The sequence below is a fragment of the Microbacterium sp. cx-55 genome, from assembly GCF_021117345.1.
In the GTDB taxonomy this organism is placed as follows: Bacteria; Actinomycetota; Actinomycetes; order Actinomycetales; family Microbacteriaceae; genus Microbacterium.
Map to the genome: position 1 here is coordinate 3,024,910 of NZ_CP088261.1, position 56,413 is coordinate 3,081,322.

At 70.3% G+C, this 56,413-nt stretch carries 53 protein-coding genes (2 of these 53 running past the window's edge); 28 read left to right on the forward strand and 25 right to left on the reverse strand.

Features of this window, described 5'->3' with window-relative positions; all coding sequences use genetic code 11:
- From LQ938_RS14205 to LQ938_RS14220, 4 genes are all read right to left on the reverse strand, one after another.
- Positions 1-577, reverse strand: partial view of a lyase family protein gene (locus LQ938_RS14205; protein ID WP_223723171.1) — the start only. It extends 1,013 nt beyond the left edge of the window; the window shows 577 of its 1,590 coding nt (coding positions 1-577); the start codon lies at positions 575-577; its stop codon lies off the left edge, out of view.
- Positions 567-1,226, reverse strand: a complete 660-nt coding sequence (gene pcaG, locus LQ938_RS14210; protein ID WP_223723172.1) for a protocatechuate 3,4-dioxygenase subunit alpha — start codon at positions 1,224-1,226, stop codon at positions 567-569. The genes LQ938_RS14205 and pcaG overlap by 11 nt, the downstream gene beginning before the upstream one ends.
- A 1-nt stretch (position 1,227) precedes the next feature.
- Positions 1,228-2,073 (reverse strand): protocatechuate 3,4-dioxygenase subunit beta, encoded by an 846-nt coding sequence (gene pcaH, locus LQ938_RS14215; protein WP_223723173.1) that lies wholly within the window; start codon positions 2,071-2,073, stop codon positions 1,228-1,230.
- A gap of 77 nt (positions 2,074-2,150) precedes the next feature.
- On the reverse strand, positions 2,151-2,915 hold the full coding sequence (locus LQ938_RS14220) for an IclR family transcriptional regulator (protein ID WP_223723174.1): 765 nt from the start codon (positions 2,913-2,915) through the stop codon (positions 2,151-2,153).
- A gap of 140 nt (positions 2,916-3,055) precedes the next feature.
- Between LQ938_RS14220 and LQ938_RS14225 the strand changes: the two genes are divergently transcribed.
- From LQ938_RS14225 to LQ938_RS14235, 3 genes are all read left to right on the forward strand, one after another.
- Positions 3,056-3,487, forward strand: a complete 432-nt coding sequence (locus LQ938_RS14225) for a DoxX family protein (RefSeq protein WP_223723175.1) — start codon at positions 3,056-3,058, stop codon at positions 3,485-3,487.
- Between the two features lie 101 nt (positions 3,488-3,588).
- Entirely contained in the window at positions 3,589-4,779 is a 1,191-nt protein-coding gene (locus LQ938_RS14230) for a 4-hydroxybenzoate 3-monooxygenase (RefSeq protein ID WP_223723176.1), read from the forward strand.
- Between the two features lie 149 nt (positions 4,780-4,928).
- Positions 4,929-6,146: an MFS transporter gene (locus LQ938_RS14235; protein WP_223723177.1), complete on the forward strand. Its 1,218-nt coding sequence runs from the start codon at positions 4,929-4,931 to the stop codon at positions 6,144-6,146.
- A gap of 69 nt (positions 6,147-6,215) precedes the next feature.
- Here LQ938_RS14235 and LQ938_RS14240 read toward each other — a convergent pair whose 3' ends face one another.
- A complete protein-coding gene (locus tag LQ938_RS14240) occupies positions 6,216-6,710 on the reverse strand; it encodes a MarR family winged helix-turn-helix transcriptional regulator (RefSeq protein ID WP_223723178.1) in 495 nt (164 codons plus the stop codon).
- 90 nt (positions 6,711-6,800) lie between these two features.
- Here LQ938_RS14240 and LQ938_RS14245 point away from each other — a divergent pair, with 90 nt between their 5' ends.
- From LQ938_RS14245 to menE, 5 genes are all read left to right on the forward strand, one after another.
- Entirely contained in the window at positions 6,801-7,721 is a 921-nt protein-coding gene (locus LQ938_RS14245) for an SDR family NAD(P)-dependent oxidoreductase (RefSeq protein ID WP_223723179.1), read from the forward strand.
- Between the two features lie 53 nt (positions 7,722-7,774).
- Entirely contained in the window at positions 7,775-8,659 is an 885-nt protein-coding gene (locus LQ938_RS14250; RefSeq protein WP_223723180.1) for an amidohydrolase family protein, read from the forward strand.
- Between the two features lie 2 nt (positions 8,660-8,661).
- A complete protein-coding gene (locus LQ938_RS14255; RefSeq protein ID WP_374197487.1) occupies positions 8,662-9,855 on the forward strand; it encodes an acyl-CoA dehydrogenase family protein in 1,194 nt (397 codons plus the stop codon).
- Positions 9,856-9,928: 73 nt separating this feature from the next.
- The gene (locus LQ938_RS14260) at positions 9,929-10,381 is read left to right on the forward strand and encodes a MaoC family dehydratase (protein WP_223723181.1); all 453 of its coding nucleotides are present in this window, start codon (positions 9,929-9,931) and stop codon (positions 10,379-10,381) included.
- A gap of 44 nt (positions 10,382-10,425) precedes the next feature.
- Positions 10,426-11,952: an o-succinylbenzoate--CoA ligase gene (gene menE / locus LQ938_RS14265; protein ID WP_223723320.1), complete on the forward strand. Its 1,527-nt coding sequence runs from the start codon at positions 10,426-10,428 to the stop codon at positions 11,950-11,952.
- Between the two features lie 155 nt (positions 11,953-12,107).
- Here menE and LQ938_RS14270 read toward each other — a convergent pair whose 3' ends face one another.
- From LQ938_RS14270 to LQ938_RS14300, 7 genes are all read right to left on the reverse strand, one after another.
- Positions 12,108-12,962, reverse strand: a complete 855-nt coding sequence (locus LQ938_RS14270; RefSeq protein ID WP_223723182.1) for a PaaX family transcriptional regulator — start codon at positions 12,960-12,962, stop codon at positions 12,108-12,110.
- A 1-nt stretch (position 12,963) separates the two neighbouring features.
- Positions 12,964-13,764, reverse strand: a complete 801-nt coding sequence (locus LQ938_RS14275) for an ABC transporter ATP-binding protein (protein WP_223723183.1) — start codon at positions 13,762-13,764, stop codon at positions 12,964-12,966.
- Positions 13,757-14,581 carry an ABC transporter permease gene (locus tag LQ938_RS14280; protein ID WP_223723184.1) on the reverse strand — a complete coding sequence of 275 codons (825 nt, stop codon included), beginning with the start codon at positions 14,579-14,581 and terminating at the stop codon, positions 13,757-13,759. Before LQ938_RS14280 ends, LQ938_RS14275 begins: the two co-directional genes overlap by 8 nt.
- A complete protein-coding gene (locus LQ938_RS14285; RefSeq protein WP_223723185.1) occupies positions 14,578-15,423 on the reverse strand; it encodes an ABC transporter permease in 846 nt (281 codons plus the stop codon). Before LQ938_RS14285 ends, LQ938_RS14280 begins: the two co-directional genes overlap by 4 nt.
- A 61-nt stretch (positions 15,424-15,484) precedes the next feature.
- Positions 15,485-16,471 carry an ABC transporter substrate-binding protein gene (locus LQ938_RS14290; protein ID WP_223723186.1) on the reverse strand — a complete coding sequence of 329 codons (987 nt, stop codon included), beginning with the start codon at positions 16,469-16,471 and terminating at the stop codon, positions 15,485-15,487.
- A gap of 285 nt (positions 16,472-16,756) precedes the next feature.
- Positions 16,757-18,382 (reverse strand): FAD-binding oxidoreductase, encoded by a 1,626-nt coding sequence (locus tag LQ938_RS14295; RefSeq protein WP_223723187.1) that lies wholly within the window; start codon positions 18,380-18,382, stop codon positions 16,757-16,759.
- A 137-nt stretch (positions 18,383-18,519) separates the two neighbouring features.
- Complete coding sequence (locus LQ938_RS14300) at positions 18,520-19,590, reverse strand: helix-turn-helix transcriptional regulator (protein ID WP_223723188.1); 1,071 nt, start codon at positions 19,588-19,590, stop codon at positions 18,520-18,522.
- A 228-nt stretch (positions 19,591-19,818) separates the two neighbouring features.
- On the opposite strand from LQ938_RS14300, the gene LQ938_RS14305 reads away from it, so the two are divergent.
- The 11 genes from LQ938_RS14305 (at position 19,819) to LQ938_RS14355 (ending at position 32,775) form a co-directional block, all read left to right on the forward strand.
- Positions 19,819-22,068: an ATP-binding protein gene (locus tag LQ938_RS14305; protein WP_223723189.1), complete on the forward strand. Its 2,250-nt coding sequence runs from the start codon at positions 19,819-19,821 to the stop codon at positions 22,066-22,068.
- 107 nt (positions 22,069-22,175) lie between these two features.
- Positions 22,176-22,919: an alpha/beta fold hydrolase gene (locus LQ938_RS14310; protein ID WP_223723190.1), complete on the forward strand. Its 744-nt coding sequence runs from the start codon at positions 22,176-22,178 to the stop codon at positions 22,917-22,919.
- A complete protein-coding gene (locus tag LQ938_RS14315) occupies positions 22,916-24,412 on the forward strand; it encodes an aldehyde dehydrogenase family protein (protein ID WP_223723191.1) in 1,497 nt (498 codons plus the stop codon). The genes LQ938_RS14310 and LQ938_RS14315 overlap by 4 nt, the downstream gene beginning before the upstream one ends.
- The gene (locus LQ938_RS14320) at positions 24,409-25,506 is read left to right on the forward strand and encodes an NAD(P)-dependent alcohol dehydrogenase (protein WP_223723192.1); all 1,098 of its coding nucleotides are present in this window, start codon (positions 24,409-24,411) and stop codon (positions 25,504-25,506) included. Before LQ938_RS14315 ends, LQ938_RS14320 begins: the two co-directional genes overlap by 4 nt.
- Before the next feature lie 198 nt (positions 25,507-25,704).
- The gene (locus LQ938_RS14325; protein WP_223723193.1) at positions 25,705-27,204 is read left to right on the forward strand and encodes an aldehyde dehydrogenase family protein; all 1,500 of its coding nucleotides are present in this window, start codon (positions 25,705-25,707) and stop codon (positions 27,202-27,204) included.
- 246 nt (positions 27,205-27,450) lie between these two features.
- Positions 27,451-28,326 carry a methylenetetrahydrofolate reductase gene (locus LQ938_RS14330; RefSeq protein ID WP_374197488.1) on the forward strand — a complete coding sequence of 292 codons (876 nt, stop codon included), beginning with the start codon at positions 27,451-27,453 and terminating at the stop codon, positions 28,324-28,326.
- A gap of 34 nt (positions 28,327-28,360) precedes the next feature.
- Positions 28,361-29,236, forward strand: a complete 876-nt coding sequence (purU, locus tag LQ938_RS14335; RefSeq protein WP_223723194.1) for a formyltetrahydrofolate deformylase — start codon at positions 28,361-28,363, stop codon at positions 29,234-29,236.
- 50 nt (positions 29,237-29,286) lie between these two features.
- Positions 29,287-30,690, forward strand: a complete 1,404-nt coding sequence (ligM, locus tag LQ938_RS14340) for a vanillate/3-O-methylgallate O-demethylase (protein ID WP_223723195.1) — start codon at positions 29,287-29,289, stop codon at positions 30,688-30,690.
- Between the two features lie 72 nt (positions 30,691-30,762).
- Complete coding sequence (locus tag LQ938_RS14345; protein WP_223723196.1) at positions 30,763-31,359, forward strand: PadR family transcriptional regulator; 597 nt, start codon at positions 30,763-30,765, stop codon at positions 31,357-31,359.
- Complete coding sequence (gene folE, locus LQ938_RS14350; protein ID WP_223723197.1) at positions 31,356-31,940, forward strand: GTP cyclohydrolase I; 585 nt, start codon at positions 31,356-31,358, stop codon at positions 31,938-31,940. Before LQ938_RS14345 ends, folE begins: the two co-directional genes overlap by 4 nt.
- 184 nt (positions 31,941-32,124) lie before the next feature.
- Positions 32,125-32,775: a GntR family transcriptional regulator gene (locus tag LQ938_RS14355; protein WP_223723198.1), complete on the forward strand. Its 651-nt coding sequence runs from the start codon at positions 32,125-32,127 to the stop codon at positions 32,773-32,775.
- Between the two features lie 196 nt (positions 32,776-32,971).
- Here the strand turns inward: LQ938_RS14355 and LQ938_RS14360 are convergent, their stop codons facing one another.
- Genes LQ938_RS14360 through LQ938_RS14380 form a run of 5 tightly spaced genes read right to left on the reverse strand, consistent with a single transcriptional unit; the run spans position 32,972 to position 37,728 of the window.
- Positions 32,972-34,240 (reverse strand): ABC transporter substrate-binding protein, encoded by a 1,269-nt coding sequence (locus LQ938_RS14360; protein WP_223723199.1) that lies wholly within the window; start codon positions 34,238-34,240, stop codon positions 32,972-32,974.
- Positions 34,237-35,367: a branched-chain amino acid ABC transporter permease gene (locus LQ938_RS14365; protein WP_223723200.1), complete on the reverse strand. Its 1,131-nt coding sequence runs from the start codon at positions 35,365-35,367 to the stop codon at positions 34,237-34,239. The genes LQ938_RS14360 and LQ938_RS14365 overlap by 4 nt, the downstream gene beginning before the upstream one ends.
- Positions 35,367-36,248 (reverse strand): branched-chain amino acid ABC transporter permease, encoded by an 882-nt coding sequence (locus LQ938_RS14370; RefSeq protein WP_223723201.1) that lies wholly within the window; start codon positions 36,246-36,248, stop codon positions 35,367-35,369. The genes LQ938_RS14365 and LQ938_RS14370 overlap by 1 nt, the downstream gene beginning before the upstream one ends.
- Before the next feature lie 3 nt (positions 36,249-36,251).
- The gene (locus LQ938_RS14375; protein WP_223723202.1) at positions 36,252-36,962 is read right to left on the reverse strand and encodes an ABC transporter ATP-binding protein; all 711 of its coding nucleotides are present in this window, start codon (positions 36,960-36,962) and stop codon (positions 36,252-36,254) included.
- Positions 36,949-37,728 (reverse strand): ABC transporter ATP-binding protein, encoded by a 780-nt coding sequence (locus tag LQ938_RS14380; protein WP_223723203.1) that lies wholly within the window; start codon positions 37,726-37,728, stop codon positions 36,949-36,951. The genes LQ938_RS14375 and LQ938_RS14380 overlap by 14 nt, the downstream gene beginning before the upstream one ends.
- 278 nt (positions 37,729-38,006) lie before the next feature.
- Between LQ938_RS14380 and LQ938_RS14385 the strand changes: the two genes are divergently transcribed.
- Genes LQ938_RS14385 through LQ938_RS14395 form a run of 3 tightly spaced genes read left to right on the forward strand, consistent with a single transcriptional unit; the run spans position 38,007 to position 41,084 of the window.
- Entirely contained in the window at positions 38,007-39,371 is a 1,365-nt protein-coding gene (locus LQ938_RS14385; RefSeq protein WP_223723204.1) for an aminomethyl transferase family protein, read from the forward strand.
- Positions 39,372-39,408: 37 nt separating this feature from the next.
- Complete coding sequence (locus tag LQ938_RS14390) at positions 39,409-40,302, forward strand: IclR family transcriptional regulator (protein ID WP_223723205.1); 894 nt, start codon at positions 39,409-39,411, stop codon at positions 40,300-40,302.
- Entirely contained in the window at positions 40,299-41,084 is a 786-nt protein-coding gene (locus LQ938_RS14395) for a DUF1932 domain-containing protein (protein WP_223723206.1), read from the forward strand. The genes LQ938_RS14390 and LQ938_RS14395 overlap by 4 nt, the downstream gene beginning before the upstream one ends.
- Before the next feature lie 56 nt (positions 41,085-41,140).
- Here the strand turns inward: LQ938_RS14395 and LQ938_RS14400 are convergent, their stop codons facing one another.
- From LQ938_RS14400 to LQ938_RS14410, 3 genes are read right to left on the reverse strand one after another with little or no spacing between them, the layout of a single operon-like run.
- The gene (locus tag LQ938_RS14400; protein ID WP_223723207.1) at positions 41,141-42,790 is read right to left on the reverse strand and encodes an AMP-binding protein; all 1,650 of its coding nucleotides are present in this window, start codon (positions 42,788-42,790) and stop codon (positions 41,141-41,143) included.
- A 43-nt stretch (positions 42,791-42,833) separates the two neighbouring features.
- On the reverse strand, positions 42,834-43,739 hold the full coding sequence (locus tag LQ938_RS14405; RefSeq protein ID WP_223723208.1) for an SDR family oxidoreductase: 906 nt from the start codon (positions 43,737-43,739) through the stop codon (positions 42,834-42,836).
- Positions 43,736-44,200, reverse strand: a complete 465-nt coding sequence (locus LQ938_RS14410; protein ID WP_223723209.1) for a MaoC family dehydratase — start codon at positions 44,198-44,200, stop codon at positions 43,736-43,738. The genes LQ938_RS14405 and LQ938_RS14410 overlap by 4 nt, the downstream gene beginning before the upstream one ends.
- A gap of 146 nt (positions 44,201-44,346) precedes the next feature.
- Here LQ938_RS14410 and LQ938_RS14415 point away from each other — a divergent pair, with 146 nt between their 5' ends.
- Positions 44,347-44,784: a MarR family winged helix-turn-helix transcriptional regulator gene (locus tag LQ938_RS14415; protein ID WP_223723210.1), complete on the forward strand. Its 438-nt coding sequence runs from the start codon at positions 44,347-44,349 to the stop codon at positions 44,782-44,784.
- Positions 44,785-44,942: 158 nt separating this feature from the next.
- Here LQ938_RS14415 and LQ938_RS14420 read toward each other — a convergent pair whose 3' ends face one another.
- Positions 44,943-46,304: an aminomethyl transferase family protein gene (locus tag LQ938_RS14420; RefSeq protein ID WP_223723211.1), complete on the reverse strand. Its 1,362-nt coding sequence runs from the start codon at positions 46,302-46,304 to the stop codon at positions 44,943-44,945.
- Positions 46,305-46,399: 95 nt separating this feature from the next.
- On the opposite strand from LQ938_RS14420, the gene LQ938_RS14425 reads away from it, so the two are divergent.
- A complete protein-coding gene (locus tag LQ938_RS14425) occupies positions 46,400-47,383 on the forward strand; it encodes a LysR family transcriptional regulator (RefSeq protein WP_223723212.1) in 984 nt (327 codons plus the stop codon).
- A gap of 324 nt (positions 47,384-47,707) precedes the next feature.
- Here the strand turns inward: LQ938_RS14425 and ligM (LQ938_RS14430) are convergent, their stop codons facing one another.
- Entirely contained in the window at positions 47,708-49,111 is a 1,404-nt protein-coding gene (ligM, locus tag LQ938_RS14430) for a vanillate/3-O-methylgallate O-demethylase (protein ID WP_223723213.1), read from the reverse strand.
- Positions 49,112-49,387: 276 nt separating this feature from the next.
- On the opposite strand from ligM (LQ938_RS14430), the gene LQ938_RS14435 reads away from it, so the two are divergent.
- From LQ938_RS14435 to LQ938_RS14450, 4 genes are read left to right on the forward strand one after another with little or no spacing between them, the layout of a single operon-like run.
- Positions 49,388-50,143, forward strand: a complete 756-nt coding sequence (locus tag LQ938_RS14435; protein ID WP_223723214.1) for a PIG-L deacetylase family protein — start codon at positions 49,388-49,390, stop codon at positions 50,141-50,143.
- Positions 50,140-50,856 (forward strand): 4-carboxy-4-hydroxy-2-oxoadipate aldolase/oxaloacetate decarboxylase, encoded by a 717-nt coding sequence (locus LQ938_RS14440; RefSeq protein WP_223723215.1) that lies wholly within the window; start codon positions 50,140-50,142, stop codon positions 50,854-50,856. The genes LQ938_RS14435 and LQ938_RS14440 overlap by 4 nt, the downstream gene beginning before the upstream one ends.
- Positions 50,846-51,919 (forward strand): 4-oxalomesaconate tautomerase, encoded by a 1,074-nt coding sequence (locus tag LQ938_RS14445; RefSeq protein WP_223723216.1) that lies wholly within the window; start codon positions 50,846-50,848, stop codon positions 51,917-51,919. Before LQ938_RS14440 ends, LQ938_RS14445 begins: the two co-directional genes overlap by 11 nt.
- 29 nt (positions 51,920-51,948) lie before the next feature.
- Positions 51,949-52,896: a VOC family protein gene (locus tag LQ938_RS14450; protein ID WP_223723217.1), complete on the forward strand. Its 948-nt coding sequence runs from the start codon at positions 51,949-51,951 to the stop codon at positions 52,894-52,896.
- Between the two features lie 314 nt (positions 52,897-53,210).
- Here LQ938_RS14450 and LQ938_RS14455 read toward each other — a convergent pair whose 3' ends face one another.
- The 3 genes from LQ938_RS14455 to LQ938_RS14465 form a co-directional block, all read right to left on the reverse strand.
- Positions 53,211-54,323: a 5-methyltetrahydropteroyltriglutamate--homocysteine S-methyltransferase gene (locus tag LQ938_RS14455; protein WP_223723218.1), complete on the reverse strand. Its 1,113-nt coding sequence runs from the start codon at positions 54,321-54,323 to the stop codon at positions 53,211-53,213.
- An 81-nt stretch (positions 54,324-54,404) separates the two neighbouring features.
- A complete protein-coding gene (locus LQ938_RS14460; RefSeq protein ID WP_223723219.1) occupies positions 54,405-55,325 on the reverse strand; it encodes a serine hydrolase in 921 nt (306 codons plus the stop codon).
- A gap of 76 nt (positions 55,326-55,401) precedes the next feature.
- Positions 55,402-56,413: the 3' portion of a M13 family metallopeptidase gene (locus tag LQ938_RS14465; RefSeq protein WP_223723220.1), read on the reverse strand. Its footprint extends 953 nt past the window's final position; only the last 1,012 of its 1,965 coding nucleotides appear in the window; the start codon falls outside the window, past its right edge; it ends in the stop codon at positions 55,402-55,404.

The following is a 56,413-nucleotide window of genomic DNA, read 5'->3' on the forward strand; positions in this document are numbered from 1 at the left end:
CGGGAAGCGCCGCCAGAGTCTCATCGAGCCGGATGCGGGCGCGCCGCACACCGCGCAGCCAGCCCGCCGCGCGGGCGCCGACGGTGGTGGGCACGGCGTGCTGCGTGAGCGTTCGGGCGGCGGCGGCGACGTCGCGGTGCGTCGCGGCGAACACGGCGAGCCGCTGCTCGGTCTCCCGCATCGCGGTCTGCACCGTCGCCCCGGCCCGCTGCGAGACGAGCATGAGCGCGGAGTCGAGGATGTCCTGGCTCGTCGCACCGCGGTGCACCCACGCGCGCGTCTCGAGCGGCACGCGCTCCTTCAACGCCCCGACGAGCGGAATGACGGGGTTCCCGCCGGCCACGGATGCGGCGACGATCCGCGCGAGCGTGATCCCGCCGGCGACGGCCAGGGAATCCGCGACCGCGACGGCGACCGCATCCGGTGCCGTTCCGACGGTCGCCCACGCGCGGGTGAGCGCGACCTCGACCTCGATGAGGGCCGCGAGGATCGCCGCGTCGGACACCTCCGCGTCGGCACCGACCGTGACGGGCGAGAGCAGTCCTTCGTCGAGGGCGCCGATCGGGTCAGAAGGCAAGGAACACGGTCTCCTTCTCGCCCTGCAATCGGATGTCGTGGCGGAGATATCCCTCGGGCGTTCGCGTCGCCACGAGCGTAGCGCGCTCGGCGTCGCTCAGCTCCGACAGCAGCGGGTCGGCCGCGAGCGCGGCCGCGTCTTCGGGCAGGTAGATGCGGGTGTGCAGCTTGTTCGGCAGCCCGCGCGCGAACACGACGACGGCGAAGAACGGTGCTTTGCCGGGCTCGGCGCCGGGGTTGCGCGTCCAGAACTCGTAGCGTCCTTCGTCGGTCGTGAACGCGCGACCGAAACCGGTGAAGGTGTGGTCGTCGCGGCGGCGCGAGCCGCGCTCCCGCGAGATCGTGCCGTCGCTGTCGGCACCCCAGATCTCGACGCACGCGTCGGGGATCGGTGCTCCCGCACCGTCGTAGACCGTGCCGCCGACGACGATCGCGCCGGGGGTGTGCGGAAAGACGACCTCGTGCATCTTCGGGTACTGCAGGCCGAATGCGAAGAACGGGCCGATCGTCTGCCCGCCGGTGGGCGCGTGCGCGGCCGGTCCCCGGTCGTCGGCGATCGCGGCGCGTGCGCGGCTGAGGCCCGCCGCGCGGAAGTCCTCGGTGACCGACGGCGCGTCGCTCAGCCCGGTGTCGTTGCCGGTATCGCTCATGTCAGTGCTCTCCCTCGGGCTCGAACCACGTCGCATCCGGACCGTCGACGACGATGTCCCAGCGGTACCCCATCGAGAACTCGGGAACCGTCAGGTCGTGGTCGTACGTCGAGATCAGGCGGTCGCGGTCCTTCTGGTCGCGGATCGTGTTGTAGATCGGGTCGAGCGCGAACAGCGGGTCGCTCGGGAAGTACATCTGCGTGATGATCCGCTGCGTGAAGCCCGTGCCGAACAGCGAGAAGTGGATGTGCGCCGGCCGCCACGCGTTGATGTGGTTCTTCCACGGGTACGGCCCCGGCTTGATCGTGGTGAAGAAGTACTCGCCGTCCTCGCCGGTCACCATGCGCCCCGCGCCCGTGAAGTTCGGGTCGAGGGGAGCCGGATGCTGATCGCGCTGGTGAATGTATCGTCCGGCCGCGTTCGCCTGCCACACCTCGATCAGCTGGTTGCGCACCGGACGACCCCACGCGTCGACCACGCGGCCGGCGACCGTGATGCGCTCGCCCAGCGGTTCGCCGGAATGCTGCAGGGTGAGGTCGGCCTCGATCGCGGCGACGTCGCGCTGACCGTACGCCGGCGAGGACAGCTCGATCGTCTCGGGATCGACCAGGCGCGGGTTCTTCGTCGGATGGCGCAGCACGCTCGAGCGGTACGGCCGGAAGTCGTAGAGCGTGGTCGGCACCGACTCGCCGCGGGCGTCGCGCGCCGCGGCATCGGCGTGGAGCTCCGCGATCTCCGCGGTGATCTCACGCTGGCTGGGCATATCGGGCGAGGCGAGCAGCGACTCGGGCGCAGCGGCCTTGATGGCCTGCTCACTGGCGGCGCGAGCCGGATCGGCAGCGATCATGGGGTCTCCTTCGACGTTCCACACACGTGCACCCAGATTCGCACCGGAGGGCCCTCCCCTGGCATCGGCGTTCTCAATCAGTGGGAATCCGGATGCCGAAGCGCGCGCGTCAGATCCTTCGCGGCCTGCATCACGAGCGGGGCGAGGCGCCGCTCGTGATGGGCGTCGTCGAGATGAGCCACGATCCCGATGGCCGCCACCGGCAGGCCCGGCACGACGCCGAGTGCCGCGGCGACCGAGAAGTTGCCGAGCGTCATCTCCTCACGGGTGGTCGCGTACCCACGCCCCCGCGCCCGCTCGATATCTGCCCGCAGCCGCACCGGATCGGTGATCGACAACCGCGTCTCGAGCTCCAGCGGCGCCGCGAGGTACGCCTCGAGCCAGCCCTCGTCGCGCGTGGCGAGGAGCGCCTTACCGACGCCCGTCGCGTGCAGCGGGTGGCGCCCGCCGCTTCGGCTGATCGTCGGAACCGATCCGCGTCCCGTGATGCGCCCGACGAAGATGGCGGACGCGGCCGCCGGAGTCGGATCGTCGAGCACCGCGAGATGCACGTTCTCGCCCGTCGCCTCGTACAACCGCACCATGTGCGGCAGCGCGGTCTCGCGCAGGTGCGCCGCGAGCGGTGAGAGCTCGCCGATCTCCCACAGTCGCGCCCCCACGGCGTACCGATGTCCGGGGGTGCGCGTCAGCATCCCGAGCTCCACCATCATGCCGATCAGGCGGTGCACGGTCGACAGCGCGAGCCCCGAGCGGGCGGCCAGTTGACTCGCGGTGAGCTGCGGATCGTCGTCGGTGAAGGCGGCCAGCACGTCCATCGCCCGCCGCAGCACACCGTCACTCATGCCCGTCCCCTCCTCCGCCGAGGCTACCCGGGCGGAGGCGCCGGTGCCCGGGCGCGACCCCCGGCGCGCCCGGGCGCGACCCGCCGCGCGGCGCGGGTGCGACCCGCCGCCCTCCGCCGTGCGTCGCCTACGATCGGGACATGAGCGCTGCCCGGACGATCGCCCGCTGGGCGCTCGGGGCGGGCCTCGTCTTCGCCGGCACGGGCCACCTGACCTTCGCGCGGCAGTCGTTCGTCGCGCAGGTGCCGCAGTGGCTGCCCCTGCCGGTCGATCTCGTGGTCGTCGCTTCGGGCGTGGTCGAGATCGCGCTCGGGCTGGCCCTCATTCTTCTGGCACGACACCGCGTGCTCGTCGGCTGGATCGTCGCCGCATTCTTCGTCGCCGTGTTCCCCGGCAACATCGAGCAGTTCGTGCGCGGTACGGATGCGTTCGGCCTCGACACCGACCTCGCCCGCGGCATCCGCCTCCTCTTCCAGCCACTGCTGGTCGTCTGGGCGCTCTGGTCGACCGGCGCCTGGCGCGCGTGGCGCACCCGGAACGCGCGCGAACGGCCGGTTGCGCCCGCACGCTGATCCGGCGGACTCCCAGTGAGTGAGAACTGTCGGCGGATGCGGCGCCCCGCCGCGCGAAGCTGACTTCCGCATCCGATTGCCTGACCGTCGAAGGAGACGTCATGACCACCGCCGACCGTACGCGCGTCGCAATCGTGGGAGCGGGGCCCGCCGGCCTGCTTCTGTCGCACCTGCTGGCCGCATCCGGCATCGAGTCGATCGTGGTCGACCGGCGCTCGCGCGAAGAGATCGAGAACACGATCCGTGCCGGCATCCTCGAGCAGGGCACGGTCGATCTGCTGGTCGAGAGCGGCGCGTCGACGCGCGTTCTGGAAGACGGCAATCGGCACGACGGCATCGAGCTGCGTTTCGCCGGCGAGGGTCACCGCATCGACTTCCCCTCCCTCACCGGGCGGAGTGTGTGGCTCTATCCGCAGCACGAGGTGCTCCGCGACCTCGTCGCCGCGCGCCTCGCGGCGGGGCAGGATCTTCGCCTGGGCATCACCGTCGAACGGGTCGAAGACGCCGAGACGACCCGCCCGCGCGTGATCGGCACGGATGCGGACGGCCACCCCTTCGAGATCGAGGCGGACGTCGTCGTCGGTGCCGACGGTTCCCGATCGGCGGTGCGCTCGGCCGTCACCGGCGGCATCCGCAGCGACCTCTTCCGCGAGTACCCGTTCGCGTGGTTCGGCATCCTCTGCGATGCCCCGCCGAGCGCCGACGAGCTGATCTACAGCAACTCCCCGGACGGGTTCGCCCTGATCAGCCAGCGGAGCGCGACCGTGCAGCGGATGTACTTCCAGTGCGACCCCGACACCGACCCGGATTCCCTCAGCGACGCGCAGATCTGGGCCGAGTTGCAGGCGCGCGTGCCAGGCACGACCCTGCACGAGGGGCACATCTTCCAGCGTGACGTGCTGCGGTTCCGGAGCTTCGTCGCCCACCAGCTGCGGCGCGGCCGGGTGGCGCTGATCGGCGACGCCGCGCACACCGTGCCGCCGACGGGCGCGAAGGGGATGAATCTCGCGGTCGCCGACGTCGTGCTGCTGGACCGTGCCCTCGGCGCGCTGCTGGTCGAGAACGACGAGCGCCCCTTCGACGCGTTCGCCGAGACGGCGCTGCGCCGCATCTGGAAGGCGCAGCACTTCTCCTGGTGGATGACGAGCATGCTGCACGTGGCGCCGGATGCCTCGCAGTTCGACCGGGAACGCCAGCTCGGCGAACTGCGCTCGGTCGTGGAGTCCGAGGCCGGCCGCAGCTACCTCGCCGAGGCCTACACCGGCTGGCCGTTCGAAACCAGGCTGCCCTGACCCCCTCCCCCGGTGCCTCTGACCGCGAGACAGCATGTGGGCCGCGAGACAGCGGTCGGGAGCCGACGTCTCGCGGCTCCACTGCAGTCTCGCGGTCAGAGCGGGCGGGCGGGGGCGGGCGGGATGAGGCGGAGTAGAGTCCCGTGCTCGTGACCCCATCGCCGCGCGGCCCGCGCATCGCCCTGCTCGTCTGCGCGGTGTGCCTGATCGCGGCGAACATGCGCGCGACGATCACGGGGGTCGGGCCGCTGCTCGATCAGATCGCCGACGACCAGGGCACGACGAGCGCGGCACTCGGGGCGCTGGCGTCGGTGCCGCTGCTCACCTGGGCGATCGTCTCGCCCGCCACCCACGCGCTGTCGACGCGGTTCGGGATGTCGCGAGTGGTGCTGTGGGCGATGATCGCGCTCGGCGCGGGAACGGCCTGGCGCTCCTGGCCGGGGGCATCGGTGAATCTCTGGCTGGGCACCGTGCTCATCGGTGTCGCACTCGCGGTGGCCAACGTCCTGATGCCGGCCGTCGTCAAGCGTGATTTCGGCACCCGCGTCCCGCTCATGATGGCCGTCTACACGGCCCTGCTCGGCGGCGTGGGCGCCGTGGCGTCGGGCGTCGTCGTGCCGATCTCGCAGGCCGTCGGCGGCGGATCGGACGGATGGCGCATCGCGCTCGCGTCCACATCCGCCCTCCTCCCGATCGCGATCGCCCTCTGGGTGTGGGTGATCGCCCGCTCCCCGCACTCCCCGCCCGCGCGGCGCACCGGCGCGCAGCCTGCCGCTACCACGCGACGCGGCTCGGGAATCTGGACCGACACGGTCGCCTGGCAGGTCGCCGCGTACATGGGCTTGCAGTCGTCGTCGTTCTACATGCTCGTGACGTGGCTGGCGCCGTTCGCGGCGTCGCACGGCCGGTCGGCGGTGACGGCCGGATTCGACGTGATGATCTTCCAGGTCATGGGCGTCATCGGCTCGCTGGCCGTGCCGCTCGCCCTGCGCGGCCGCGCCCGGCGGTGGGTCCCGGCCGCGCTCCCCGTCGGTGGCGTCGTCGCCGGCATCGGCCTGATCGTGGCGCCCGACGCGCTGACCCTCTGGGCCGCGTGCGGCGGACTCGCGGCGGGCGCATCGCTCAACATGTCGCTGACCCTCATGGCGGAGCGCGCCCGCGACCCGGCGACCTCGTCGGCCCTGTCGGGCATGTCGCAGTCGGTCGGCTACCTCTTCGCCGCCGCCGGGCCGATCTCGTTCGGCGCGCTGCACGCGCTCGACCCCGGGTGGACGGCGCCGCTGCTTCTGCTGATCGCGGTGCTCGTGGCGCAGTTCGCCGTCGGGGTGGCCGCGGGCCGCGACCGGTTCGTCCTCGAACGGCGCTGACTTCCGGCATCCCACGGCGCCCGCACCTCGCGGCGCCGCCCGGCACCGCCGCCCGCCCCGCCGACGCACCTAGTCGGAGAACGCGATGCGGCGCAGCAGCCCGGCGAGTTGCGCGCGTTCGCGCTCGTCGAGGTCGGCGTGCAGCGTCCGTTCCGCCACCCGCGCCGACTCGAGCGCCAGCGCATGCAGCGCGCGTCCGGCATCCGTTGCCCGCACCACGTTCGCCCGGCGGTCGGCCGGGTCGGGTCGGCGTTCCACGAGTCCGCGCCGCTGCAGGTCGTCGACGAGGGCGACGACCTGGCTGGGGTCGAGCCGGAGGAACGCCGCGAGCTCACGCTGACTCGGGCGGGCCCCGTCGGCGACGAGCGCGAGCACCGAGTACGAGCGCACCTTCAGCCCGTGCGGCGCGAGCGCCGCGTTTCCGGCCGCCAGCGAGAGCGCGTTCGCGCGGGCGAGAAGAAAGCTCACGTCGTCGGTCAGCGACGACGTGGACAGGTCACCCGCCGCAGCCGTGCTCCGGGTCGCCCGCGCTTCGCGCACGGAGGGCGCATCGCTCGACGTCATGACCGAAGAGTAGCAAAGAGTGTGCGAAACAATAATTGACAATTTCAACGACTAGGCGCTTCAATGAAGACACCAACGAAGGAGTTCCCCATGTCTCTCGACGGCAAAGTCGCCATCGTCACCGGATCCGGCCGCGGACTCGGCCTCGCGTACGCGCAGGAGCTCGCCCGGCAGGGCGCCGCCGTCGTCATCAACGACGTGGATGCGGACACCGCCGCCGAGGCCGTCGCGAGCATCGAGAGCGCGGGCGGCACGGCCGTCGCCGTGGTCGCCCCGGTCGGCTCCTCCGAGACCGCGAAGGAGCTCGTGCGCACCGCCGTCGACACCTTCGGCCGGCTCGACATCCTCGTCACGAACGCCGGGGTGCTCCGCGACACCGTGCTGTGGAAGATGAGCGACGACGACTTCGACACGGTCATCGGGGTGCACCTGCGCGGCACGTTCACGTGCGTCCGCGAGGCAGCCACCTACATGCGCGAGAACCAGATCGCCGGTCGCATCATCTGCATCGGATCGCCGACCGGCCAGCGCGGCAACTTCGGCCAGACCAACTACGCAGCCGCCAAGGCCGGCATCGTCGGCATGGTGCGCACCTGGGCGCTCGAGCTGAAGAAGGCGGGTATCACCGCGAACGCCGTGATCCCGGTGGCCGCGACCGCGATGACGGCGACCGTGCCGTACTTCGCAGCGGCCGTGGAGGCGGATGCGGCAGGCGCCCCGATGCCGGCGTTCTACCGCCACGATCTCGGCTTCGGCACCTCCGACGACGTATCGGGGCTGATCGCCTACCTCGCCTCCGATGCCGCATCCGGCGTCACCGGTCAGGCGATCGGGGTCGGTGGCGACCGCATCCAGCTCTGGTCGCATCCCGAGCCGGTGGTCACGGCCTACCGCGACGGCGGCTGGACCTACGCCGCACTCGAAGACGAGTTCCCCGCCGTGATCGGTGACCACGCGCAGTCCGTCGGCGAGCGGTTCCCGGCCCTGCCGGAAGATCTTCAGCGTCCCTGACTCCGGATGCTCGGGCTCGCGCCCGGGCACCCGTCTCGCGCGAAGGAGCCGAGATGACCCGTTACGAACCCGCCATCGATGTCGCCGCGGTCCGGGCGATCGACGTGCACGTGCACATCGAGGTCGATGCCCATGGGCACTCGTCCCTGCCGGACGACCTGGCCGATGCCGCATCCGCCTATTTCAGTGCCGACGTCGGCCGGCCCGACCTCGACGGGGTCGCGCAGTACTACCGCGAGCGGCAGATGGCCGCTGTCGTCTTCACGGTCGATGCGGAGACGGCGCTCGGCCACGCCCCGCTCTCCAGCGAGGAGATCGCCGAGGGCGCTGCCCGCAACAACGACGTGCTCATCCCGTTCGGCTCGGTCGATCCGCGGAAGGGCGCAGCGGCCGTCGATCGCGCCCGCCGTCTCATCGAGGACCACGGCGTGCGGGGCTTCAAGTTCCACCCGACCGTGCAGGGCTTCGACCCGAGCGACGAGGCGTGGTTCCCGCTCTACGCAGCCCTGCAGGACGCCGGTGTCGTGGCGCTCTTCCACACCGGCCAGACCGGGATCGGCGCGGGGATGCGGGGCGGACGCGGCTTTCGGCTCGCCCTGTCGAACCCGATGCTGCTCGACACCGTCGCGGCGGAGTTCCCCGACCTGCAGATCATCATGGCGCACCCGTCCGTGCCGTGGCAGGACGAAGCCATCTCGGTGGCGACCCACAAGCACAACACGTGGATCGATCTGTCCGGGTGGAGCCCGAAGTACTTTCCGCCGCAGCTCGTGCGCGCCGCGAACTCGTTCCTGAAGAAGCGGATCCTGTTCGGTTCGGATTTTCCGCTGCTCACCCCTGACCGCTGGCTTCGCGACGTCGAACTGACCGACCTGAAGCCCGAGGCGATGCCCGGCATCCTGAAGGACAACGCGGTTCGCCTGTTCGGACTGGGCTGATCGTGCCCCCTCTGCTGCGCAGCGCGTCGCCGTTCGGCGTCGACGCCCTCGGCTTCGCGGGGGCGCACCTCAGCCCGGCGGCCGTCGCTGCGCTGACGCGGCTCGACGAGGTGCTCGGCAGCGCGGTGCATCCGCAGCTCGCTGCCGCGTGGGAGACGGCGACCCTGCCCGCATCCGTCCTCGATCCCCTCATCGCCCTCGACCTCATGCGCCCGGACGGCGTGGATGCGGACGAGGCCGCGTCCTCGATGTTCTCCGGATGGCGCACCTATGTGCTGGCGCGCACCGATGCGTCGGTCGCGACCGCGTACAACGCGCAGTCGGGCCTGTTCCGAACCGCGGTCCGCCTCGGCGGCTCCCCCGCGCAGTTCGCGGCGCTCGACGACGAGATCGCGGCGTTCCGCATCCGTGGGGTCTTCGCCCTCACCGAGCCCGGGCACGGATCCGACATCGCCGGCGGCCTCGAGACCACCGCGCGGCGGGACGGCGACGCGTGGGTGATCGACGGCGCGAAGCGGTGGATCGGCGGCGCCGACACCGCCGACGTGCTGGTCGTGTTCGCGCGCGACGTCGCCGACGGGCAGGTGAAGGCGTTCCTGGTTCCGCGCACCGCGCCCGGCGTCGCGCTCACCCGCATCGAGGGCAAGGTGTCGCTCAGGCCCATGCAGAACTTCGACGTCGCGCTCGACGGCGTCCGCGTCGCGGAAACCGATCGGCTGCCGCGGGTGCGGGCGTGGCGTGACGTCGCCGGTATCCTCCGCGCGCTCCGCTCCGACGTCGCGTGGATCGCGACGGGGATGCAGGCCGGCGCGCTCGATGCCGCCCTCCGCTACGTCGGCGCGCGCGAGCAGTTCGGCGGCCCGCTCGGCGGGTTCCAGCTCGTGCAAGAGAAGCTCGCGCGGATGCTCGGAAACCTCACCTCCTCGCTCGGGATCGTGACCCGGCTCTCGGCCGCACAGGACGCGGGCGATGTGCGCGATGAGACGTCCGCGCTCGCGAAGATGCAGACCGCGCTGCTCGCGCGCGAGACCGTGTCGCTCGCCCGCGAGATCCAGGGCGGCAACGGCATCCTCCTCGCCCACGACGCGGCACGGTTCTTCGCGGATGCGGAATCCGTCTACTCGTACGAGGGCACGCACGACATCAACGCCCTCATCGTCGGACGCGCACTCACCGGCGAATCCGCGTTCACCTGACCCGCCGCACGCCCGACGGGCGGCATCCGACCCCTCTCATCCACCAAGAGCCCAGCCACCACGAGGAGACATCATGACCACCACCGCCGCCTACCCCGACGCCCCGACCCTCGTCGGCACCGACCTCGGCTGGACCGACTGGGTCGAGGTCACCCAGGACCGGGTGGACCTGTTCGCGGACGCGACCGACGACCACCAGTGGATCCACGTCGATCCGGAGCGCGCGAAGGACGGCCCGTTCGGTGCGCCGATCGCGCACGGGTTCCTGTCGCTGTCGCTGACGGTGAAGTTCTGGTCGGAGCTCTTCGATCTCGACGGCGTCACGACGAAGGTGAACTACGGCCTCGACAAGGTGCGTTTCGTCTCGCCGGTGAAGGTCGGATCCCGCGTCCGCGGCGGGGCGGTGATCGCCGAGGTGACCGAGGTCGCCGGCGGCTACCAGTTCGCCGTCGACCAGACGATCGAGATCGAGGGCGGCACGAAGCCCGCCGTCGTCGCCCGCGGGCTCTACCGCTTCTACGCCTGACCCGCACACACCGAACGCGCCACCTCGACGAAGAGGACATGACGATGCAGAACCACGGACTCGGCTCCTGGATGGCCACCCGGCGACGGAAGAATCCCGACAAGCCCGCCGTGATCTTCGGCGACGGCGAGGTGCTTACCTACCGGGCCTTCGCCGACGCGGCGGACCGCATCTCGGCCGTGCTCTCGCAGCGCGGGATCGGCAAGGGGGATGCGGTCGCGTATCTCGGTGAGAACAGCCCAGAGTTCCTGCAGGTGCTGTTCGCGTGCGCGCAGCTCGGCGCGGTGTTCGTGCCGGTGAACACCCGGCTCGCCCCGCCCGAGGTGACCCACGTGCTCACAGACTCGGGCGCGCGGGCGCTGATCCACGACGCGGAGTTCGCGGGCCGAGTCGCCGACGGCATCGAGGCGGCGCAGATCGCGCACGCGATCCTCACGGGCGGCGGGGCGGCTGGCATCCCCGGGCTCCGGCAGTGGATGGCCGAGGCGGGCGCCGGCCATGCCGATGTCACCGTCGGGCTCGATGACCCGGCCGCCATCGTCTACACCTCGGGCACGACGGGCAAGGCGAAGGGCGCGGTGCTCTCGCACGGCAACCTCACCTGGTGCGCCATGAACTGCATCATCGATTACGACGTCGTCTCCACCGACATCGCCCTGATGATCTCGCCCCTGTTCCACGTCGCATCGCTCGGGATGGGCGCGTTGCCCGTGATCCTCAAGGGCGCCACCATCGTGCTCGAGAAGGGGTTCGAGGCCGGCCGCGCGCTCACGCTCATCGAACGCCACCGCGTGACGATGCTGAGCGGTGTGCCGACGACCTACCAGCTGATGGCCGATCACCCGAGCTGGCCGGATGCCGACACCTCCAGCCTGCAGAAGCTCACGTGCGGCGGCTCGGCCGTGCCCACCCGCATCCTGAACGCCTTCGAGGAACGCGGACTGTCGTTCTCGCAGGGGTACGGGATGACCGAGACCTCGCCCGGAGCGACCGCGCTCGCCCCCGACATGACGCGCACCAAGCAGGGCAGCGTCGGGCTGCCGCACTTCTTCACGGACGTCCGGATCGCCGATGACGCGGGGCGGATGGTGCCGCGCGGCACCGTCGGCGAGATCGAGATCTCCGGCCCGAACGTGTTCCTCGGGTACCACGGACTCCCGGGCGCCACGGCCGCCGCGTTCACCGACGACGGCTGGTTCCGCTCCGGTGACCTCGGGTATCTCGACGAAGACGGGTACCTCTACATCGCCGATCGGCTGAAGGACATGATCATCTCCGGCGGCGAGAACATCTATCCGGCCGAGGTCGAGAACCTGATCAGCGACATCCGCGGCATCTCCGGTGTCGCCGTGATCGGCGTTCCCGACGAGCGCTGGGGCGAGGTGCCGTGGGCGGTCGTGACGCTCCGCGAGGGAGCGCAGGTGACGACCGAGTCGGTGCGCGCCGAGCTCGACGGGGTGCTCGCCCGCTACAAGCTGCCGAAGAACGTGGTGGTCGTCGACGACCTGCCGCGCACCGCATCCGGCAAGATCCGAAAGCCCGATCTCCGCGCCCGCTTCGGCCGGCACTGACCCCCGCCCCGCCCGAGCGCTCGGCCCCGAGCCCCAACCCCGAGCCGACCGCGAGACGGGATCGGGGCGCCGAGACATCGGGGTAACCCCACTGTCTCGGCGCGAAGATCCCGTCTCGCGGAATAGGGGCGTCGGGCCGAACGAAGGAAGGGTGGTCAGCGGTCGGCGAGCGCGGAGAGATCCTCGCGCGCGGCGGCCAGCAGTTCGGTGCGCCGCGCACGGTAGGCGGCGATCGACCGGGCGGCCGGCCAATCCTCGTCGAGGAAGTCGCCGGGCAGGCGCGGGTCGGCGCGGAGCAGCGCGAGCCAGTCCGACACGAGCATCGTGAGCGCAGATGCCGGAGGCACGGATGCGGCGAGCACCGCCGGATCGTCCCACACGGCGAGGAACCGCTCGTGGGCGGCCCGCAGCGCGTCGAGATCCCACGCGCCGCGCACCGACGCGGCGAGCGGGAACTCCGGCAGGTCCTGCGCGCGGAACGCCACGACGCACGACTCCGGGAGCTCGTCGCGGAGCGAGCCGAGCGCGGCGACGAGGTCGACCGCCCCGGGCGCCACCCACAGTCCGTCGCGCACCGGCGCGAAGCCCTCCCAGGTGAGCGCGGCACGCAGTCGGTGCCGAAGCGTCCGCTGGCCCTCGGGCACCGAGAATGTCACGAGCGTCCATCCCTGTCCCTGGGGCGAGAACGGATGCGGGGAGTGCACGCGCTGAGATGCCTCGCGCAGCACCTCGCGGCCGTGATCGGTGAGACCGTACTCGACCCCCCGGCCGACGCGGCCGCGGGTGAGGAACCCGCGAAGCACCATGCGGTCGAGCGTCGCACGGGCCGTCGGCACGGCGACCCCGGCGCCCTCGAGCACGTCGAGGTACACGCCCGCGCGCACCGGATCGTCCATGCCCACGTCGAGCTGCTCGCCGAGAAGGGCGAGGAGGAGCTGTTTGGGGTTGCGGGCGGATGCCGCATCCGGAGTCGTGTCCGCGGCGCGCGCCTGCGTGGCGATGGCCGGCACTTCAGGCGACCGGCCGCACGGCTTCGCCGCGCTTGGCGCGCTGGATCTGCTCGTACACGTGCGTGCGGAGCTCGGTGAAGCGCGGCAGCGCGCGCGTGGTGATCTGGTCGCGCTCGGGGGCGAGGTCGACCCTCAGGTCTTCCTGCACCCAGGTGGGCGACTTCGAGAGCACGACGACCCGCTCGCCGAGGTAGACGGACTCGTCGATGTCGTGGGTCACGAACAGGATCGACATGCCGCGCTCGAGGTGCAGGCGCCGCACGAGGTCTTCGAGGTCGGCGCGGGTCTGCGCGTCGACCGCCGCGAACGGCTCGTCCATGATGAGCACTTCGGGCTGGTAGGCGACGGCGCGCGCGATGGCGACGCGCTGCTGCATGCCCCCCGATAGCTGCCACGGGTAGCTTCCGGCGGCGTGGTCGAGCCCGACGGCCGCGAGCGCGTCGTCGATCAGCCGGTCGCGCTCGGCCCTGCTGAGCTTCTTGTGCTTCAGGGGCAGCTCCACGTTGCCGCGCACGGTGAGCCACGGGTAGAGGCTGCGGCCGTATTCCTGGAAGACGAGGGCCATGTTCGGCGGGGGGCCGGTGACCTTCTTGCCGTCGAGCACGACGGACCCCGCCGTCGGGGAGAGGAGCCCCGCGATGCACTTGAGCAGGGTCGTCTTTCCGCATCCGGACGGACCGACGATGCACACCAGCTCGCCGCGGTTCATCGTGAAATCGATGTCGCCGATCGCCTCGACCGAGCCCGTCGACGATTCGTATACCTTCTTGAGGTGCTCGACCTGCAGGAGTGTGTCAGGCACGCTCCACCTCCTTGATTCCGTGGTACCAGCGCAGAACCCTGCGCTCGACGAGAGTGAAGATGACCGCGAGCAGGATGCCGACGAGACCGAGGAGCACGATGCCGCTCCACATCTCCGCGATCAGATAGTTGCGCTGGAAGTAGGCGATCCGGAAGCCGAGTCCCGATGACGAGTAGAACATCTCCGAGATCACCATCATGATGAGCGCGACCGACAGGGTCTGCCGAACGCCCGCCATGATCCGCGGACTCGCGGCCGGCAGCACCAGTCCGAAGAGCCGCTGCGAGCGGGTGAGAGCGAACGAGCGCGCCGTCTCGGTCATGACCGCATCCGTGCCGCGCACCCCTTCCACGGTGTTCAGCAGCACCGGCCAGAGCGATCCGAACACGATGACGACGATCTTCATGTTGTCGGTCACGCCGAGGAGGGCCACGAACACCGGGATGAGGACGGGCGGCGGGATGGCGCGGAAGAACTCGAGCAGCGGCTCGAGGAGCTCGCGCAGCCAGCGCGTGAGGCCGATGACCGTGCCGGCGGCGACACCGATCGCGACGGCCAGCACGATCGCCAGGGAGAGGCGCGCGAGGCTCGGGATGACGTCGGTGAGAAACGCCGGACCGATCCAGGTCTGGATGAACGCGTCGAGGATCGTCAGCGGCCCGGGGAAGAACTTCGCGGGCGACACCGTGCCCCAGATTCCCCAGATCACGAGCAGCACGATCGGGAGTCCGATCGCGAACCCGACGCTGCGCGAGAGACCGCCCCAGATGGACGGGCGGGCGGGTGCCGTTCGCACGGTGCTCGTGTAGAGGGTCACAGGATCTCCTCCCCGCGCACCGACTGATGCCAGGCGAGGGCCCGGCGCTCGATGGCACGGAAGCCGAGGTTGACGATCAGCCCGAGGACGCCCGTGACGAGCACGATCGCGTACACGGTGGTGATGTTGCCCACGTTGTAGGCTTGCACGATCGTGCGGCCGAGCCCCGGGTTGCCGATGGTCATCTCCGCGGTGACCGCCAGGATGAGGGCGACCGCGGCGGCGAGCCGGAGCCCCGTGAAGATGTACGGCAGGGCGGTGGGCAGCACCAGGCTTCGCAGCTGCGCCGAGCGGGTGAGCCCGAAGCTGCGTGCGGTGTCGCGGGCGACCGTGTCGATGTCGGCGACGCCGTAGAGCACCTGCACGAACACCTGCCAGAAGCACGCGTAGACGATGATCACGAGCGCGGCCTGGATCTGGATGCCGTACGCCAGGATCGCGAGCGGGATGAGGGCGACCGAGGGGATTGGGCGGAGGAACTCCACCATCGAGTGCGTCGCGCGGCGGAGGAACGGGATCATCCCGACCAGCGCACCGAGCGCGATACCGAGCACCGCGGCGATCGCGAGTCCGATCAGCCAGGCGGTCATGGTGCGACCCACGTTCCGCCAGAACTCGAGATCGGTGACCATCTTCGCGAGCTGCGAGAAGGTGTCGACCGCGGAGGGGAGCTGGGTGGGGCTGACGATGCCGGCCATCGCGACGAGCTGCCAGCATCCGAGGAACCCGACGATGCCGAGCACGCCGAGCGCCGCCTTGCGGACGGAACGCGGCGACCGGCGGCGGGTGCGCGGAACGACGATCGTCGAGGTGTGCACCGGCGCGGGAGGGGCGAGGGTCATGAGACGCCTTCCGGGAAGAGGGGATGCGGGGATGCCGCCGCGGGGGCGGCATCCCCGGGAGTCACGACTGCGGCTGGATCAGCGTGTCGAAGTCGGGCTCGGCGTCGATGTAGCCGTACTCGACGGCGAGCGCGGCCAGGTCCTCGATCCCGGCATCGCCGAGCTCGGGCGTGAAGTCGGGCAGTGTGATGGCGGCAGCCGCCGCCTCCGGGATCTCGAGGTTCTTCACGATCGCCGCACGGACGGCGTCTTCGTTGTCGGTCGCGTAGGCGAGGGCTTCGGTCATCGCCTCGGAGTACGCGGCGACGAGGTCGGGATCGCTGTCGATCTTCTCCTGCGTCGTGAAGTTCGTCAGCACGGTGAGGCCCGGAATCGTGGCCTGGTACGGCGAGACGACGTCGACGCCCCCGGCGCCGACGATCTGGCCGCGGAACGGGTCGGGCGCCCAGCCGGCGTCGATGTTGCCGGCCTCGAGCTGCGCCTTCACATCGGGGAACGCGACCTCGATGAACTCGATCGTGGACGAGTCGCCGCCCGCGTCGTCGACGGCCTTGCGGATGGTGAGGTCGCCCGCGGCGCCGATGCTGTTGACCGATACGCGCTTGCCGGCGAGGTCGGCGGGACTCGTGATGCCCGAGTCACCGAGGGCGACGACCGAGTTGACGTCGGCTCCGTCGGCGAGGCTCGAGGCGTAGTTGCTGAAGATCACGACGCCCAGGTCCTGCAGGCTCGCGCGGATCGGGCCCATCGGCTGCCCGATCGCGAAGTCGATGTCGCCGCTCAGCAGAGCGGGGATCGCCTGCGCGCCGCCCTGCGCGGGCACCACCTCGACGTCGAGGCCGTGCTCCTCGAAGATTCCCGCGTCGATCGCGGCCCAGAGGGCGCCGGTCTCCGCGATCGGGAGCGCCGCCACACGAACGGGCGTCAGCTCCCCGGAGCCTTCGGGGGCGGCGGAGTCGCTCGCCGCGGGGGCGGCCGAGTCGGAGCATCCGGCCAAGGTCAGTGCGGCGACGGCCGCCAGAGCGAATGCTGCAAGGGTCTTCTTCATCGAAGGGCCTCTCAAGGAACGGGTCAGCGGGATGTCGGCCACGGCGCGGCGTCGTCACGCTCGGGCAAGAATGCACCCGCACGCGTCGGCACCGCGGTGTGCTGACTCCGCCATCGTGGGCGACCCAAGCCCCTGTGTCAAGACTTTCGTGACGATCGTCACGATTTCGTTGACTGAATCACGCCCGTCCCGGTTTCGTTGAGCAACCCTCCGCGGTCCGCACGCTGCCCCCGATCCGCGACCCGGGGCGACCCGGTCGTCGCGGACAGCGTGCGGATGGCGGAGTCAGAGTCCGCGGCCGCGCAGGCGCGCGGGCCAGATGCCCGCCTTCCCCGGGTTCAAGATCCCGCGCGGATCGAGCGCGTCCTTGAGACGTTCGTTGAAGCGACGCTGGGCGTGATCGTTCCAGGAGTAGGTGTCGGCGACGTGGTCGGCCCAGGCGTGGTGCGCGCGGTACTCGCCGTACCCGTGCGCCGCGGCCTCGTCGATGAGATCGTGCACGAGGCGAAGCGTCTCATCGCGCTGCACGGCATCGGTCCGGCTGTAGAGCAGCAGGCTGATGTGGTGCATCTCGCGCAGGCCCACCACGAACTGGGCGGCGTAGTCCTTGCGTGCCGCATCCGCCCGGGCCTTCACCATCCGGAACTGGCGCAGGGCGTCTTCGCCGTCGGGGGCGGAGATGGGCGAGAATCCCATGTGCGCGCCATCCGGAAGCCAGTTCAGCAGGTTCGCCTCTTCGATGGTCGGGATGCCGGTGTTGATCCGGTGCCGATCGTGCAGGGTGTGCGCCCCGCGGTCCTCCTCGGTGAGCGGGCGGGTCTGCGTGGTGGAGAACTTCGCCCCCGGGATCGTCCCGAAGGATCCCTCGATGATCGCCAGGTACTGCTCGATGACCGGCGGCGGTCCGTAGACCGTGCCGTAGAGGTTCCAGTACCCGAGGCCGAGTTCGGCCTTCATCCGGTCCACCACCTCATCCGGGATCGGGGTGTCGTCCGCGTGCCAATCCGCGCGCGCAGAGACCTGCGCCGCGTCGAGGAAGATGTTGCGCAGCACCGGCACGTTCTGCAGCGGCGCCATGTTGATGCGCAGCGGCAGCATCGTGTCGATGATGGCGCCGAGGTCGTCGGCCCGATCGAACGTGATCTGGAACGTCTCCGCCGCGGGCGGTGCCCCCATGAGCTGCACGCCCATCTTGGTGACGATGCCGAAGTTGGACTGCTCGAACAGGTTGTCGGGTTGCGGCCCGAAGCTCGGGGCGAACAGCTGCCACGTGTTGCTGCCGGGGATCCCGCCCATGCCCGTACGCAGCACATCGCCGTCGGGCAGGACGATCTCCATCCCCGACTTCCAGGCGGAGTGGTTGCCGTACGGCGTGTATCCGACGCCACGATCGAGCGTGTTTCCGACGATGCTCCCCCAGGAGAGATCGGGGCCGTCGATCCAGAGGTCGTACCCCTTCTCCTGGATGGCCGCGTACAGCTCGAAGTAGGTGACGCCCGGCTCGATCAGCGCGTAGGCGTACTTCTCGTTCAGCTCGAGCACCCGGTTCAGCCGGCGCCCCACATGCACGATGATGCTGCCCGCGACGCGCGGGGCGGCACCGCCGTACCCGAGATTCTTCCCCGTGGAGATCGCGTGCAACGGCACCAGGTACTCGTTCGCGATGCGCACGATGCGCTGCACGTCTTCCGTGGAGCCGGGATACACCACGGCGCTCGCCGTGAACGACAGGTCTCCGGTGACGGGGAACTCGTCGTCGTAGCGGGACACCTCGGCCGGGTCGACGTGGACCCACTCGTCGCCGAGGGCGGCGACCAGTTCCGCGATCGCCGCATCGAACGCGTCGGCGGTGACGTCGGGGGGAAGCACGCGGACCGAATCGGACGGTCGAGTGGAGGCGGATATGGTCATGGCGAACTCCTCGTCGAGTCTGCGAACGGCGGTGCCGTCGGGCGCCGCCGGCCCGGGAACGGGCAGACCTACCCTCGCCCCGCGTCGATGCACCGCCAAGGCCTACTGCGCGAATCGGATATCGAGGGGAACGCCGCTCAGCCGCGGCGGAGCGTCTCCACGGGCGACTCGCCGAAGCGCCGCCGGTAGTCGGTCGCGAAACGCCCGTGGTGCGCGAATCCGCACCGGTCGGCGATCTGCGCCACGGAGATCTCCGGCGCACTGGCACGCTCCAGCTCGCGTCGCGCGAGCGTCAGACGTCGCTGGCGCAGATAGGCCAGCGGCGTGGTGTCGAGCGCCCGGCGAAAGCCGATCTGCAGGGCGCGCACGCTGACGCCGACCACCGCCGCGAGTTCGGGGACAGTGAGCGACGTGACCGTGGGCGACGAATCGACGTAGGCGATCGCACGGCGGATCGCCCCCGGGCCCGCCGCGTCTCCGGGGTGGGCCAGCTCGTCGCGGAATGCGTGCGGAGAAGCGACGAGGAGGCCCGCCATGAGCGCCTCCTGCAGACCATCCCGCACGACCGGATCCGCGCCGAGTCCCGACGGCCCCCACAGCCGGCGCGCGAGCAACTGCACCACCGCGAACCAGTCGCGTGCCGCGGGGCTCGTGAGCGGGAACTCCAGCGCGAACTCGATGTGGGCACCACCGAGCCGCCTTCCCAGCAGCGACTCGAGGCGTGATTCGAGCGCCGCGGAGTCGATCTTGATGCCGAGCACGCGAGTGGGCGTCTCGAACCCCTCGAAGCCGTGCGGGTGGAGTCCGTACTGCGCCGCCCGGAGGCCGGTGGCGAGCATCTGTTCGCCGGGGCGTCCGGTGCGAAGGGTTCCGGTCAGCGGGATGTTGATCTGATAGGCGCCGGGCACCGATCCCGATTCGACGCGGGCCCCCGCGCTGTACTGCACCGTGCCGAGCGTGACCGGGCCGGCGCGGTACGAGGTCAGGGTGAGCCGCGGCGGACGCGCGGCGTCCAGCGGCCGGAGCGTGTGCCGGTGGAAGACCTGGGCCCCGACCGACTCCGCCTCCTCCATCGACGCGTTCCGCACGGCGAACGACGCGGGGGCCACTCGACTCGGCGCCTCGGTCTCCTCGCCCGCGCGCGGGGCGGAGCGGTCGCCGCGGGCACGTCCGGCTCGGGGCGTGCCGCCATCATCCGATATGCGCATCAGCCACCGCCCGCCGCGACGGCGAGCGCACCGGGCGCGCGATCGAGGTCGTCATGAAGTCTCCGGTTCGTCATCGAACGGGGTATGCCGGGCGACGAGTCGTGTCGGGCGACGGGTCGCATGACCAGTATCCGTCTCCGCGGATACATCGGGTCATCCGTGAGATCACGGAATCGACCCGCCGCATGCGCGGGCATGGATAATCGACGTCAGGACGAAGGAGTCTTGATGCTCAGCGAATCGCGCAGCGAGTTCGTCGGCCGCCGGGCCGAACTCGCGACGATCGGCGCGCTGCTGGGCGACGCGCGACTCGTCACCCTCACCGGAGTCGGCGGCGTCGGGAAAACCCGCCTGGCCCTCCGCGCCGCCAACGAATACGCGCGTTCGCGTGAGGTGCTCACCTGGTTCGTCGCCCTCGACACCCTGCAGGATCCGCAGCGGGTTCCGTTGACGGTTGCGCGCGCGCTCCCCCTCGGCGAGCATTCCGCGCGCGACCCGCTCGACTTCCTCGTCGACGTTCTCGCGGACACCCCCGCGATCGTCGTGCTCGACAACTGCGAGCACCTCATCGACGCCGTCTCCGCGTTCGCCGACGAGCTCCTGGATGCGGTTCCGGGCCTGACGATCCTCGCCACCAGCCGCCGGCGCCTCGATGTGGACGGCGAGCAGGTGTACGCGGTGCCGCCGCTCTCGCTGACAGAGGATTCGGCAGCGCCCTCGGATGCCGTCGCCCTGCTCCTCTCGCGCGCCCGCGCGGCGGATGCGGCGTTCGAGCTGGCGCCGCGGGAGTGGGCGGTGGCGGCGGAACTCTGCCGCGCGCTCGACGGCCTGCCGCTCGCGATCGAACTGGCGGCGACGCGCCTTCGCGCCCTCCCGCTGACCGACCTGCTGGGCCGCCTCTCGTCGAGATTCACGCTCCTGCGTGCGGCGGGGCGCTCGGCGGTCGCCCGGCAGCGCACCCTCCGCGCCGTCGTGGACTGGAGTTACGAGCTGTGCTCCCCCGAACAGCGCGCTCTCTGGGACGCGATGAGCGTCTTCCGCGGCCGCTTCGATCTCGCCGCCGCCGCGGCCGTCGCGGAGCGGCCCGAGGCCGAGGTGGTCGACATCCTCGACGACCTCGTGGCGCAGTCCGTCGTCGAGGCCGACCGCGAGAGCGGCGGATTCCGGATGCTGGAGACTATCCGCGCCTACGGACGCGAGCGTTCCGAAGAGCACGGAACGCGGCCCTCGCTGCTGCGGCGCCACCTCGACCACTATCGACGGCTCGCCGAGCGGTCCCACCGGGAGTGGTACGGACCGCATCAACGGCAGATCATCGCCGCCCAGCGCGCCGATCGGGCTGAACTCCACGCCGCCCTCGCCACGGCCGTCGCCATCGACACGGACGCCGCGCTCGATCTCTTCGGCCGCCTGCGCTACCACTGGGGCGTGAGCGGTCTCCTCCCGGAAGGCCGGGCGTGGGCGACGCGGGTCCTCGGCCTGCCGGGCGGCGGATCGGTGGTGCGCACCCGGGCGCTGCTCACTGCCGCCTGGCTCTGTCTGCTGCAGGGAGATCTCGCCGAGGCCGACGAACTCCTGACCGAAGCCGAGCGGCTGGCTCCGAGCGCACCGCCCGCGGACGCGGCGCAGTTCGCGATCGAGGTGCATCGCTGGCGCGGTTCGCACGCCCTGTTCTCGGGTGATCCTCGGCGCGGGGCCGTCGAGTTCGCTCGGTCGATCCGGCTCGCGACCGACGCGGGCCATCCCGAGGAGGCCCTCCTCGCCCAGTTCCAGTTGACGACCGCCCGCTGTCATCTCGGCGAGCGGGGGGCCGGCGCGTCCGCGCAGGCGGCGGTTCGTCACGCCGAGGCGATCGGGGAGATGTGGATGCGGTCCCTCGCGATGTGGTCGCTCGCGCTCGCCGCGTTCTGCGACGGCGAACTGGACGAGGCCGAACGCTACGGTCGCGCCTCGCTGACCGCCGACGACGGGATCGACGACCCGGTCGGAGACTGCCTCGCGCTCGAGATCCTGAGCTGGATCGACGCCGCACGGGTGCCCACCGAGCGGTCCGCGGTGCTGCTGGGTGCCGCCCGCACCCGGTGGCGCCGGGTCGGCTCCGACATCTCGCGGCTCGGCCCGCACCTGACCGCGCACCACGATCGCTGCCTCACGCAGGTGCGCGAATCGCTCGGCGAGCGCGCCTTCGAGCGGGCCGTGTCGGCGGGCGAGCAGCTCTCGCCCGCCGAGGCCGTGTCGTTCGCCGCATCCGCGCACGGCTCCGGCGCGCTCAGCGAACGGGAGTCCCAGGTGGCCGCCGGCATCCACGCCGGACTCAGCAACCGGGAGATCGCCGACCGCCTGGTGCTCTCCATCCGCACGGTCGACACGCACGTGCAGCGCATCCTCGCGAAGCTCGGGTTCGGCTCCCGCACGCAGATCGCCGCGTGGTTCGAAGCGACCTCTCCGCCGCCCGTCGACACGCTCCGGATTACGTAGTCCTACGGATACCGCACAGCCGGACGACGGCGGACACTGACCGAAGACATCGTCGTCATCGGACAGCCGGCTCGCGCCGCCCTCCGCGGATCAAGGAAGACCCGGCTATGGAATCACGCCCGCATATCGTTCTCGTTCACGGCGCCTGGGTGGGCGGATGGGAGTTCGCCGACATCATCCCGCTGCTGCAGCACGCGGGCTGGAGCATCGAGACCGTGGAGCTTCCGTCGACCGGATCCACGGGCACCATGAGCGCGGATGCGGACGCCGTCACCGCCGCCCTCGATCGGGCGCCCGGACCGGTGCTGCTGGTCGGCCACTCCTACGGCGGGGTGCCCGTGACGCAGGCGGGCGACCACCGCGCCGTCGCCGGCATCGTGTACGTCGCTGCGTTCGCCCTGGAGCAGAACGAGAGCGTGCAGAGCGCGCTCGGAGGCGAGCTGCCCGGGGTCTGGAGCGCCGCCGAAGGACAGGTAAGGCTCGGCGCCGACCGCGCGGCACTCGTCGCGCTCGTGTCGACCGGACTGCCGCCCGGCACGCCGCCCGCGGTCGGAGAACAGCTGGCCGACATGTTCCGCCCGCAGTCGCTCGCCTCGCTCACCGAACCCGTGCGCTCGGTCGCCTGGCGGACGAAGCCCAGCTGGTACGTCCTCACCGAGAACGACGACCTCGTCCCGCCGGATTTCCAGAGATCCCTCGCCGAGCGCGCTGGCGCTGAGATCATCCGCGTCCCCACCGGGCACGCGCCCTTCCAGGAGGCCCCGGCGGACTTCGTCGCGGTCATCGAACGGATTGCGGCGGAGTTGCCGCAATCGACCCCGAACACCCCCCACCCGAGGAGCGAACAATGACGATCACTCACCCCGCATCCACCGACGAGGCCACCGCCTTCTCGCCCGGCCGACTGTTCATCGACGGCGTCTGGCGGGAGGCATCCGACGGCGGCCGCACCGACATCATCGCGCCGGCGACCGGTCAGAAGATCACCGATGTCGCCCGCGCGACCGTGCAGGACGTCGACGACGCGGTCGCCGCCGCCCGGCGCGCGTTCGACTCGGGAATCTGGTCGGGCCTGTCCAGCCGGGAACGCGCCCGCATCCTGCAGCGGGCGTACGACCTCATCCGCGAGCGCAGCGAAGATCTCGCGCAGGCCGAGAGCATTGACGTCGGCAAGCCGATCATGCTCGCCCGGGTCGTCGACGTGAACAACGCCGCAGAGCTCTACGAGTACTACGCGAGCCTCGGTCATCACCTGGACGGCGAGGTGCGCGAGATCACCGCGGACGCGCACGCCTTCGTCACGAACGAGCCGTACGGGGTGGTGGCGGCCATCACCCCGTTCAACTTCCCGCTCATCCTGTCGAGCTCGAAGATCGCCCCCGCCCTCATCGCCGGGAACACGATCGTGCACAAGCCGGCGGGCGAGACGCCGCTCTCGGCGCTGCTGATCGCCGACATCCTGCACGAGGCCGGTGTGCCCGCCGGAGTGTTCAACGTCGTCACCGGGTCCGGTGCGACGATCGGCGATCACCTCGTCGGACACCCCGACGTCGACAAGGTCGCGTTCACCGGGTCGACCGAGATCGGCGCCCACGCCGCGGCACTGGCCGGGCAGACGCGCAAGCCCTTCACCGCCGAGCTCGGCGGGAACGCGGCCAACATCCTGTTCGCCGACGCCGACCTCGATACCGCCATCCACACGATCATCTCTGCTTTCGTGTTCAACGCTGGCCAGTTCTGCATGGCAGGACCCCGGCTGCTCGTCGAGCGGCCGCTGTACGAAACCGTGCTCGGCATCCTCGAGCAGGCGGTGCCGCACGTCCCGTTCGGCGACATCACCGATCCCGACACGGTCATCGGGCCGCTCGCCAGCCGCGTGCAGCTCGAGAAGGTCCGCGACATGGTCGACCGGGCGCGCGCGGCCGGCGCACGGGTCGTCACGGGTGGTGCGCCCGTGCCGCGGGACGGCGGGTTCTTTTACGCCCCGACCGTGCTCGCCGACGTCGCCGCCGATGCCGAGATCGTGATCGAGGAGGTGTTCGGTCCCGTGCTGACGGTGCAGCCCTTCGACACCGAGGACGAAGCCATCGCCCTCGCGAACGGCACCCGTTACGGCCTGGCGAGCGGCATCCAGACCTCGGATCTGGCCAAGGCCCACCGGGTCGCCCGCCGCCTCCACGCCGGCATCACCTGGGTCAACGGATGGGCGATCCTCGACCCGGCGATCTCGTTCGGCGGGGTCAAGGATTCCGGCTGGGGCCGGGAGGGCGGCCCGGAGGCGATGGCGTCGTACCAGAAGTCGCACTCCATCGTCATCAACCTCGCCCAGGGCGTCGGCCGATGACGGCGGGGCGCGCGGCGGTCCTCGAGAACGGAGCGCTGACGGTCGCCGACGTCGAGTACGGACGCCCCGGTCACGGCGAGGTGCGCGTGCGACTGGTCGCGAGCGGCCTGTGCCACACGGATCTCGGCGTCATCGCCGGCGGCATCCCGTTTCCATCCCCCGGGGTCATCGGGCACGAGGGCGGCGGCATCGTCGACGAGGTCGGGGCGGGGGTGACGCAGATCACGGTCGGTGACAAGGTGCTCCTGAGTTTCACGTCGTGCGGTGCGTGCGCCGGATGCGACACGGGCCACCCCGCGTACTGCGAGACCTGGCAACCGCGCAACCTGTTCGGGCTCCTGCGCGGCGAGGACTCCGGAGTTATCACCCGCGACGGTGCGCCGATCTCCGGCCACTTCTTCGGTCAGTCCTCGTTCGGCACCTACGCGATCGCCGATGAGCGGTCGCTCGTGAAGGTCGGGGCAGACGCCGACCTCGCTGTGCTCGCGCCGCTCGGTTGCGGGGTGCTCACGGGCTTCGGGTCGATGTGGAACGTGCTCGATCCCGGCACGAGCGACACCGTCGCCGTGTACGGCACCGGTGCGGTGGGGCTCTCCGCCGTCATGGCGGCCGCGGATCGGCATCCGGCGGCGATCGTCGCGATCGACCTCGTGGACGAGCGGCTCGCCCTCGCGCGACGACTCGGCGCCACCCACACGATCAACCCGGGCACGGAGAACGTAGCCGAGCGGCTGGCGGAGATCACCGGCGGGCACGGCATCGATCTGAGCTTCGACACCACGGCGAACCCGCGGGTCGCCCGCGGGGCTCTGGATGCGGCCGCCATCCGGGGCACCGTGCTCGTCTGCGGCGCGCCGCCCCCGGGCACGGAGATCCTCGTCGACATCCAGGGCATCCTGACGGGCAAGGTGCTTCGCGGTGTCACGATGGGCGACACCGTGCCGCAGGAGCTCATCCCCCGCCTCGCGGCCCTGCACGCCGAGGGGCGCCTGCCCCTGGAGGAACTCGAGAAGACATACGCACTCGACGACATCGACCAGGCCGTCGCCGACATGCACCACGGCGTGACGGTGAAACCGGTCATCGTCTACTGAGTCGTGGGGGCCACAGCGATGCGGCCCCCACGCGGACGGTTGTGGACACGGCGCCCAGCGCACACAATCAACCGTAACGGCCCGCTCATCGTCGATGCGAGGGCCGTGAACGATCGTCGTCGCACACAGGGGTGCACACCCGCTCGCCCCCGACGAACGCAACGCTTCACAACACGATTCACAGAGAGGTGAATGTCGATGACCGACAACGTTCTTACCGCCGCCGGAGTGCGGACGGGTCTCTACATCGGAGGGGAGGAGCGGTTCACCGAGAACACGCTCGACATCGTCGACCCCGCACAGCCGGGCACGATCGTCGGACGAGCGGCCGCCGCATCCGCCGATGATGTGACGGATGCGGTCGCCGCCGCGAAGTCCGCCTACCCGGCCTGGTCGGCGCTCGGGGCGACCGAGCGCGCACGCCTGATGACCGAGGCGATCGCCGGAATCGCGGACGACCGCGACGAGGATGCGGCGATCCTCTCGCAGGAGAACGGCAAGGTGAGATTCGAGGCGTGGGTCGACGCCCTCGTCTTCGAGATCCGCTGGAACCTCGCCCTCATGCTGGCCGCCGAGGTCGACACGAGCAAGACCCTGCCGGTCGTTCCGGGCGCGATCCCGGTCTCGACCGAGGTCGCGTACCAGTCGCTCGGGGTGGTCACGGTGATCGTGCCGTTCAACTGGCCCATCGCCATCCTGGGCGCCGCGCTCCCGCATGCTCTGCTCGCCGGCAACACCGCCATCGTGAAGCCGCCGCCCTCCGCACCGCTCGCGACCGCGCGCCTCGTGCAGCGCATCGCCGAGAAGCTTCCCGCCGGTGTGCTGAACATCGTGACGGGTCGCGACGAGAACATGGCCGCCCTCATCCAGAACACGGATGTGGCGAAGGTCTGCTTCACGGGAAGCGTGAACGGCGGAAAACGCATCATGGAGATGGCGTCGAAGAGCCTCACCCGGGTGACGCTCGAGCTCGGCGGCAACGATGCGGCGGTGTTCCTCGAGGACGCGATCCTCGATGATGCGCACCTGGACCGACTCTTCGCGGCCGTGTACGACACGACCGGCCAGATCTGCATGAATGCGAAGCGGGTGTTCGCCCACCGCTCCCGGATCGACGAGGTCGTCGCGGGGCTGTCCGCGCGCCTGGAGAAGGTCGTGATCGGTCACGGGCTCGCCGAGGGCACCACGATGGGCCCGCTGCACCAGCCCGCGCAGAAGGCGTTCGTCGAAGACCTCATCCGGGAGGCGAAGGACGCCGGAGCCGACGTGCGCGAGTTCGGCGAGCTGCCTGGCGGCGACCTGGCGGACGGCAACTTCCTGCGCCCCGCGATCGTCGTCGACCCGCCTCTCACGCTGCGCGTGGTGACGCAGGAGCAGTTCGGCCCGGTCATCCCCATCATCCCGTTCGACACCGAGGAGGATGCGGTGCGCCTCGCGAACGATACCTGGGGAGGCCTCTGCGGATCGGTGTGGACGGCCGACCCGGCCGCGGCGCACCGCGTCGGCAGTCAGCTCGAGTGCGGCTACGTCTGGGTCAACGACCACGGCGCCACCCGCCTCGATCTGCGGGCGCCGTTCGGCGGCGTGAAGCAGTCCGGGTTCGGGCGGGAGCAGGGCATCGAGGGCGTCCGCGCCTTCCAGGACACCCGCTCGATCGCGACGATCGACCCGGAGGCGCTCGCCGCCATGGCGCACTAGCACCGCCGCCGCATCCGCATCCGCATCCGTCCGTCTCCGCCCGTCCCCTGACCGCGAGACTGCACTGGGGCGGCGAGACGTTGGTCGAGAACCAACGTCTCGCCGCCCCACTGCTGTTTCGCGGGTGAGGAGGAGCCCCGGGTTCCGTTCAGCGGAATACCTCTTGCCAATACCTATCGACATAGGTACTGTCCATTTCAGAGGCGCGATGATGCGTCCCCCTGAGAGCGGAAAGGACCTCGATCAGTGGCCCAGAACTCCCCCGCGTCGAATGACGCCGCATCCCTCCGACTCGTCGATGACTTCTCGCTGGAGATGACCGGCAAAGACATCCCCGGACTCGAAGAGGCCCGGCACGCGATCCCCGCCGGAACCAAGATCAACGTCACGTTCCTCGGCAACGAAGACCTCGACATGCGGATCGCGGCGGCCAAGGCCGTGAAGGAGATGGGTTTCATCCCGGTCCCCCACGTCTCCGCTCGGCGACTCTCCTCCGAGGGCCAGCTCGAAGAGTTCCTCGGCCGCCTCCAGGAGGTCGGCGCGAGCGAGCACGTCTTCGCCGTCGGCGGCGACCCGGCCGAGCCCGAGGGCCCGTACCCCGACTCGCTCTCGGTCATCCGCTCCGGCATCCTGGAGCGCTTCGGCGTCAAGGAGGTATCCATCGCGGGGTACCCCGAAGGTCACCCCGACATCCCCAGCGACGTGCTGTGGCGTCACCTCGAAGACAAGTCGGCGGCGCTGAAGGAGCGCGGACTGGATGCGGTCATCCTCACGCAGTTCGCCTTCGACACCGACCCGGTCACGGCCTGGGTGAAGAGCGTCCGCGACCGCGGCATCGACACCGAGATCCGCATCGGCACCCCCGGCCCCGCGGGCATCAAGCGCCTCATCGGCTTCGCCCGCCGCTTCGGCGTCGGCGCGAACGCGATGATCGTGAAGAAGTACGGCTTCTCGCTCACGAACCTCATGGGCACCGCCGGACCCGATCGATTCGTCACCGACCTCGCTGCGCTGCTCGCGCAGGACCCCGCCTCGGGAAGTGTCAAACTGCATTTCTACACATTCGGCGGACTGCTCGCGACCTCACAGTGGGCGCGGGACTACGTCGCCGCCCGCGCCTGAGACCCCGCCGACCGCGGCCCGAGGAGACACCCTGATGACACTGCACACCGATGCCCTCCGCGACCACGCCTGCCTGATCGTGCACGGCCCGGACAAGCCCGGGGTCGTCGCGGCAGTGACCTCGCTCATCACGCGCAACAAGGCGAACATCGTCACCCTCGACCAGTACTCCGACAACCCGGAGGGCGGCGCGTTCTTCCAGCGCGTCGTCTTCCACCGCCCCGACCTGGCGGCGGCGATGCCCGACCTCGAGGCGGATCTCGCCACGACTCTCGAGCCGTACGAGATGCAGTGGCAGCTCACCGACCAGTCCGTGCCGAAGCGGATGGCGATCCTCGCCTCGACGTCCGATCACTGCCTGCTCGAGCTGCTGTGGCGGCACCGCCGTGGCGAGCTGAACGTCACCATCCCGATGGTCATCTCCAACCACACCAACACCGCGGAAGACGTGCGGTCGTTCGGCATCCCGTTCTTCCACATCCCCTCGCAAGGCCCCGACAAGTCGGCCGCCGAAGCGGAGATCGTGAAGCTCCTCGCCGGCAACGTCGATTTCGTCGTGCTCGCCCGGTACATGCAGATCCTCTCCGACGACTTCCTCGGGAACGTCGGCGTGCCGGTCATCAACATCCACCACTCGTTCCTGCCCGCCTTCATCGGCGCCGGCCCCTACAAGAAGGCCAAGGAACGCGGCGTCAAGCTCATCGGCGCGACCTCGCACTACGTCACGAAAGACCTCGACGAGGGCCCGATCATCGAGCAAGACGTCGCCCGCGTCGACCACTCGATGAGCGCCGCCGACCTGCAGTCCCGCGGTGCCTACGTCGAACGCGCGGTGCTGTCGCGCGCGGTGCAGTGGCACGCCGAAGACCGTGTCATCCGGCACGGCAACCAGACCATCGTCTTCACCTGACCCGGACGCCTCACCCGAGACGCCCACCGACAGAACAGAGAGGTTCATCCGTGGCCGACAATCTTCAGGAACTCATCGACGGCACCAACCCGGTCGAGATGCTGCGCAACTCGCAGATCGGTTCGTACATCTACCCGGTCGTGCCGGCCGACTTCCAGAACTGGATCAAAGAGCAGCAGGCGTGGCGGAAGACCGCCGTGCTGTACGACCAGTCGCACCACATGGACAACGTGTTCCTGAAGGGCTCGGACGCCATCCGGCTCATCAGCGACACCGCCATCAACTCGGTCGCGAACTTCGCCGTCAACAAGGCCAAGCAGTATGTGCCGACGACGTCGTCGGGCCACGTGATCGGTGACGGCATCCTGTTCCGCGAGGCCGAGGACGAGTACGTGTACGTCGGCCGCGCCCCCGCGTCGAACTGGCTGCTCTTCCACGGCGAGACCGGCGGGTACCAGAACCTCGACATCTCGGTCGACCGTCGGTCCCCCTCGCGACCGTACGGGCACCCCGTCACGCGTCAGTACTACCGATTCCAGATCCAGGGCCCGAACGCCTGGTCGGTCATCGAGAAGCTCAACGGCGGCCCGCTGGAGAAGCTCGGCTTCTTCAACATGTCGACGATGATCATCGCCGGCAAGCAGGTGCGCACCCTCCGTCACGGTATGGCGGGTGCCCCCGGGCTCGAGGTCTGGGGACCGTACGCCGACCACGACATCATCCGCGACGCGATCGTCGACGCGGGCGCCGAGTTCGGCCTCGTCGCCGTGGGCTCGCGCGCCTACCCGTCGAACACGCTCGAATCCGGCTGGATCCCCTCGCCGCTGCCCGCGATCTACACGGGCGAGGGCGAGCGGGCGTACCGCGAGTGGCTAGGCACCGACAGCTACGAGGCCACCGGCACCCTCGCCGGCTCGTTCGTGTCGAACGACATCGAGGACTACTACCTGACCCCCTGGGAGCTCGGCTACGGCTCGTTCGTGAAGTTCGACCACGACTTCATCGGCCGCGACGCGCTCGAGAAGATCGACCCGGCCAGCCAGCGCAAGAAGGTCACGCTCGCGTGGAACGCCGAAGATCTGGCGAAGGTCTGGGGCTCGCTCCTGAACGTCGACGGGCCCACCTACAAGTTCTTCGACCTGCCGCTGGCGAACTACGGTTCGGCGAACTACGACTCGGTCGTGGATGCGGACGGCACGGTCGTCGGCTTCTCGATGTTCACCGGCTACAGCGCGAACGAGAAGCGCGGCCTCTCGCTCGGCGTCGTCGACCCCGACGTGCCCGAGGGCACCGAGCTCAAGGTCGTCTGGGGTGAGCCGAACGGCGGCACGTCCAAGGCATCGGTCGAAGAGCACGAGCAGACCGAGGTGCGAGCGATCGTCAGCCCCGTGCCGTACTCGACCGTCGCCCGCCAGACCTACCAGGGCGGATGGCGAACCGGCTACACCGACTGAACCGTACGGAGGGGTCCGGGACGACGCTCCCGGGCCCCTCCGTCTTACCCGCGGCACCGCCGAGAGGAACCCATGAGTCTGCGATACGCACTGCTCGCCCTGGTGCGGGTCGGGCCGCAGTCCGGCTACGACCTGCAGAAGCAGTTCGCCGTCTCCGTCGGACACGTGTGGCACGCCCCCGACTCCCAGATCTACCCCGAGCTGCGCAAGATGGAGCGCGAAGGACTCGTGCAGGGCGAGGAGGAGCAGCGCGGGGAGCGCGGCACCCGCCGGATGTACCACATCACCCCCGCGGGCGATCAGGCGTTCCTCGACTGGATGGCGTCGCCGCCCGAGTACCAGCGGGTGCGCGATCCCGCCCACCTGCGCGCCGCCTACCTCGAGACAGCGACGCCCGCCCAGGCGCGCGCCTTCCTCCGCGCCCACGTCGCGCAGTGGGAGGGCGAACTCGAGCAGTGGGAGGGCGAACTCCGCCGCATCGACGCCGTCGACAACCCCATGTTGCTGCGACGCCTCGCCGCCACCGCCGAGGAGGACCGCGAGCGCACGATCGCCTACAAGCGGTACGCGTACGAAGGACTCGTCGAGCGCGCGCGGGGCGAGATCCAGTGGGCCCGGAGCGGCCTCGATCTCATCGCACGACTGGAAGGGCCGGAGGACTCCCCGTGACCATCGCCACCACCGGAACCGATCGCGCCCGCGCGGTCGCCGCCGTCCGTGAGCTGCTGCTCGCCGTCGGCGAGGACGCCGACCGGCTGGGGCTGCTGCGCACCCCCGAACGCGTCGCCGACCTGATGCTCGATCTGTTCTCCGGGCTCGGGGTGGACCCCGCATCCGCCCTCGGCGCACCCGTCGCCCTCACCGAGAACGAGCATCCCGGCGAACTCGTCGGCATGACCGGCATCCCGTTCCGCTCGGTGTGCGAGCACCACCTGCTGCCGTTCGACGGCACGGTCGACGTCTACTACGCACCGAGCCGGCACATCGCGGGGCTCAGCCGCATCGCCACGCTCGTCGACCTCGCCGCGCGGCGCCCGCAACTGCAGGAGCGTCTGGGTCAGCAGATCGCGGATGCGTTGATGGCGGTCCTGCAACCGCACGGGGTGGCAGTGCGCATCGAGGCGACCCACGGTTGTGTCGCGCACCTCGAACCCCGCGCGGCGGCCGCGCGCGCCGTCACGGTCGCCACGGTCGGCTCGATTCCCGACGCGACCTGGCGCCTCGCCGTGCGGGACCCCGCGCCGCACTGACGGCCCGACCGGTGGGCTGCCGGGCACGCTCGCGCGCCGAGCGCTCGCGTGCGGAGCGCTTGCGCCCGCATCCGCCGTCCACTCCGCAGGTGCCCGCGCGCGGATGCTGCGGATTGGCGTCCGGATCGGCGACAATAGTGCAGACGATCCGCGGCGGACCCTCTGCGCGGAGGTGGGGAAGACGATGACGCTCACGCCTGTCGCCGAGACCGACGGCCGCCCGGATCTGGCGGCGACGATCCGCGACGCGATCCTCGGCGGCGAGTTCGCGCCGCATCAGCGTCTGATCGAAGCCGATCTGAGCGCGCGGTTCCAGGCGACCCGGGCGGCGGTGCGGACGGCGCTGCTCACGCTGGCGAGCGAGGGGCTGGTGGAACGCCTCCCCAATCGCGGCGCCCGTGTGCGCGCGATCAGCGTCGACGAAGCCGTCGAGATCGTCGAGGTGCGGATGGGGCTGGAGTCGCTCTGCGCGCGCAAGGCCGCGGAGAACGCCGACGACGACGACATCGCCGGTCTCCGCATCCTGCGCGCCGACATCGAGTCGGCCGTCGCTGGGGGCAACCTCGTCGAGTACTCGCGCCTGAACCAGGAGATGGACCGGCGGATGCGGGACCTCAGCGGCCACGCGACCGCCACCCAGCTTCTCGAGCGGCTGCGCGCCCAGTCCGCGCGGCACCAGTTCCGGCTCGCGTTCCACCCGGGCCGTGCCGCGCAGTCCGCGCCCGAGCACATCGCGATCATCGACGCCGTGATCGCCCGGGATCCGGATGCGGCCGACGCCGCGACGCGCGCACACCTGGCGGGCATCGTCGAGGTGCTCCGCACTCTCGACTGACCCCCGCCCCGCATCCGCCCCGCATCCGCCCGCCCCGCAGAAACCCGCGAGACGGGATCTTCGCGCCGAGACGGAGGGGTTACCCCACGGTCTCGGCGCCCAGATCCCGTCTCGCGGTCGGAACACCGGGGGCGGCACGGAACGGCGGCCCGGCGCGCGAGGCCGGGCCGCCGTTCGGATGCGGGTCAGCGGGCGATCAGCCGAAGTCCTCGACCGTGTCGTAGCCCTTGCCGTTGTACTTCTGCACCACCACCGACGAGACGGCGGGCTGGCCGTCGACCGTCGTGTCGACCGCCGTGCCGTCGAGCATGAGCGGCGCCTGGAAGTCCGTGATCCCGCGGAGCGCCTCCATGAAGTTCTCGCGCGTCGGTTCGGTCATCTCCCCGAACGCCTTCTCGAGCGTCGCGCCGACCATGTAGCTCCACATGCAGTGCGGGAACGCGGGCATGTCGGGGTAGTCGCCGTACTCCTTGAGGTTCGTCAGGAAGCCCTGCACGTCCTCGTCGTCCGCGAACGCGGGGCTCGCCGGCGCCTTCGAGAACGACACCGAGTAGACGCCGGGGAAGGCGTCGGCCCCGCCCGGCTGGAGGATCGCCGTCGGGCTCGAGGTGTTCGAGGGCAGGAACCAGCTCGGCGTCCAGTTGAGCTGTTGCGCCTTCTGCAGCGACGAGATCACGAGCGGCGTGATCGACATCGCGTTGAAGAAGACGTCGGCGCCCGAGTTCGCGAGCTCGGTGAGCTGCGCGTCGACGGCCGTGTCGGTCGCCTCATAGGTGAGCTCCTTCACGATCTCGATGTTGTCGGCACCCTCGACGGCGTTCGTGAAGCCCTCGAGGTATCCCTCGCCGTAGTCGTCGTTCTGGTAGAGCACGGCCACTTTGTGGTCTTCGCCGGATGCGGCCAGCAGCTCGCCGAAGGCCTGCCCCTCGTTCTGGTAGATCGGCACGAAGCCGAGCTGCCACGGGCTCTGTTCGGTGTCGCTGAAGATCGGGTCGCCGGTCATCACGAGCACCTGCGGCACCTCGTCGGCGATGGCGGCCTCGCGGTAGGCGCGGTTCGTCGGCGTGCCGAGACCCGCCGTCATCGCGAAGACGCTGTCTTTGAGCTGGTCGTAGTTGGCCTTGGCCTTCTGCGGATCGTAGGCGTCGTCGAGCGCCTGGATGTCGACCGTGCGGGTCTTGCCGTCACCGAACTCGACGCCACCCTCGGCGTTCTTCGCGCCGAAGTACGCCGAGATTCCGGCGACCGTGCACGTGCCGGGGCCGGCGGTGGCGCCGCTGAGCGGAGTCGTGATGCCGAGCGAAATGCTGGTGTCGGTGATGCCGGGGCTCGCCGCACTGCCGCCGTCGCTCGCGTCTCCGCCGCCGCCGTCGCCGCCGCGGGAACAGCCGGCGAGCGTCAACGCGAGCACGGATCCGACGGCGACGATGCCGAGGACCTTTCTGCGTGTGGTGCTGATGTTCATGCCTGATCTTGCCTCTCTGTGTGGGTCGTCTCCGCGGCGGGCGGCACGGGCGCGCCACCCTGCGGAGTACCGGAAGAAGGAGTGCCGGATGAGCGAGCCCCGGATGCAGGGCCCCCGGATGCCGGGCCGCCGGGTCCCGGGCCGCCGGACCCGCCGCCGCGCCGGGGCTTTCGCCCCCACCGCCGCAGCCGCGCGGGGAGCGAGGCGAGTCCGCCCGGGAGCAGGAAGAGCACGAGCAGCAGCAGCGCCCCCTGCAGGACTGCGGTGAGGTTCGCGTCGAGCGCGTTCGTCAGCTGCGGTGCGAGCACGTAGAACGCTCCGCCGAGGAGCGACCCGATGATGCTGCCCGCTCCGCCGATCACCATCGCGGCGAGCAACTGGATGGAGTGCCCGAAGCTCATCGTCTCGGGCGAGGTGTACTGCACGACCACCATGTAGAGGAACCCGCTCACTCCGCCGATCAGCGACGCGACCGTGAAGGCCATGACCTTATAGCGGTAGGGCGAGATCCCCATCGATGAGGCGACGGCCTCGTTCTCCTTCACGATCGCGAACGCCCGACCGTACTTGCCGCGCACGAGGTTGCGGGTGAGAAGGAACACGATCCCGCCGATGGCGATCACGAGGTACAGCTGCCACTGGTCGTCGTAGAGTCCGGTCCACTCCGGCGCCGACGCGAACCGGGCCGAGATGCCCTGCGATCCGCCGGTGAAGTCCGAGAGCCGCTTGGCGAGCGGCACGCCCACGATCGGCAGCGCGATCGTGACCATCGCGATCGCGAGTCCGCCGAGCCGCGCTGCCGCGAGCGCGATCAGAAGGCCCACGATGCCGGGCAGCAGGATGCTGGCGGCGAAGACGACGACGATGTTCCAGTCGTTCTCCACGCCGTAGGCCGTGATGTACGCGCCAAAGCCGACGAAGAAGATCTGGCCGAGCGAGACCTGGCCGGTGTAGCCCATCACGACGTTCAGCCCCAGCACCGCGACGGCGAAGACGCCGACCCGGGCGACGGTCTGGTTGGCGAACTCGGGCAGGACGAGCGGCAGGACGACCAGCAGGATGACGACGGCGAGTGCGACCGCGATGCGCACCGGGCGTCGGTCGAAGAACTCGGTAGCTCGAGACATCAGACGCGCACCACGGCTTTCCGGCCGAACAGGCCCTGGGGTCTGACGATGAGCACGACGAAGATCAGCACGAACGGCACGGCGACCTTGAGGTCGTAGCCGATGAACGGCACGTACACGGCGGCGAGGTTCTCGAGCACGCCGATCATCCACGCCGCGATCACGACGCCGATCGGACTCGACAGTCCGCCGAGGATCACGGCGGCGAGCGCGTAGACGAGCGCGTTGTCCATCATTCCGGGGGTGAGGGTGAGCTGCGGGGCGATGAGGGCGCCGGCGACCGCGCCGAGCACGGCGGCCAGGCCCCATCCGACCATCAGGAGTCGCCCGACGGGCAGGCCCGAGAACGAGGCGGACTCGGGATTCACGGCGACCGCGCGCAGCGCGAGCCCCAGTTTCGTGCCGAGGAAGAGCCCCTGCAGCAGGATCATCATCGCGACGATGACGAGGGTCGTGCCGATCGAGCGGATGCTGACCGAGGCGCCGAGGATCGAGATCGTGTCGAGCGGGAACAGCGACGCGAACTGCTGGTTGTTGTAGCTCCACAGCCAGCCGCAGATGCCGGTGATGAGTGTCAGCAGACCGATCGTCACGACGACCGCCGTGTCGGGATCGCCGCGTTCGAATCGCCGCATGACGTAGCGCTCGATGAAGGCGCCCATGGCGAAGGAGAACAGGATCGACAGCAGGATCGCGAGGATCAGCGGCACGCCGAGGCCGGTGAACCACCAGGCCACATAGGCCGAGAGCACCGCCATCCCGCCCTGCGCGAAGTTGATGAGGCCCGTCGCCTGGTTGACCAGCACGATCGCGAGCGCAAGCGCCGCGTACACCGAGCCGATCGAGAGTCCGTCGACGACGAGTTGGATGAAGGTGCCCATCGGTCAGCCTCCCAGGTAGGCGCGTCGGATCTCGTCCATGCCCTTGAGCTCGGCCGAGGTGCCGGTGAGGACGTTGCGTCCGGTCTCGAGCACGGTGGCCGAATCGACGAGGCGGAAGGCGAGGGTGGCGTTCTGCTCGACGACGAGCATGGAGATGCCGGATTCGCGACGCAGGCGCGCGATCGCGTCGTAGACGTTTCGTGCGGTGCTGGGCGCGAGACCGAGCGACGCTTCGTCGAGGAGCAGCAGTCGGGGCTTGGCCATCACGGCGCGAGCGACCGCGAGCATCTGCTGTTCCCCGCCCGACAGCGCGGACGCGTGCGAGCGGTACCGCTCCTTGAGGTTCGGGAAGAGCTCGAGACAGTACTCGACGTCGGCGTCGATGCCCTTGCGGTCTTTCCGCAGGTAGGCGCCGACCCGCAGGTTCTCGCGGACGGTCAGCCCCCCGAGGGTGCCGCGCCCCTCGGGCACATGCGCGATGCCGATCGCCGCGACCCGGTCGGGCCGCATCCCGCGGATGTCTGTGCCCTCGAAGCGGATGCTGCCGCCCGCCCGCACGGTGCCGCTGATGGCGCGGAGGGTCGTGGTCTTGCCGGCGCCGTTCGCGCCCAGGATGCCGACGGCGCCGTTCTCGGGAACCGACAGCGACACCCCGTCGAGCACCTGCACGGGGCCGTAGAAGGCGGTCACGCCTTCGAGTTCAAGCAGCGTCATCCGCGGCGTCCTTTCCGATGTACGCCTCGATGACCCGCGGGTCGGACTGCGCCTGCGCGGCCGTGCCCTCCATCAGGGTGCGGCCGTGGTCGAGAACCACGACACGGTCGGTGAGGGCGGCGATGAGTCCCATGTGGTGCTCGACGATCACGACCGTGATGTCGTCGTCGCGGATGGTGCGAACGGTCGCGATGAGCTGCTCGACCTCGGAATGCGGGAGGCCGGCGGCGGGCTCGTCGAGCAGCAGCAGGCTCGGGCGGGTGAGCAGGGCGCGGCAGAGCTCGATGCCCTTGTGCAGGCCGTGCGAGAGTTCGTCGGCGGGAAGGTGCGCGGCCCAGCCGAGTCCGGTGCGCTCGAGCAGATCGAGGGCTTCGCGCCGCTGCTCGCGCTCGGAGCGCACGGTCCGCGGGGTCCGGATGGCCCACTCGAGCGGACCCGCCGGGAGTCGCGTGTGCGCACCGAGCAGGACGTTCTCGAGCACGGACGCGTGCAGTTGCAGAGCCGGATGCTGGAACGTGCGCGCGAGACCGCGCTTCGCCAGCCCCGAGGGCGTGGTGCCGAGCACCTCGTCGCCGTCGATCCGGATGGATCCGGAGCTCGGGCGGTAGTGGCCGCTGATGCAGTTGAACAGCGAGGTCTTCCCGGCACCGTTGGGCCCGACCAGACCGAAGATCTGACCGGGTTCGACCTCGAAGGTCACGTCGTGGAGCACCGTGATCCCCCCGAAACGGAGATTCACGTCGTTCAGAGTCAGTCGAGCTGCCATCGCTCACCTTCCTGCGTCGTTGCCACATCGCTTCGACCCGGGGCGTCATCGCCCTGATTCTGGACGGTACGGATTCACGCTCAGATTGTCAACGATTTTGGCGCGCAATCGGAGAGTCGTTGTCGGACCGTGCCCGACCGCCTCGTCGCGGCAGGATGTCCGCTCTCAGAGTGCGGGCGCCGCATCCGGCATCGCCCGCCGATTCCGTTCATGCGAATTTTCCGTATGACGCCTCGGCATCCGACGCACGATCGGAAGCACTGACAGGAAGGTCGACGATGACATCCGAATCCCTCGCCGAGGCGATCACCCGTGCCGGCAGCCCCGTGGAGCTGCTGCGCAACCAGAACTGGCCCGCGTTCACGTTCCCGGTCGCTCCGGAGTTCACGAACTGGCGCGACGAGCAGCGCTCGTGGAACACGACTGTCGCCCTCATGGACCAGTCGCACCACATGACGCAGCTGTTCCTGGGCGGCGCCGACCTGCTGCCGCTGCTCGGAACCATCTCCCCCAACACGTTCGCCACGTTCCGTCCGGGCGTCGCGAAGCAGCTGATCTCGGTGAACAAGGACGGCTACCTCATCGGTGACGGCATCCTCTTCTACAACGAGGACGCCCCCGAGGGGCTCGTGCTGGTCGGACACCACATCCTGATCGACTGGGTGCGCTACAACGTCGAGAAGGCGGAGGCCGCCGGCAAGGACGTGCACTACCGCCTCGAGGCGAACTCGCACATGCGTCAGGGCCCGCCCACGTTCTACCGCTACGAGCTGCAGGGACCGTTCGCGAACGAGGTGATGGAGAAGCTGTTCGCCGGCCCCGTGCCGGAGGTGAAGTTCTTCCACATCGGCGACTTCACGATCGCCGGCCGCACCGTCAAGGGGCTCCGGCACGGTATGGCCGGGCAGCCCGGCTTCGAGTTCTTCGGCCCGTGGGCCGACAGCGAGCCCGTGCGGGATGCGATCCTCGAGGCGGGTGCGGAGTTCGGCATCCACCGGGTCGGTGCCAAGGCCTACTCGGCCACGCCGCTCGAATCAGGATGGGTGCCCACGCCCTTCCCCGCCGTCTTCGATGACGACCTGGCCGAATACCGCGAGTGGCTGCCGGCCGCGCGGATCGGGTCGGTCGCCGGGTCGCTCATCTCCGACGACGTGCGCGATTTCTACCTCACCCCGTACGACATCGGTCTCGGCCGGTCGGTGCGCTTCGACCACGACTTCCACGGTCGCGAGGCGTTGGAGCGCCATGCGGCGGCGCCCCGGCGCCGCAAGGTGACGCTGCTCTGGAACGCCGAGGACGTCGCCGGTGTCGTGCGTTCGCAGCTCGAACCGGGCACTCCCGCGAAGTTCCTCGACTTCCCGAAGGCCCGCTACGGGCTCTATCAGATGGACGAAGTGCGCCGCGGCGAGGATCTCGTGGGCATCTCGACGGATGCGGGCTACATCGCCTACGAACAGCTCTATATGTCACTCGCCACCCTCGACGAGGGAATCGACGACGGGGCCGAAGTCGAGGTCGTCTGGGGCGAGAACCCGGTGTCGACGAAGGACTCGGTCGACCAGAATCACCGCCAGGTGCGGATCCGCGCCACGGTCGCCCCGGCGCCGTACCACGAGTGGGCTCGGACGGTGTACCGGGCATAACGCAGACGGTGTGTAGGGTCCTCGTGAGGAGGACGCGATGGCGCGTGGATCAGCCGGGCAGTCGGCACTGCAGCGGCACCTGCGGGTGCTCGACGCGTTCGAGGCGCTGCATCCGTTCCTGACCCTCAGCGAGATCGCGTCCGCCGCGGGCCTGGCGCCCTCGACCGCGCATCGCCTCGTCGCGGAGCTCACCGAGACGGGCCTGCTCGAACGGATGCCGGACCGCACCTACCGGCTCGGGGTGCGGCTCTGGGAGTACGCGTCACGAACGCCGGGCGCCCTCGGTATCCGCGAGGTCGCCCGGCCGTGGCTCGCCGCCGCGCACTCCCGCATCCGGCAGCACATCCAGCTCGGTGTCCGCGCGGGCGACGATGTGCTGTTCGTGGAGCGGATGTCGGCTCCGGATGCGGTGGTCAACGCCACGCTCATCGGCGGCCGCATCCCGCTGCACGCGTCGTCGATCGGACTCGTGCTGCTCGCCCACGCCCCGGCCGGGGTGCTCTCGCACCTGCTCGCGTCGGGGCCCCGGGCGTACACGCCCCGGACCCTCACGGGAGAGGCGGAGCTCCGCGCGACCCTCGCCCGGATCCGCGCGGAGGGCGTGGCGGTCGCTCCCGGTCACATCCATCTCGATTCCCGCGGGATCGCCGTTCCTGTGCACGGCCCGGACGGCTCGGTGTATGCCGCGATGGGCGCGGTGATCCCGAACGACGGCGGGTCGGACCCGGCCGTGATCGAGACGCTCCGGGTGGCCGCGGCCGGCGTCACCCGCGCACTCCGCGACGCGTACGCCTCGGCCTCCGCGACCGACGACGACGCCGCCGCACACGGGCTGCGGCCGGATGCGGGCGTGTCGGCGCGGTCGTGGGAGTACATCGCCGCACTCGCCGGCGAGCACGCGCCCGGCACGGCTCGGGCGGGCGCGCGATGACCCGCATCGCCGTCATCGGACTCGGCGAGGCCGGACGCCGGTATGCCACCGGGCTGCGCGCGGCCGGCGCCGTGGTGCGCGGGTACGACACGTCGCCGTCCCGCGTCACCGAGGGCATCGATCGCGCCGCCGACCTCGCCGGCGCGCTTCGCGACGCGGATCTCGCGATCAGCCTCGTGGGCGCGCACGCGGCGATGAGCGTCGCGGCGGCGGCGCTGCCGCTTCTGGGCCCGGGGGTCGTGTTCGCCGATTTCAACACCGCGTCACCGGAGACGAAGGCCGCCGTCGCAGCCGCCGGTGTCGACGTCGGCGTCGCCGTCGCGGATGTGGCGGTGCTCGCCCCGGTCACCCGCGCCGGGTCGCGGACGCCCCTGCTCGCGAGTGGCCCGGGCGCGGCAGAGGTCGGCCGCCTCCTCCGGCCGTTCGGCGTACCGGTCGACACGGTCGCGGGCCCCGCCGGAACCGCCGCCCGGCTGAAACTCGTGCGGAGCGTGTTCATGAAGGGCCTGGCGACACTGCTCATCGAGACCCTGACGACGGCGGATGCCGCGGGCGCGGAGCCGTGGATGCGGGATCAGCTGACCGCGGAGTTAGGACCCGACGCCCCCGCACTCGTCGAGCGACTCCTCACCGGCACGTACGCTCACACCGCGCGGCGCGAACAGGAGGTGCGAGACGCCCTCGACCTCCTCGACTCCCTCGGCACACCCGCCGACATGACCCGCGGCACTCTCGCGTGGTTCGAACGCATCCTCGGCGAACGCGGAGAAGACCGGCTCTGACCGCGCCCTGCCCTCACCGCAACATCGCTCGGCGGCCGCGCATCGCCCGGCGGCGCTCAGCGCACGATCCGCAGGGTCCCCGTGGGGGTATCGACGGCGCCGACAACCGTCCGGAGCGAGGCCTTCATCCGCGGGAGATCCACCTTGCCGTGCGGGCTGCGCTCGAGACTGTCGCGGACGATCACGTTCCGGGGCTTCTTGTAGCCGGCGAGGAGCGTGTCGAGATGGGCGCGGAGGGCGTCCGCATCGAGAGCGACCGTTCCCTGGACGACGACGACCGCCGTGACCGCCTCGCCGTAGCGGGCGTCCGGCATACCGAAGACGACCGCATCCGCAATCGCCGGAAAAGCGAGGAGGGCCTCTTCGACCTCGACCGGATAGACCTTCTCGCCGCCCGTGTTGACCACGGCGCTCCCCCGCCCGAGCAGGTCGACCGTGCCGTCGCCGTGAGAGACCGCCCAGTCGCCGGGCATGACGTGACGCACCCCGTTGATCACCGGGAAGGCCTCACGGGTCTTCTCCTCGTCGCGGAAGTAGCCCCTCGGCAACGTGCCACGGAAGGCGAGGACACCCCGACCCCCCTCGAGGTGCTGCACCTCGCGCAGGTCGTCGTCGAGCACCACGGCCCCCGGCAGCAGGCGCAGCCGCCCGGGAACATCGGCGACGGATGCGGTCGTGTTGACCGCGTACGGTCCGCCCTCGGTCGAGGCGAGCAGGTCGATGATGACCAGGTCGGCGCGCGCGTGGAACCGGCGCTTCGCCTGCGGGCTGAACCGCATCCCGGAACTGATGAGAGACCCGACCGCGCCGAACGAACGCTCACCCGAGCGCTCCCACGCCTCGATCAGCGGGAGCGCGATGGCGTCACCGGCCACGACGAGTCGGGTGGCGCCCGCGTCGACCGCGAACCGGAACGCCGCATCGGCATCGAGGCGCGGCGAGGGGATCACGAGGATGGTGCCGCCCAGCACGAGGGTGTTCATCGAGGTGAACAGCGCGGTGCCGTGCATGAACGGGGCGAGCGGGAGGGTACGCGGAGCGGGCGTCGCCGGGTCGGCGGCGACGGCCACGACGTCATCCATCGTCTGCGGGAGCGGAAGCCCGACCGTGCCGTAGATCGAGTAGAGCTGCACCGAGAGGATGTCTTCGGCGCCCCAGACGACGGCCTTCGGTCGCCCCGTGGTTCCGCCCGTGTAGAGGCGCAGCTCGGCGCCGGCGGGCGGAGTCACGGGAAGGATTCCGGGCACAGCGATCGCCTCGGACCACGGAACCCCCGCATCCGCATCCGCGGACGGAAGGGCGGGCGGGTCGTCGTCCACGGTGATCAGGGCGGGGGCGTGCGCCCAGTCCGCCACCGCCTCGCGCACCACGGGCCACAGCGACGTGGGGTACACCAGCACGCGGGCACCGGAATCCTCCAGGAGCGCCCGCACCTCGGTCGCGCGATACCGGTAGTTGAGGGTCACCGGCGCGATCGCGCGGGCGAAGCAGGCGAACAGGGTGACGAGATACTCGGGACGGTTGTAGAGCATCACCGCGACGGCGTCGCCCGGGCCGACGCCCGCCCGGGCAAGGTGCCCCGCGAGCGCGCCGGCATCCGCGGCGAAGCGCCGATAAGTCATCGTATCGTCCGGGGTGACGATCGCCGGTCGATCGGGGAACGCGCGCGCGATCGCCTGCCATACGTCGCTGTAGTGGCCTCTCATCCGAACTCCCTCGTTCGCCTCGGCACGATCGATCCCTGTGCGCTCAGTCGAGCGTGGGCGGGCCGGATCGCTGCGCGAGCGGCGCGAATCGATCGCGCCAGACGCCATCGATCTCCTCCGCCGACCATCCGCCGTCGCGGTCGGCGGTCTCGAGCACCGCCGGGTGCGCGTACAGCGCGAGCCGGTCTCCGCCGATGCCGATCGCCTGCCCCGTCACGGCCGCCGAGTGCTCCGACGCCAGCCACACGATGAGGGCCGCGACATCCTCCGGGGTGCCGAGCGCGTGGTCGCGCCGGTACTCGGTGGGGATGCCCTTCCCGGCCACGAAGTCCTCGTACACCTGCGTGTAGGCGGGGATCGTCGCGGTCATCGGGCTGAGCGCGGTCGGGATGACCGCGTTGGCGGTGATCCCCGCGCGCGCGAGCTCGAGCGACCAGGTGCGGGCCATCGCGACCAGTCCCGCCTTCGCCGCCGCGTAGTTCGTCTGGCCGAAACTGCCGAACTGCCCCGCGGGCGAACCGATCAGGATGATGCGACCGCCCTCGCCCCGCTCGCGCATCGCGACCGCGGCCGCGCGCCCGCAGGTGAATGACCCCCGCAGGTGCGTGCTGATCACGGCGTCGAAGTCGTCATCCGACATCTTCCACAGCACGCGGTCCCGCAGCACACCCGCGTTGGCCACGAGCACGTCGAGGCGCCCGAACGACGAGAGCGCCGCCGCCGCCAGCTCGTCGGCGGCCGCGCTCGTGCCCACGGCCGCGACGACGGCGACCGCCGACCCGCCCGCATCCGTGATGTCAGATACCGTCTGGGCCGCGCTCTGCGCATCGACGTCGTTCACGACCACCGCCGCCCCGGCGTCGGCGAGCGCGAGCGCGTACGCGCGCCCGAGACTGCGCCCGGCGCCGGTGACGATCACCACCCGCCCGTCCAGCCGCACCGCGCTCATCGGTAGTACCTCAGCACGAGCTCGGCCACGCACGCGGGTTTCGGCGCACCCTCGATCTCGAACGTGACCGGCACCTCGATCTGCACGCCGCCCGGAACCTCCGACGCCGTGCGCACCTCGCCGACGACGCGGATCCGAGATCCGACCGGCACGGGCGCCGGGAAGCGCACGCGGTTGAGTCCGTAGTTGATGCCCATCCCCGCGTCGGGCACGTCGAAGACCTCGGCCATCAGCGGTACGACGAGGCTGAGCGTCAGCAGCCCGTGCGCGATGCGCGTGCCGAACGGGGTGCTCGCGGCGTACGCGGCGTCGAGGTGGATGGGGTTGTGATCGCCGGTGACGCGCGCGAACAAGTCGACCTCGTCCTGCGTGATCTCCCGCCACGAGGAGGGACCGAACGAGGCGCCCGCGGCGTTCGCGAGCTCGGCGACATCGAGCGAGAGTCGTGCGGCATCCGTCATCGGGACCGTCCTTTGCATCGTTGCACGGGAAGCGTTATTTCAGGTTGCCTGAAATACTAGGACGAGACCTCCGGGTCGTCAACACGCGGCGACGATCGCCGGAGAACAGCCGTGCGCTAGCGTGAGCGCCGCGGAGGAGAAGCCGGATGACCCCACAGCGACGCAGCCTCGTCTACCAGATCAAGCAGCTCGAGCTGGCGCTGCGCCCGCGGTTCCACGCGGCGTGCGCGGCCGCCGGCATGACCGCCGCGCAGTACACCGCGCTGACCGTGCTCGAACGCCGCCCCGGTATCAGCGGCTCGGAGCTCGCCCGCCGCTCGTTCGTGCGCCCGCAGACCATGGCGGGGATCATCGATCCGCTGGTCGACGGGGGTCTCGTCAGCCGCGATCCCGGCCCGGGCCGTCAGATCCTCCTCCGACTCACGGATGCGGGCACGACGACCCTCGCGCGGCTCGACCCGCAGGTCGCCGGCGTCGAAGAACTGATGCTCGCGGACTTCGACGAGGAGGAGCGCGAAGTGTTCGCCACGCTCCTCCGACGCGCGCGGCGGTCGCTCGACGAGCAGGGCCACCGTCCCGCGTGAGCCGCCGCGCGCCCGACGACGTGGGTCGCCGAGATGAGGATGATCGCGCGAGCGGAGGATGTCGCGCCCGCATTCGCCCTCGCGCGGACGGATCATCCTCCGCTCGACAGAACCTCGCGCGCGCACCGACGCTGCCCAGGCGCTGCGGGTGAGCGGCGTCAACTCTTGCGATAGTTCTCCCGCGCGAACCGCGAGTACGGAGCGGGCTGCACGGTCGCGCGGATTTCGACCTGCCGGTGCGGCTCGACCGCGGGCTTGGCCGTGTGGGGCTGCTCACCCCAGGTGACGACGACCCGCGTGCCCGACTCGGCGTACTCCGGCGCCACACTCGCGAGCGACACGAAGACCTGCTCACCCGTGATGTACCCCACGTCGTGCGAGATGCCCGCATCCGCCCCGTCCTCCGCCGACACGCGATCGACCTGATAGAGCCCGTACCGCGCCTTCGGGAAGTCGATGTACTTCGCCGGCACACCCTCCTCGTACAGCGATCGTTGCGCGGCCGCCACGTCTTCCGGCTCCCAGACCAGCGTGACCTTCACCCGCTGCGGCGACGCCGCGTGCCGCTCGAGCGCCGCCCGCCCGATGAAGTCGTGGTCGAAGGCGACGCTGCGCCCGTACCCGAGGTCGTACGGGGTCAGGTAGTAGTCCTCGATGTCATCCGACACGAAGCTCCCAGCCAGCGAACCGAGCCGCGCCGCCGGCAACCAGGCCAGATACTCGGCCGAGCGCTCGCCCGTGAAAATCGCCGGCAGGGGCGACGGCACCCATGCCGACTCGAGGTTCGCCGACGAGTACGCCTTCGCCCCGACCCGCACGAGACCGAACTCCTCGCCCGCAGAGACGATCGCGTCACGGATGCGGTCGCCATCCGCCCACGGACCGAACAGCTCGAACCCCGGCTGACCCGCCATCCCGTGCCGGAGAGAGCGCACGGTGGCGCCCGCGATGTCGAACGTCGCCATCCCGAAGAACTTCGTCGCCGGCACCGGTCCGCCGATGAGCTTCTCCACGAGCGCCAGGGCGTGCGGGCCCTGCACCTCGTACCGGTAGAGGGTCGGCGGGGTGCCGGGCTCGCGCATCAGTGTGTTCGCATCGCGCTCGAAGGTGACGTCGTAGTCGCCCGTCTCGCCGATGAACTGCACCCAGTCGAGCACCATGTACCAGCCCACGAGGTCGTACACCTCGTCGTCGAGATGGAACAGGATGGCGTCGCCGATCAGGTACCCCTCGTGGTTCACGGCCACGAACTGCTTCGCGGCATCGACCGGAAAGGTCGCGAAACTGTTCACGCCCGTCTCGCTGAGCAGGCGAGCCGCATCCGGGCCGGAGATGAACAGGTCGGTCATGTGGTGCGACTGGTCGAGCAGGGCGACGCTCTCGCGCCACGCCCGCTGCTCGCTCCGCCAGTTGCTGAACTCCGGCGTGACGGGGAAGATCGTCGGCCTCGCCTGCGCGTTCCGCAGCAGGTCGACGGGGTTTCCGATGCGGGCGATCGCGGCGGCGGCGGATTCGGTCATGGTGAACTCCTTCGTTCCAGAACGAGAGCAACTCTAGGAAGTCAGGCTCATCCGCAGGGCGGGCGTGCATAAGCTGTGCTTATGGACCGGCAAGGATGCCTGAGGGGCCGCTCGAGCTTCGGCGTGCGGCACGCAGCGGAATCGCGCCCGTGGACCTGAACCTCATCCGCGCGTTCGTCGCGATCGCCGAGACCCGCAGTCTCACCTCCGCTGCCGGGCGGCTGTATGTGACGCAGCCCGCGGTCAGCCAGGCGCTCGGGCGCCTCCGCCGCGAACTCGACGACCCGCTGTTCCACCGCGTCGGGCGCGCGATGGTCCCCACACCCCTCGCCGACAGCGTCTACCCCGGCTTCCGCGAGGCCGTAGCTGCGGTCGATCGCACCCTCGACGGCGTGCGCCGGTTCGACCCGGCGGACTCGACGCGCACCTTCCGGATCGCGCTGTCCGAGCTCGGCGAGATCGGCTGGTTCCCCGCCATCGTCCGGGCCGTCCGGCGACGCGCGCCCGAGATGCGGATCGAGGTCGTCCCGATGGACGTGCAGGCGCTTCCCGAGTGGCTGGGGCGCGGCACGGTCGATCTGGCTGCCACCCCGTCGCCCGTGCCGGGGCGGTTCGAGAAGGTGATTCTGAAGACCCAGGGGTACGGCGTCGTGATGTCGTCGCGGCATCCGCTATCCCACAGCCCGCTCGACCTCGAGGCGTACGCGACGGCCGGCCACATCGTCGTCGCGAGCGACTCGGGTGCACCCGCCGTGGAGCACGCGTTGCGTCTGGCCGGAGTCACGATCGAGCCGCGCATCGCCGCGCACCACTTCGCGGCGCTGCCGCCGCTGCTCGCCGCGAGTCACGACCTGATCGCGACGATGCCCGACACGATCGCCGAGGGGTGGGCGCAGACGTGGCCGCTGGTGGTGCGACCCCTGCCCTTCGAGATGGCGCCGCTCGATGTCAGCCTCTACCGCCGCTCCACGACGGCGCACACAGCCGCGCTCGACTGGCTGTTCGAGACGGTGGCGCGCGCCATCCGCGGGTCGTCGGGACGGTTCCAGGTGATCCACGGCGACGCCGCGGACGGCTGACGCTCACCGGTCGTCGGATCGAACGCGCTCAGCCCGCCTCATCCGCCACATCCGTAGACATCCGCCCCAGCGGTCCGACAACTCATGGCCCACTCGCCCGTCCACGCCGCGCGAACGCGTCAGCGAGTCGCCGCACACCGCGGCGCGGCCGCCCGGCGTGCACAACGCAGGAGATCCGCTGCGCCCGCGCGCTGCGCGGCCGCATCCGGGTCGGTTCCTCCTGAGTTGTGCACGCAGCGGTGCGGCAGCGAGCGACTGCTCGCGCCGAGCCCAACCGCCGTGCCGCGGCAACCGCGGGCGCCGCGGGCGCCTTGGCGCCGCGAGCTACAGCGTGCCCGCGGTGCGCCAGCCCCCCTGGTACTCCTGCCGGGCGGTCTCGGCGTAGGGCACCGGGCTCACGATCGCGCGCACCGCGATCTGCTCGTGCGGCTCGACGGTCGTCTTCTTCGATCCGCCATCCGGTTCGCCCCAGACGACGCGCACCTCGGCCCCGATCGGCACATCCCGATCGACGGTCGCGAGCGACAGCCCGCGCTTCTCGTTCGCCGTGACTCCCGTGAACAGCGAGAGCCCGATCTGGTTGCCGTCGGCGTCGATCACGGCGTCGTAGTTGGACGAACCGTAGTTCGCGTTCGGCAGATCGAAGAACTGGTAGCCGACACCCTCGCGGTCGATCACGCTCGTGAGGATCTTCGCCAGGTCCTCGTCGTTCCAGGCGAGCGTGACCTTCTTGCGCTGCGCGTCCGCATCCACCTTCTCGAGGGCGTCGCGGCCGATGAAGTCGTGGTCGAACTTCACGAACGAGCCGTAGCCGAGCTCCCACGGGGTGAGGTAGTAGTCCTCGATGTCGTCCGATACGAACGAGCCGGCGAGCGCGTTGATCGCCTCGTAGCTGTTCGCGGGCAGCCACTCGCGGTACGCCCGCTCGGCCTCGCCGGTGTAGATCGCCGGTAGCGGCGAGGGGATCCATCCCGATTCGAGCGTGTTCGACGAGTACGCGCGCGAGCCGCAGGGCTCGATCCCGAACTCGCGGCCGGCCTCGAGGACGGCTTCGCGGATCTTCGCGTGCTGCTCGTAGGGGCCCCAGATCTCGAGCCCCGGAGCACCCGCCATCCCGTGCCGGAGCGTCCGTACGCTCTCACCCGCGATCGTCATCTCGCCCATGTGGAAGAACCGCACCTTCTCGAGCGGTCCGCCGTTGAGCTTCTCGATGATGGCCCAGGCGTTCGGCCCCTGAATCTGGAAGCGGTAGTAGTCGCGGTGGACGGCCGCGCCGTAGGGACGCGAGGGCGAGCGGTCGTCGTAGCGGAACTCGACGTCGTATCCGCCCGTCTCGGCGTGGAACTGCAGCCAGTTCGCCGCCGGCGCGCGACCGACGTAGACGTAGTCGCCCTGCGCCTCGTGGAACAGGATGCCGTCACCGATCACGCCGCCGTTGGATGCGGTCGGCACGAACTGCTTGGCGGTGTTCACGGGGAAGTTCGCGAACGAATTGATGCCGGTGTCGCTCAGGAGCTTCAGCGCATCGGGACCCGAGACGAAGAAGTTGACCATGTGGTGCGTCTGGTCGTAGAGCACGGCGGTCTCACGCCAGGCCTTCTGCTCGCGCCGCCAGTTCGTGAACTCGGCCGGAACGACCGGGTAGATGTAGGTTCCGAGCTGCGAATCGCGGAGCATCTCGACGATGTTCCCCCGCTCATCCAGCAGCTCCTGCAGGTTGCGTGCCATAGGTCGCCCTCGACTTCCTTGTCCGTCGGCTGATCCGCGATGGTACCGAGGAGGATCCCTCTGTCCATAGTGGTTTTCGTCGCCATGATTGTAAACAAAATCTTGACCACTCCGCCAGGGGTGTGATTCGCTGAAGCCCTCGGACCGGCACCGTCGCCGCCATGGTCACCGCCGAAACGCGGCGAACAACGTCGTCGACGGGCCCACCCGACGATTGCACGGGCCGCCTCGACACCGGCCCGACCCCTCACCGGTCGACGACGAACTGGAGCGAACATGGCAGAGATCACCCCTTCGCTGCTCGTGCTCAGCGCCCACGCGGGCGACTTCGTCTGGCGGGCGGGCGGCGCGATCGCCGCCGCCACCCTGCGCGGCGAGCGCGCGACGGTCGTGTGCCTGAGCTACGGCGAGCGCGGCGAATCCGCCAGCCAGTGGCTGCAGGGCAAAGCCCTCGACGAGATCAAGGCGATCCGTCGCGGCGAGGCGGAGGCGGCCGCATCCGCCCTCGGTGCCGCCGTCGAGTTCCTCGACCTCGGCGACTACCCGCTCCGCGAGACCCCGGATGCGGTCGCCGCCCTCGTCGACGTGTACCGCCGTGTGCAGCCGACCGTGGTGCTCACCCACCCGCTGACCGACCCGTATAACGGCGACCATCCCGCCGCGGCGCGCATGGCTCTGGAGGCACGGGTGCTGGCCCAGGCGATCGGCGTCGCGAACTCCGACGGCTCGTTCCCCACGAAGGAGACGATCATCGGCGCCCCGCCGGTCTTCTTCTTTGAACCGCACCAGCCGGAGCAGAGCGGCTTCGTGCCGAACGTGCTGCTCGACATCACGGACGCGTTTCCCGCCAAGCGCGCCGCCATGGAGTGCCTGCCCGCGCAGAAGCACATGTGGTCGTACTACACCGATCTCGCCGTCCGCCGCGGGGTGCAGGTCAAGCGCAATGCCGGCCCGAACCTCGGCCTCGCGCACGACACGATGGGCGAGGCGTACATGCGCTATTTCCCCCAGGTGACGGGCTTGCTCGAATGACCGCGGCATCCGGTCGGATCGTGGTGACCGACATCCGGCGAGCGGATGCCGACACCGCCGCGGCGTTGGCCGAATTCGGCTCGGCGACCGTGCACGAGGCGATGGGTCGCACCGGATACGCGGGGCCCCGCATCCGCCCCATCCAACAGGGCGCGGCCGTGTCGGGCACGGCGATCACCGTGCGCGTCGCCCCGGGCGACAACCTGATGGTGCACGCCGCGATCGAGCAGGCGCAGCCGGGAGATGTGATCGTCGTCGCTCCGGTGACCGATTCGGCGTTCGGGTTCATCGGTGAGCTGATGGCTACGCAGATGCAGACCCGCGGCGTGCGGGCGTATGTGACCTCCGGCGGCGTCCGCGACACGGCCGAGCTGCGGACGATGGGGTTTCCGGTGTGGACCGCGCACGTCAGCGCCGAAGGCACGGTCAAAGACACCGCGGGCGCCGTGAACGTGCCGATCATCCTCGACGGGGTGGCCGTGCGGCCGGGCGATGTCATCGTCGCGGATGACGACGGGGTCACCGTCGTGCCGCGTGAACGCGCCGCCGGGACGCTCGACGCGGCCCGCACTCGCGCCGCGCGCGAGGCCGCCAACCGCGAGCGCTACCGCGCCGGCGAGATCTCGATGGATCTGAACGCCCTGCGGCCGGTGCTCGCCGACCTCGGAGTGCGGTTCGTGACACAGGCGGAGTTCGAGCGCGATGACGACTGACGATCGCGCGGCGGGCGTGCGCTGCATGCTCATGCGCGGCGGCACCTCGAAGGGCGCGTTCTTTCTCGAAGAAGACCTCCCTTCAGACCCGGCCGCCCGCGACGATCTGCTGCTGCGGATCATGGGCAGCCCCGACCCCGCGCAGATCGACGGCATCGGCGGCGCGCATCCCCTCACCTCGAAGGTCGCCGTCGTGCGGCGCTCCGACGAGCCCGGCATCGACATCGATTACCTGTTCCTGCAGGTGGCCGTCGACGAGCCGCTCGTCGCCGACGCGCAGACGTGCGGCAACCTGCTCGCGGCAATCGGCCCGTTCGCCCTCGAGCGCGGACTCGTGCGCGCGACGGGCGACGAGACCGTGGTCCGCATCCGCCTACGCAACACCGGCGACATCGCCGACGCGACCTTCGCGACCCCGGGCGGCCGGCCCGATTACGACGGCGACGTCGCGATCGACGGCGTTCCGGGAACCGCCGCGGGAATCTCGCTCCAGGTGTCGGGGGGCGACAAGCCGCTGTTCCCGAGCGGAGCGATCACCGACAAGATCGACGGGCACCGCGTCACCCTGATCGACAACGGGATGCCGGTCGTGCTGCTCGCCGCGGGCGAGTTCGGCGTCGCCGGCGACGAATCCCCCGGCGATCTCGAGGCTCGCGTCGATCTGCTCGACGCCCTCGAACGCGTGCGTCTCGTCGCCGGCGAGCGCATGGGCCTGGGCGACGTGCGCGCGCAGACCATACCGAAGATGATCCTGCTGTCGCCGCCGTCGGCGACCGGGGCGATCTCGGCGCGAGCGTTCATTCCGATTCGCGTACATACGTCGATCGGGGTGCTCATGGCGGCCTCGGTAGCCGCCGGCGTCCGCATCCCGGGCACGATCGCCGCGGACCTCGCCCGAGCCGCGGACGGCGACACGACCCGGATCGAGCACCCGACCGGCACGTTCTCCGCCCGGGTCTCGGTGCACCAGGATGCGGACGGCCGCTGGCATGCGGCGTCCGTGTCCGTCCGCACCGCCCGCCCCCTGTTCGACGGCACCGTGTTCCCGCGGCCCCGCCGCTGACCTCACCCACCGCTAGGAAGGACCGCCCGATGACCGACTCCACCTCATTCGACGTCGCCCACATCGGCAGCGTCGAGCTGCTCACCCCCGAGTTCGAGCGGAGCCTGTGGTTCTTCCAGGACCTGCTCGCGATGCGCGTGGTCGCCGAGCACGCCGGCTCGGTGTACCTCCGCACCTGGGACGAGTACGAGCTGTACACGATCAAGCTCACCCCCTCGGATGCGGCGGGCGTCGGCCTGACGACCTTCCGCGCGATCTCCCCCGACGCACTGGCGCGCCGGGTCGCGGCGATCGAGGCGACCGGCCTGGGCGACGGCTGGGTCGACGGCGAGGTCGGCACGGGTCCCACCTATCGGTTCCGCGACCCCGACGGGCATTCGATGGGCATCTACTACGAGACCGAACGCTACGTCGCGACCGACGACAAGCCTGCGCTGAAGAACCAGGCGTCGCGCTTCCCTGGCCACGGCGTCAACGCCCGCCGGCTCGACCACATCAACTACCTCGCGAAGGATGTGGAGGCCAACGGCGAGTTCCTCGCGCGTGCCCTCGGCATGCGCGAGAGCGAACGCATCCGCAACGATGACGGCAAGTTCGCCGCCTGGTGGTTCCACTTCTCGCTGAAGTCCTACGACGTCGTCTACTCCGACGACTGGACCAAGCACGGCAACCGCCTGCACCACATCGCCTTCGCGCCCGATACGCGCGAAGACATCCTGAAGGCCGCCGACATCTTTCTCGAGAACGGCATCCACATCGAATCCGGACCGCACAAGCACGCCATCAACCAGACGTTCTTCCTCTACGTGTGGGAGCCGGGTGGCAACCGCATCGAGTTCGCGAACGCCGGCGCCCGCCTGCTGCTCGACCCCGACCAGCCCGTCGTCGAGTGGACGCAGGAGGAGCGCAAGAGGGGCCAGGCGTGGGGCATGAAGACGATCGAGACGTTCCACACCCACGGCACCCCGCTCGTCTGAAACCCGCGAGGGACGCTCCGAGCTTTACTCCCGCGCGCCAGTTTTCTGCTCCCGCGCCTCAGATCTGAAGCGCGCGAGCAGGATATTGGCGCGCGGGGGCTCTCGCTCCGCTGGGGTGTCCCTGGCGGGACATTCCCCCGCCGGCCCTTGGCCGGCTCCCGCCAATCCCGATGCCAGTCCCGCCAGGAACACCCCCGCTCCGCTGGGTTCCTCACTGCCTCACCGCGAGACTGCAGTTTCGGCGCGAGACGTTGGTTCTCGACCAATGTCTCGACGCCCGACTGCAGTCTCACGGTCAGGGGCGCCAGCGGGGCTCAACCCCAGACGGAGCCGGCGATGTCGACAACGGAGCGGATCTTCGCCCACTGCTCGTCCTCGGTGAGCGCATTGCCCTCCTCGGTCGAGGCGAAGCCGCACTGGGGACTGAGGGCGAGCTGCTCGAGCGGGGCGAAGCGGGCGGCCTCGTCGATCCGGATCCGGATGGCGTCAGCATCCTCGAGCTCGCCGGTCTTGGTCGTGATGAGCCCGAGCACGACGATCTTGTCGCCCTCGGGAAGGAACCGCAGCGGCTCGAAGCCGCCGGCGCGCTCCGAGTCGTACTCGAGGAAGTACCCGTCGTACGGGGTGCCGGCGAGAAGCGCCTCGGCGACCGGCTCGTATCCGCCGGACGAGATCCACGTCGACCGGAAGTTGCCGCGACAGACGTGGGTCGTGACGACGAGGTCGTCGGGCTTGCCGTCGAGGATGCGGGTCAGCATGCTCGCGTACCGGTCGGCGATGCCGTCGGTGTCGATGCCGCGCTCGCGCGCCTTCGCGAGCTCCACGTCGGAGCAGAGGTACGCCCACGCCGTGTCGTCGAACTGCAGGTACCGAGCCCCGGCGTCGTAGAACGCCGCGAGCGCGTCGCGGTACGCCTGCACGAGGTCGTCGGTGATGGCCTCGCGTCCGTCGTACGTCGCGGCGTCGATGTGGCCCGGTTCGAGGCGGAAGTCAAGCACCGTCGGCGCGGGGATCGTGAACTTCGGGGTCGCGCCGGTCTGCGCGGCCGCATCCTGCAGGGCACGGAAGTGCGCGAGGAACGGATGCTGCGCCGAGAACCCGATCGGCCCCGAGATCTCGATCCCCCGCGGCTTCGTCTGCACGCCCTGGAACTGGATGCCGTGGTCGAGCTCGACGATCTCGACGCCGTCGAGGTGGTCGAAGAAGTCGAAGTGCCACCACGACCGCCGGAACTCGCCGTCGGTCGCGACCCGCAGCCCGTTCTCCGATTCGAGGCCGACGAGCCGCTCGATCTGCGTGTCTTCGACGGCGCGCAGCGCATCGCTCCTGAGCACCCCCGCAGCGTGCTGGCGCCGGGCCTCGGCGAGCTCGGCGGGACGCAGGAAACTACCGACGATGTCGGCACGGAACGGAGGGCGCACGGTCATGCTGCGATGCTACGCGGGCCCTCCCGCGGCGGCATCCCGCCGGTCACACGGCGTCGCCGGTGAGGGAGGGCGCCCTCCGGCTCAGAACACGTACTCCATGAGCTCGACGCCGAGGGTGCGGAACGCGTCGTGGGCGCGCAGGCGGTGCGCGATCGAGAGATCGTCGAAGCAGACGAACAGCGCGTACGCCACACCCGCACGCGGGCCGGCGAGCACCCCGGCTTCGGTCCGGATGCCGGGAGCCCGGCCCGTCTTGTTGATGAAGAGCAGACCGTGCTCGTCGTTGTCGTGCGCGAACGGGTCGAGCCCTGTCGACGTGCCCACGAGCGACAGGTCGTGATCGCGACTCAGCCACTCCGCGACCTGCGCGCTCACGCCGGGGCTGACGGCCTCGGAGTTCACGAGCGACGCGAACAGCTGCGCATACTCGCGCGTCGAGCCGAGCGCGACGTGGGGCGCGTCATCCGGGCCGCGCACGTCGCGGAAGCTGTCCATCAGCGCCGATCGGCTGAGCCCGAGCTGCTCGACGCGCCCCCGCACGGCCGGCAACCCGACGCGGGAGAGCAGGGCGTTCGCGGCGAGTGCGTCGCCGGCGGATGCGGCGAGCACCGCGATGTCCGACAGCGGGAGCGCGGGGGCTTTCAGGTGCTGCCAGAGTCCCGACACAGTCACCGGCTCCAGGCCCGCCCGGTCGACGATCTCGAGCGGATCCAGCGTGCCCGCCTCGAACTGCGCCGCCACCTCGACCAGCAGCGGCACGACCCCGAGGCCCGCGATCGGGAGACTGAGGAAGTCGTCGCCGACCAGCACGGCGCTCCCCCGATCGAGGTCGTCGATGCGCACCGACACCTGCGCCCCCGACGCCGCCAGGGCGTCGAGGGCTTTCAGTGTCGACGTGAACGACCGGCGTCCGGCTGCCGCGCGCCGCGGAATCCGTTTCGCTCCGCGACGCGATTCGCGCGCAGCATCCGTCCCTCGTGCGGGTTCGGGCGAGACTGCCACGGTCGAGATCCTTCCCCTGTCGGACTGCTCGGGTGAACGGGCGGGACGACCCTAACCGGTCGTCCTCACTCGGGGGTTACCAGATGGTGACGCGCTTGTCGGCGTCGAGCCACAGGGCGTCGTTCTCCGTCACATCGAATGCCTCGTAGAACGCGTCGATGTTGCGGACGATCTGGTTGCACCGGAACTCGTTCGGGGAGTGCGGGTCGATCGTCAGCAGCCGGATGGTCTCGGCATCCCGGCCCTTCTGCTGCCAGACCTGCGCCCAGCTGAGCAGCAGTCGCTGCACGCCGGTCAGACCGTCGATCTCGGGATCCTCCGCACCGCGGAGCGAGAGCCGGTAGGCCCGGAGGGCGATCCCGAGACCGCCGAGGTCACCGATGTTCTCGCCGATCGTGAGCGCACCGTTCACGTGGTGCTCCGCCGAGAGGCCCTGCGGCACGAGCTCGTCATACTGCGCGATGAGGCTGGCCGTGCGCTCCTCGAACGCGGTGCGGTCGGCATCCGTCCACCAGTCGCGGAGCGACCCGTCGCCGTCGAAACGGCTGCCCTGGTCGTCGAACCCGTGACCGATCTCGTGCCCGATGACCGCACCGATTCCGCCGTAGTTCGCGGCCGCATCGCGCTCGGCGTCGAAGAACGGGTACTGCAGGATGGCGGCGGGGAACACGATCTCGTTCATCAGCGGGTTGTAGTACGCGTTGACCGTCTGCGGCGTCATGTACCACTCGTCGCGATCGATCGGCTGCCCGACCTTGCCGAGCTGCCGGTCGTGCTCGTGAACGTGCGCGCGGCGGACATTGCCTACCAGGTCGGCGGCATCGAGTTCGAGCCCGTCGTAGCTCTTCCACCGCACCGGGAAACCGATCTTCGGGGTGAAGGCGTCGAGCTTGGCGAGCGCCCGCTCCCGCGTTTCCGGGCTCATCCACTCGAGCTCCGAGATGGATTCGCGATAGGCCTCGATGAGGTTCGCGACGAGCTCGTCCATCGCGCCCTTCGCCGCGGGCGGGAAGTGCCGCTCGACGTAGACCTTGCCGACGACCTCGCCCAGCGCCGCCTCGACGAGGCTGACGCCGCGCTTCCAGCGC

Excerpts from the sequence above, each read along its gene's own strand:
- pcaG (WP_223723172.1), bottom strand. The coding sequence starts at position 1,226 with ATGAGCGATACCGGCAACGACACCGGGCTGAGCGACGCGCCGTCGGTC.
- pcaH (WP_223723173.1), bottom strand. The coding sequence starts at position 2,073 with ATGATCGCTGCCGATCCGGCTCGCGCCGCCAGTGAGCAGGCCATCAAG.
- LQ938_RS14220 (WP_223723174.1), bottom strand. The coding sequence starts at position 2,915 with ATGAGTGACGGTGTGCTGCGGCGGGCGATGGACGTGCTGGCCGCCTTC.
- LQ938_RS14225 (WP_223723175.1), top strand. The coding sequence starts at position 3,056 with ATGAGCGCTGCCCGGACGATCGCCCGCTGGGCGCTCGGGGCGGGCCTC.
- LQ938_RS14230 (WP_223723176.1), top strand. The coding sequence starts at position 3,589 with ATGACCACCGCCGACCGTACGCGCGTCGCAATCGTGGGAGCGGGGCCC.
- LQ938_RS14240 (WP_223723178.1), bottom strand. The coding sequence starts at position 6,710 with ATGACGTCGAGCGATGCGCCCTCCGTGCGCGAAGCGCGGGCGACCCGG.
- LQ938_RS14245 (WP_223723179.1), top strand. The coding sequence starts at position 6,801 with ATGTCTCTCGACGGCAAAGTCGCCATCGTCACCGGATCCGGCCGCGGA.
- LQ938_RS14250 (WP_223723180.1), top strand. The coding sequence starts at position 7,775 with ATGACCCGTTACGAACCCGCCATCGATGTCGCCGCGGTCCGGGCGATC.
- LQ938_RS14260 (WP_223723181.1), top strand. The coding sequence starts at position 9,929 with ATGACCACCACCGCCGCCTACCCCGACGCCCCGACCCTCGTCGGCACC.
- menE (WP_223723320.1), top strand. The coding sequence starts at position 10,426 with ATGCAGAACCACGGACTCGGCTCCTGGATGGCCACCCGGCGACGGAAG.
- LQ938_RS14285 (WP_223723185.1), bottom strand. The coding sequence starts at position 15,423 with ATGACCCTCGCCCCTCCCGCGCCGGTGCACACCTCGACGATCGTCGTT.
- LQ938_RS14290 (WP_223723186.1), bottom strand. The coding sequence starts at position 16,471 with ATGAAGAAGACCCTTGCAGCATTCGCTCTGGCGGCCGTCGCCGCACTG.
- LQ938_RS14295 (WP_223723187.1), bottom strand. The coding sequence starts at position 18,382 with ATGACCATATCCGCCTCCACTCGACCGTCCGATTCGGTCCGCGTGCTT.
- LQ938_RS14300 (WP_223723188.1), bottom strand. The coding sequence starts at position 19,590 with ATGCGCATATCGGATGATGGCGGCACGCCCCGAGCCGGACGTGCCCGC.
- LQ938_RS14305 (WP_223723189.1), top strand. The coding sequence starts at position 19,819 with ATGCTCAGCGAATCGCGCAGCGAGTTCGTCGGCCGCCGGGCCGAACTC.
- LQ938_RS14310 (WP_223723190.1), top strand. The coding sequence starts at position 22,176 with ATGGAATCACGCCCGCATATCGTTCTCGTTCACGGCGCCTGGGTGGGC.
- LQ938_RS14315 (WP_223723191.1), top strand. The coding sequence starts at position 22,916 with ATGACGATCACTCACCCCGCATCCACCGACGAGGCCACCGCCTTCTCG.
- LQ938_RS14320 (WP_223723192.1), top strand. The coding sequence starts at position 24,409 with ATGACGGCGGGGCGCGCGGCGGTCCTCGAGAACGGAGCGCTGACGGTC.
- LQ938_RS14325 (WP_223723193.1), top strand. The coding sequence starts at position 25,705 with ATGACCGACAACGTTCTTACCGCCGCCGGAGTGCGGACGGGTCTCTAC.
- purU (WP_223723194.1), top strand. The coding sequence starts at position 28,361 with ATGACACTGCACACCGATGCCCTCCGCGACCACGCCTGCCTGATCGTG.
- LQ938_RS14345 (WP_223723196.1), top strand. The coding sequence starts at position 30,763 with ATGAGTCTGCGATACGCACTGCTCGCCCTGGTGCGGGTCGGGCCGCAG.
- LQ938_RS14355 (WP_223723198.1), top strand. The coding sequence starts at position 32,125 with ATGACGCTCACGCCTGTCGCCGAGACCGACGGCCGCCCGGATCTGGCG.
- LQ938_RS14360 (WP_223723199.1), bottom strand. The coding sequence starts at position 34,240 with ATGAACATCAGCACCACACGCAGAAAGGTCCTCGGCATCGTCGCCGTC.
- LQ938_RS14365 (WP_223723200.1), bottom strand. The coding sequence starts at position 35,367 with ATGTCTCGAGCTACCGAGTTCTTCGACCGACGCCCGGTGCGCATCGCG.
- LQ938_RS14370 (WP_223723201.1), bottom strand. The coding sequence starts at position 36,248 with ATGGGCACCTTCATCCAACTCGTCGTCGACGGACTCTCGATCGGCTCG.
- LQ938_RS14375 (WP_223723202.1), bottom strand. The coding sequence starts at position 36,962 with ATGACGCTGCTTGAACTCGAAGGCGTGACCGCCTTCTACGGCCCCGTG.
- LQ938_RS14380 (WP_223723203.1), bottom strand. The coding sequence starts at position 37,728 with ATGGCAGCTCGACTGACTCTGAACGACGTGAATCTCCGTTTCGGGGGG.
- LQ938_RS14385 (WP_223723204.1), top strand. The coding sequence starts at position 38,007 with ATGACATCCGAATCCCTCGCCGAGGCGATCACCCGTGCCGGCAGCCCC.
- LQ938_RS14390 (WP_223723205.1), top strand. The coding sequence starts at position 39,409 with ATGGCGCGTGGATCAGCCGGGCAGTCGGCACTGCAGCGGCACCTGCGG.
- LQ938_RS14395 (WP_223723206.1), top strand. The coding sequence starts at position 40,299 with ATGACCCGCATCGCCGTCATCGGACTCGGCGAGGCCGGACGCCGGTAT.
- LQ938_RS14400 (WP_223723207.1), bottom strand. The coding sequence starts at position 42,790 with ATGAGAGGCCACTACAGCGACGTATGGCAGGCGATCGCGCGCGCGTTC.
- LQ938_RS14405 (WP_223723208.1), bottom strand. The coding sequence starts at position 43,739 with ATGAGCGCGGTGCGGCTGGACGGGCGGGTGGTGATCGTCACCGGCGCC.
- LQ938_RS14410 (WP_223723209.1), bottom strand. The coding sequence starts at position 44,200 with ATGACGGATGCCGCACGACTCTCGCTCGATGTCGCCGAGCTCGCGAAC.
- LQ938_RS14415 (WP_223723210.1), top strand. The coding sequence starts at position 44,347 with ATGACCCCACAGCGACGCAGCCTCGTCTACCAGATCAAGCAGCTCGAG.
- LQ938_RS14420 (WP_223723211.1), bottom strand. The coding sequence starts at position 46,304 with ATGACCGAATCCGCCGCCGCCGCGATCGCCCGCATCGGAAACCCCGTC.
- LQ938_RS14425 (WP_223723212.1), top strand. The coding sequence starts at position 46,400 with ATGCCTGAGGGGCCGCTCGAGCTTCGGCGTGCGGCACGCAGCGGAATC.
- ligM (WP_223723213.1), bottom strand. The coding sequence starts at position 49,111 with ATGGCACGCAACCTGCAGGAGCTGCTGGATGAGCGGGGGAACATCGTC.
- LQ938_RS14435 (WP_223723214.1), top strand. The coding sequence starts at position 49,388 with ATGGCAGAGATCACCCCTTCGCTGCTCGTGCTCAGCGCCCACGCGGGC.
- LQ938_RS14440 (WP_223723215.1), top strand. The coding sequence starts at position 50,140 with ATGACCGCGGCATCCGGTCGGATCGTGGTGACCGACATCCGGCGAGCG.
- LQ938_RS14445 (WP_223723216.1), top strand. The coding sequence starts at position 50,846 with ATGACGACTGACGATCGCGCGGCGGGCGTGCGCTGCATGCTCATGCGC.
- LQ938_RS14450 (WP_223723217.1), top strand. The coding sequence starts at position 51,949 with ATGACCGACTCCACCTCATTCGACGTCGCCCACATCGGCAGCGTCGAG.
- LQ938_RS14455 (WP_223723218.1), bottom strand. The coding sequence starts at position 54,323 with ATGACCGTGCGCCCTCCGTTCCGTGCCGACATCGTCGGTAGTTTCCTG.